General features: G+C 33.8%; 61 protein-coding genes and 5 pseudogenes (2 of these 66 only partly in view). 39 read left to right on the forward strand and 27 right to left on the reverse strand.

Annotation, left to right across the window (positions count from 1 at the left end):
- Both ABN080_RS01715 and ABN080_RS01720 read right to left on the reverse strand, forming a co-directional pair.
- Positions 1–497: the beginning of a hypothetical protein gene (locus tag ABN080_RS01715; RefSeq protein WP_349440206.1), read on the reverse strand. The gene continues 2,638 nt to the left of window position 1, outside the view; 497 of the gene's 3,135 nt are visible here — the first part of the coding sequence; the start codon lies at positions 495–497; the stop codon falls past the left edge of the window.
- A 410-nt stretch (positions 498–907) separates the two neighbouring features.
- Positions 908–1,807: a hypothetical protein gene (locus tag ABN080_RS01720; protein WP_349440207.1), complete on the reverse strand. Its 900-nt coding sequence runs from the start codon at positions 1,805–1,807 to the stop codon at positions 908–910.
- A 367-nt stretch (positions 1,808–2,174) separates the two neighbouring features.
- Between ABN080_RS01720 and ABN080_RS01725 the strand changes: the two are divergent.
- The 8 genes and pseudogenes from ABN080_RS01725 to ABN080_RS01755 form a co-directional block, all read left to right on the forward strand.
- Positions 2,175–2,342, forward strand: a pseudogene (locus ABN080_RS01725) (isocitrate/isopropylmalate family dehydrogenase); the annotation flags it as partial.
- A gap of 74 nt (positions 2,343–2,416) precedes the next feature.
- Positions 2,417–2,584 (forward strand): hypothetical protein, encoded by a 168-nt coding sequence (locus ABN080_RS01730; RefSeq protein ID WP_349440208.1) that lies wholly within the window; start codon positions 2,417–2,419, stop codon positions 2,582–2,584.
- Positions 2,506–2,877 (forward strand): phage tail fiber protein, encoded by a 372-nt coding sequence (locus tag ABN080_RS18190; protein WP_502935108.1) that lies wholly within the window; start codon positions 2,506–2,508, stop codon positions 2,875–2,877. Before ABN080_RS01730 ends, ABN080_RS18190 begins: the two co-directional genes overlap by 79 nt.
- 156 nt (positions 2,878–3,033) lie before the next feature.
- Positions 3,034–4,866 carry a pyocin-S2/colicin E7-DNase domain-containing protein gene (locus ABN080_RS01735; RefSeq protein WP_349440209.1) on the forward strand — a complete coding sequence of 611 codons (1,833 nt, stop codon included), beginning with the start codon at positions 3,034–3,036 and terminating at the stop codon, positions 4,864–4,866.
- 2 nt (positions 4,867–4,868) lie between these two features.
- Positions 4,869–5,126 carry a bacteriocin immunity protein gene (locus ABN080_RS01740; RefSeq protein WP_349440210.1) on the forward strand — a complete coding sequence of 86 codons (258 nt, stop codon included), beginning with the start codon at positions 4,869–4,871 and terminating at the stop codon, positions 5,124–5,126.
- 421 nt (positions 5,127–5,547) lie between these two features.
- Positions 5,548–5,715, forward strand: a pseudogene (locus ABN080_RS01745) (isocitrate/isopropylmalate family dehydrogenase); the annotation flags it as partial.
- Between the two features lie 342 nt (positions 5,716–6,057).
- Positions 6,058–6,822: a phage tail fiber protein gene (locus tag ABN080_RS01750; protein WP_349440211.1), complete on the forward strand. Its 765-nt coding sequence runs from the start codon at positions 6,058–6,060 to the stop codon at positions 6,820–6,822.
- Between the two features lie 149 nt (positions 6,823–6,971).
- On the forward strand, positions 6,972–8,672 hold the full coding sequence (locus ABN080_RS01755) for a colicin-like pore-forming protein (protein ID WP_349440213.1): 1,701 nt from the start codon (positions 6,972–6,974) through the stop codon (positions 8,670–8,672).
- A gap of 26 nt (positions 8,673–8,698) precedes the next feature.
- On the opposite strand, the gene ABN080_RS01760 is transcribed toward ABN080_RS01755, so the two are convergent.
- Entirely contained in the window at positions 8,699–9,034 is a 336-nt protein-coding gene (locus ABN080_RS01760; RefSeq protein ID WP_231619311.1) for a colicin E1 family microcin immunity protein, read from the reverse strand.
- Between the two features lie 428 nt (positions 9,035–9,462).
- On the opposite strand from ABN080_RS01760, the pseudogene ABN080_RS01770 reads away from it, so the two are divergent.
- A pseudogene (locus ABN080_RS01770) lies at positions 9,463–9,630 on the forward strand (isocitrate/isopropylmalate family dehydrogenase); the annotation flags it as partial.
- Positions 9,631–9,825: 195 nt separating this feature from the next.
- Here the strand turns inward: ABN080_RS01770 and ABN080_RS18195 are convergent.
- A complete protein-coding gene (locus tag ABN080_RS18195; RefSeq protein ID WP_371032804.1) occupies positions 9,826–9,957 on the reverse strand; it encodes a PAAR domain-containing protein in 132 nt (43 codons plus the stop codon).
- Between the two features lie 236 nt (positions 9,958–10,193).
- On the reverse strand, positions 10,194–10,574 hold the full coding sequence (locus ABN080_RS01775; RefSeq protein WP_231619310.1) for a winged helix-turn-helix transcriptional regulator: 381 nt from the start codon (positions 10,572–10,574) through the stop codon (positions 10,194–10,196).
- An 89-nt stretch (positions 10,575–10,663) separates the two neighbouring features.
- Between ABN080_RS01775 and ABN080_RS01780 the strand changes: the two genes are divergently transcribed.
- Positions 10,664–11,512, forward strand: a complete 849-nt coding sequence (locus ABN080_RS01780; protein WP_349440214.1) for an SDR family oxidoreductase — start codon at positions 10,664–10,666, stop codon at positions 11,510–11,512.
- Between the two features lie 129 nt (positions 11,513–11,641).
- On the opposite strand, the gene ABN080_RS18200 is transcribed toward ABN080_RS01780, so the two are convergent.
- Positions 11,642–11,761, reverse strand: a complete 120-nt coding sequence (locus ABN080_RS18200; protein ID WP_371032803.1) for an IS3 family transposase — start codon at positions 11,759–11,761, stop codon at positions 11,642–11,644.
- Between the two features lie 652 nt (positions 11,762–12,413).
- Here ABN080_RS18200 and cspE point away from each other — a divergent pair.
- From cspE to ABN080_RS01825, 9 genes and pseudogenes are all read left to right on the forward strand, one after another.
- Positions 12,414–12,626 (forward strand): transcription antiterminator/RNA stability regulator CspE, encoded by a 213-nt coding sequence (gene cspE / locus ABN080_RS01790; protein WP_004244726.1) that lies wholly within the window; start codon positions 12,414–12,416, stop codon positions 12,624–12,626.
- A gap of 7 nt (positions 12,627–12,633) precedes the next feature.
- Positions 12,634–12,774, forward strand: a complete 141-nt coding sequence (gene ymcF, locus ABN080_RS01795) for a cold shock small protein YmcF (protein ID WP_419721724.1) — start codon at positions 12,634–12,636, stop codon at positions 12,772–12,774.
- 183 nt (positions 12,775–12,957) lie between these two features.
- Positions 12,958–13,416 carry an Hsp20 family protein gene (locus tag ABN080_RS01800; RefSeq protein ID WP_109397218.1) on the forward strand — a complete coding sequence of 153 codons (459 nt, stop codon included), beginning with the start codon at positions 12,958–12,960 and terminating at the stop codon, positions 13,414–13,416.
- A gap of 650 nt (positions 13,417–14,066) precedes the next feature.
- The gene (locus tag ABN080_RS01805; RefSeq protein WP_349440215.1) at positions 14,067–14,402 is read left to right on the forward strand and encodes a c-type lysozyme inhibitor; all 336 of its coding nucleotides are present in this window, start codon (positions 14,067–14,069) and stop codon (positions 14,400–14,402) included.
- A 62-nt stretch (positions 14,403–14,464) separates the two neighbouring features.
- A pseudogene (locus ABN080_RS18205) lies at positions 14,465–14,734 on the forward strand (lysis system i-spanin subunit Rz); the annotation flags it as partial.
- A gap of 140 nt (positions 14,735–14,874) precedes the next feature.
- The gene (locus ABN080_RS01810) at positions 14,875–15,333 is read left to right on the forward strand and encodes an anti-virulence regulator CigR family protein (protein WP_072070434.1); all 459 of its coding nucleotides are present in this window, start codon (positions 14,875–14,877) and stop codon (positions 15,331–15,333) included.
- A 149-nt stretch (positions 15,334–15,482) separates the two neighbouring features.
- The gene (locus ABN080_RS01815) at positions 15,483–15,659 is read left to right on the forward strand and encodes a hypothetical protein (protein ID WP_349440216.1); all 177 of its coding nucleotides are present in this window, start codon (positions 15,483–15,485) and stop codon (positions 15,657–15,659) included.
- 578 nt (positions 15,660–16,237) lie between these two features.
- Positions 16,238–16,579, forward strand: a complete 342-nt coding sequence (locus ABN080_RS01820; protein WP_196553201.1) for an immunity protein Imm33 domain-containing protein — start codon at positions 16,238–16,240, stop codon at positions 16,577–16,579.
- Positions 16,580–16,832: 253 nt separating this feature from the next.
- The gene (locus tag ABN080_RS01825; protein WP_072070432.1) at positions 16,833–17,054 is read left to right on the forward strand and encodes an HP1242/YdcH family protein; all 222 of its coding nucleotides are present in this window, start codon (positions 16,833–16,835) and stop codon (positions 17,052–17,054) included.
- Between the two features lie 183 nt (positions 17,055–17,237).
- Here ABN080_RS01825 and ABN080_RS01830 read toward each other — a convergent pair whose 3' ends face one another.
- Complete coding sequence (locus tag ABN080_RS01830) at positions 17,238–17,489, reverse strand: putative Se/S carrier-like protein (protein ID WP_196553200.1); 252 nt, start codon at positions 17,487–17,489, stop codon at positions 17,238–17,240.
- The gene (gene yedE, locus ABN080_RS01835) at positions 17,479–18,564 is read right to left on the reverse strand and encodes a YedE family putative selenium transporter (RefSeq protein ID WP_349440217.1); all 1,086 of its coding nucleotides are present in this window, start codon (positions 18,562–18,564) and stop codon (positions 17,479–17,481) included. Before yedE ends, ABN080_RS01830 begins: the two co-directional genes overlap by 11 nt.
- Before the next feature lie 920 nt (positions 18,565–19,484).
- Between yedE and ABN080_RS01840 the strand changes: the two genes are divergently transcribed.
- The 4 genes from ABN080_RS01840 to ABN080_RS01855 all read left to right on the forward strand — a co-directional run bounded on the left by ABN080_RS01840 (position 19,485) and on the right by ABN080_RS01855 (position 21,493).
- Positions 19,485–19,766 carry a DUF5339 domain-containing protein gene (locus tag ABN080_RS01840; RefSeq protein ID WP_072070429.1) on the forward strand — a complete coding sequence of 94 codons (282 nt, stop codon included), beginning with the start codon at positions 19,485–19,487 and terminating at the stop codon, positions 19,764–19,766.
- Positions 19,767–19,970: 204 nt separating this feature from the next.
- On the forward strand, positions 19,971–20,501 hold the full coding sequence (locus tag ABN080_RS01845) for a dihydrofolate reductase family protein (protein ID WP_196553198.1): 531 nt from the start codon (positions 19,971–19,973) through the stop codon (positions 20,499–20,501).
- Between the two features lie 296 nt (positions 20,502–20,797).
- Entirely contained in the window at positions 20,798–21,205 is a 408-nt protein-coding gene (locus ABN080_RS01850) for a hypothetical protein (RefSeq protein WP_196553197.1), read from the forward strand.
- A 42-nt stretch (positions 21,206–21,247) separates the two neighbouring features.
- Positions 21,248–21,493: a hypothetical protein gene (locus ABN080_RS01855; RefSeq protein ID WP_072070426.1), complete on the forward strand. Its 246-nt coding sequence runs from the start codon at positions 21,248–21,250 to the stop codon at positions 21,491–21,493.
- Positions 21,494–21,536: 43 nt separating this feature from the next.
- Here ABN080_RS01855 and ABN080_RS01860 read toward each other — a convergent pair.
- Positions 21,537–22,075: pseudogene (locus ABN080_RS01860) on the reverse strand (AAA family ATPase).
- Between the two features lie 529 nt (positions 22,076–22,604).
- Here ABN080_RS01860 and ABN080_RS01865 point away from each other — a divergent pair.
- The 4 genes from ABN080_RS01865 (at position 22,605) to ABN080_RS01880 (ending at position 25,264) form a co-directional block, all read left to right on the forward strand.
- Positions 22,605–22,802, forward strand: a complete 198-nt coding sequence (locus ABN080_RS01865) for a ParD-like family protein (RefSeq protein WP_072070424.1) — start codon at positions 22,605–22,607, stop codon at positions 22,800–22,802.
- A 12-nt stretch (positions 22,803–22,814) separates the two neighbouring features.
- Positions 22,815–23,591, forward strand: a complete 777-nt coding sequence (gene map, locus ABN080_RS01870) for a type I methionyl aminopeptidase (protein WP_109408627.1) — start codon at positions 22,815–22,817, stop codon at positions 23,589–23,591.
- Between the two features lie 277 nt (positions 23,592–23,868).
- Entirely contained in the window at positions 23,869–24,213 is a 345-nt protein-coding gene (locus ABN080_RS01875) for an antiterminator Q family protein (protein ID WP_349440219.1), read from the forward strand.
- A 187-nt stretch (positions 24,214–24,400) separates the two neighbouring features.
- Positions 24,401–25,264 (forward strand): lipase family alpha/beta hydrolase, encoded by an 864-nt coding sequence (locus ABN080_RS01880; protein ID WP_349440220.1) that lies wholly within the window; start codon positions 24,401–24,403, stop codon positions 25,262–25,264.
- 86 nt (positions 25,265–25,350) lie between these two features.
- Here ABN080_RS01880 and ABN080_RS01885 read toward each other — a convergent pair whose 3' ends face one another.
- Complete coding sequence (locus ABN080_RS01885; protein WP_349440221.1) at positions 25,351–25,785, reverse strand: type II toxin-antitoxin system HicB family antitoxin; 435 nt, start codon at positions 25,783–25,785, stop codon at positions 25,351–25,353.
- A gap of 301 nt (positions 25,786–26,086) precedes the next feature.
- On the opposite strand from ABN080_RS01885, the gene ABN080_RS01890 reads away from it, so the two are divergent.
- Positions 26,087–26,824, forward strand: coding sequence for a phosphatase (locus ABN080_RS01890; protein WP_349440222.1), 738 nt, complete (start codon positions 26,087–26,089; stop codon positions 26,822–26,824).
- A 66-nt stretch (positions 26,825–26,890) separates the two neighbouring features.
- Here the strand turns inward: ABN080_RS01890 and ABN080_RS01895 are convergent, their stop codons facing one another.
- The 5 genes from ABN080_RS01895 to ABN080_RS01915 form a co-directional block, all read right to left on the reverse strand.
- A complete protein-coding gene (locus ABN080_RS01895; protein ID WP_349440223.1) occupies positions 26,891–28,489 on the reverse strand; it encodes a methyl-accepting chemotaxis protein in 1,599 nt (532 codons plus the stop codon).
- A 694-nt stretch (positions 28,490–29,183) separates the two neighbouring features.
- Positions 29,184–29,783, reverse strand: a complete 600-nt coding sequence (gene nqrE / locus ABN080_RS01900) for an NADH:ubiquinone reductase (Na(+)-transporting) subunit E (protein WP_349440224.1) — start codon at positions 29,781–29,783, stop codon at positions 29,184–29,186.
- Between the two features lie 314 nt (positions 29,784–30,097).
- On the reverse strand, positions 30,098–30,664 hold the full coding sequence (gene cyaB / locus ABN080_RS01905) for a class IV adenylate cyclase (RefSeq protein ID WP_349440225.1): 567 nt from the start codon (positions 30,662–30,664) through the stop codon (positions 30,098–30,100).
- A 177-nt stretch (positions 30,665–30,841) separates the two neighbouring features.
- A complete protein-coding gene (locus tag ABN080_RS01910) occupies positions 30,842–31,222 on the reverse strand; it encodes a DUF2628 domain-containing protein (protein WP_196553190.1) in 381 nt (126 codons plus the stop codon).
- A 317-nt stretch (positions 31,223–31,539) separates the two neighbouring features.
- On the reverse strand, positions 31,540–31,974 hold the full coding sequence (locus ABN080_RS01915) for a universal stress protein (protein WP_198624721.1): 435 nt from the start codon (positions 31,972–31,974) through the stop codon (positions 31,540–31,542).
- A gap of 697 nt (positions 31,975–32,671) precedes the next feature.
- Here ABN080_RS01915 and ftnA point away from each other — a divergent pair.
- From ftnA to ABN080_RS01935, 4 genes are all read left to right on the forward strand, one after another.
- Complete coding sequence (gene ftnA / locus ABN080_RS01920) at positions 32,672–33,175, forward strand: non-heme ferritin (protein WP_072070414.1); 504 nt, start codon at positions 32,672–32,674, stop codon at positions 33,173–33,175.
- A 428-nt stretch (positions 33,176–33,603) separates the two neighbouring features.
- On the forward strand, positions 33,604–33,996 hold the full coding sequence (copC, locus tag ABN080_RS01925; protein WP_109408636.1) for a copper homeostasis periplasmic binding protein CopC: 393 nt from the start codon (positions 33,604–33,606) through the stop codon (positions 33,994–33,996).
- Entirely contained in the window at positions 33,996–34,892 is an 897-nt protein-coding gene (copD, locus tag ABN080_RS01930) for a copper homeostasis membrane protein CopD (protein ID WP_349440226.1), read from the forward strand. The genes copC and copD overlap by 1 nt, the downstream gene beginning before the upstream one ends.
- 47 nt (positions 34,893–34,939) lie before the next feature.
- Positions 34,940–35,281: a YebY family protein gene (locus tag ABN080_RS01935; RefSeq protein WP_349440227.1), complete on the forward strand. Its 342-nt coding sequence runs from the start codon at positions 34,940–34,942 to the stop codon at positions 35,279–35,281.
- A gap of 300 nt (positions 35,282–35,581) precedes the next feature.
- Here the strand turns inward: ABN080_RS01935 and ABN080_RS01940 are convergent, their stop codons facing one another.
- The 3 genes from ABN080_RS01940 to yebS all read right to left on the reverse strand — a co-directional run bounded on the left by ABN080_RS01940 (position 35,582) and on the right by yebS (position 39,563).
- Positions 35,582–35,824, reverse strand: coding sequence for a DUF1480 family protein (locus ABN080_RS01940; protein ID WP_072070409.1), 243 nt, complete (start codon positions 35,822–35,824; stop codon positions 35,582–35,584).
- Between the two features lie 210 nt (positions 35,825–36,034).
- Entirely contained in the window at positions 36,035–38,353 is a 2,319-nt protein-coding gene (locus ABN080_RS01945) for a PqiB family protein (protein WP_349438889.1), read from the reverse strand.
- Positions 38,295–39,563: a membrane integrity lipid transport subunit YebS gene (gene yebS / locus ABN080_RS01950; RefSeq protein ID WP_349440228.1), complete on the reverse strand. Its 1,269-nt coding sequence runs from the start codon at positions 39,561–39,563 to the stop codon at positions 38,295–38,297. The genes ABN080_RS01945 and yebS overlap by 59 nt, the downstream gene beginning before the upstream one ends.
- Before the next feature lie 266 nt (positions 39,564–39,829).
- Here yebS and msrC point away from each other — a divergent pair, with 266 nt between their 5' ends.
- The 5 genes from msrC to htpX all read left to right on the forward strand — a co-directional run bounded on the left by msrC (position 39,830) and on the right by htpX (position 46,733).
- Complete coding sequence (msrC, locus tag ABN080_RS01955; protein ID WP_115349612.1) at positions 39,830–40,327, forward strand: free L-methionine (R)-S-oxide reductase MsrC; 498 nt, start codon at positions 39,830–39,832, stop codon at positions 40,325–40,327.
- A 95-nt stretch (positions 40,328–40,422) separates the two neighbouring features.
- Positions 40,423–41,115, forward strand: a complete 693-nt coding sequence (gene proQ / locus ABN080_RS01960) for an RNA chaperone ProQ (protein WP_196553185.1) — start codon at positions 40,423–40,425, stop codon at positions 41,113–41,115.
- A 19-nt stretch (positions 41,116–41,134) separates the two neighbouring features.
- Complete coding sequence (gene prc, locus ABN080_RS01965) at positions 41,135–43,195, forward strand: carboxy terminal-processing peptidase (protein WP_072070400.1); 2,061 nt, start codon at positions 41,135–41,137, stop codon at positions 43,193–43,195.
- 889 nt (positions 43,196–44,084) lie between these two features.
- A complete protein-coding gene (locus ABN080_RS01970) occupies positions 44,085–45,437 on the forward strand; it encodes an OprD family outer membrane porin (RefSeq protein WP_197269322.1) in 1,353 nt (450 codons plus the stop codon).
- A 417-nt stretch (positions 45,438–45,854) separates the two neighbouring features.
- A complete protein-coding gene (gene htpX / locus ABN080_RS01975) occupies positions 45,855–46,733 on the forward strand; it encodes a protease HtpX (RefSeq protein WP_072070398.1) in 879 nt (292 codons plus the stop codon).
- Between the two features lie 85 nt (positions 46,734–46,818).
- Here the strand turns inward: htpX and ABN080_RS01980 are convergent, their stop codons facing one another.
- The 4 genes from ABN080_RS01980 to hxpB all read right to left on the reverse strand — a co-directional run bounded on the left by ABN080_RS01980 (position 46,819) and on the right by hxpB (position 50,996).
- On the reverse strand, positions 46,819–47,682 hold the full coding sequence (locus ABN080_RS01980; protein ID WP_349440229.1) for a hypothetical protein: 864 nt from the start codon (positions 47,680–47,682) through the stop codon (positions 46,819–46,821).
- 136 nt (positions 47,683–47,818) lie between these two features.
- Complete coding sequence (locus ABN080_RS01985) at positions 47,819–49,210, reverse strand: L-cystine transporter (protein ID WP_072070396.1); 1,392 nt, start codon at positions 49,208–49,210, stop codon at positions 47,819–47,821.
- A 242-nt stretch (positions 49,211–49,452) separates the two neighbouring features.
- Complete coding sequence (locus tag ABN080_RS01990; RefSeq protein WP_072070395.1) at positions 49,453–50,019, reverse strand: metal-dependent hydrolase; 567 nt, start codon at positions 50,017–50,019, stop codon at positions 49,453–49,455.
- Between the two features lie 308 nt (positions 50,020–50,327).
- Entirely contained in the window at positions 50,328–50,996 is a 669-nt protein-coding gene (hxpB, locus tag ABN080_RS01995; RefSeq protein ID WP_072070393.1) for a hexitol phosphatase HxpB, read from the reverse strand.
- A 199-nt stretch (positions 50,997–51,195) separates the two neighbouring features.
- On the opposite strand from hxpB, the gene ABN080_RS02000 reads away from it, so the two are divergent.
- Positions 51,196–51,735 (forward strand): YniB family protein, encoded by a 540-nt coding sequence (locus tag ABN080_RS02000; RefSeq protein ID WP_115349618.1) that lies wholly within the window; start codon positions 51,196–51,198, stop codon positions 51,733–51,735.
- A 128-nt stretch (positions 51,736–51,863) separates the two neighbouring features.
- Here the strand turns inward: ABN080_RS02000 and ABN080_RS02005 are convergent, their stop codons facing one another.
- From ABN080_RS02005 to ABN080_RS02025, 5 genes are all read right to left on the reverse strand, one after another.
- Positions 51,864–52,736: a fructosamine kinase family protein gene (locus ABN080_RS02005; RefSeq protein ID WP_349440230.1), complete on the reverse strand. Its 873-nt coding sequence runs from the start codon at positions 52,734–52,736 to the stop codon at positions 51,864–51,866.
- A gap of 154 nt (positions 52,737–52,890) precedes the next feature.
- The gene (locus ABN080_RS02010; RefSeq protein WP_036937443.1) at positions 52,891–53,748 is read right to left on the reverse strand and encodes a metal ABC transporter permease; all 858 of its coding nucleotides are present in this window, start codon (positions 53,746–53,748) and stop codon (positions 52,891–52,893) included.
- Positions 53,745–54,656: a metal ABC transporter permease gene (locus tag ABN080_RS02015; protein ID WP_197269319.1), complete on the reverse strand. Its 912-nt coding sequence runs from the start codon at positions 54,654–54,656 to the stop codon at positions 53,745–53,747. The genes ABN080_RS02010 and ABN080_RS02015 overlap by 4 nt, the downstream gene beginning before the upstream one ends.
- Positions 54,657–54,658: 2 nt before the next feature.
- Positions 54,659–55,546 carry a manganese/iron ABC transporter ATP-binding protein gene (locus tag ABN080_RS02020; protein ID WP_196553179.1) on the reverse strand — a complete coding sequence of 296 codons (888 nt, stop codon included), beginning with the start codon at positions 55,544–55,546 and terminating at the stop codon, positions 54,659–54,661.
- Complete coding sequence (locus ABN080_RS02025; RefSeq protein ID WP_231619387.1) at positions 55,543–56,400, reverse strand: metal ABC transporter substrate-binding protein; 858 nt, start codon at positions 56,398–56,400, stop codon at positions 55,543–55,545. Before ABN080_RS02025 ends, ABN080_RS02020 begins: the two co-directional genes overlap by 4 nt.
- Positions 56,401–57,025: 625 nt before the next feature.
- Here ABN080_RS02025 and ABN080_RS02030 point away from each other — a divergent pair.
- A protein-coding gene (locus ABN080_RS02030; protein ID WP_349440231.1) for a transglycosylase SLT domain-containing protein crosses the window boundary here: on the forward strand, positions 57,026–57,671 show its 5' portion. 26 nt of this gene lie beyond the right edge of the window; 646 of the gene's 672 nt are visible here — the first part of the coding sequence; its start codon is at positions 57,026–57,028; its stop codon lies beyond the right edge, outside the window.

Genomic DNA, 57,671 nt, shown 5'->3' on the forward strand with positions numbered 1-57,671 from the left:
AAGGCTATATAAAGATATCTATCTCCTGTAGATGATGTTATTCCACCAATTAGTATAAATGCAGCTAATGAAAGCCCACTCAAACCAGCAAACATATAACCCGAATGTAACTGATAGGCTGTTTGTATATGTATCCTAGACGACTTTTTCTGAAAAAGAACACTGATTAGACCCACAATAATTGGAAATACGATACCAATGATTGTCAATTGGCTGCCAAGCAGGATTGGCATCCATTCTGGTAACTTAGTGACTTGCTTGAGGTATGTGGTAGCAAAAGAATAAAATTCAGGACGAAAGAATTCAGCTATCCATAATGCACTACCTGCCGTAGCCCAGAGAATACACATAGCCTTCAGATAATGAGTGGAGCTGTAAATTTGCATTCTCTCAAGCAAATTCCAGCGGTATTTTTTATAAACCTTGTTGTTCCTAAGATTTTGTTTGAGATTGCTCCTAACCTTGTGAGATAGATGCATAGATAGTATACCAAACATAGAGTTCCTAGTTTGCCAGTAGTTAATCTACTAATCATACATTTTGTTTATAGGGTTTTCTTTAAAAATTCTAATATTATTAATTTGGGGAATTATTTCAAACTATTAGGATCTGATGAAGGAACAAGAGAATTAATGAAGACAAGTATCAAAGAAAGGTTCTTATTACTAAAAAATTATTACTCATTATTAAATATAAATAAATTATACAGGAAATAGAAAAAATATTAATCAGTTACAAAACTTGCTTGGAAGTTTCAAATAACAAAATACAGATGAATCATAGAATGATGATGGTATGTGCTTGAACCAGAAGCGAAAGTTGCTAAAATAGTGTCATGTTAATAAATATGTATAGCTAGATACCTTTATTAATTTTTTTGATTTAAACCTTATTAATTATTAGTGATTCAAAGTACTAATACTTGTTCTTCACTAAATACTATGGTCCTGATTTCTTTATCAAAAATGGGGTGCATTATCATTTTTTTAGAATTTGGAATGGAGAATTTACCAAGAACCATTACATTTTTACTTAAAGGAAATAGTTTGGATGTTACGTTTCCTAGTTGAATTGTAGGATATAAACTATACTTGCCTTTTATCGTTTTAGGTGATCCTTCAATAAATTGTTTGTTATCAAGCAGCTTTATTGGCATTCTAACTACATTCACTTTCATAATTATGGCAACTTGAGCCGTATTTACTGTTTTTAAGTATGCAAATAATTGGTCTAATTGGGATGTTTCATAGAAGAAATTAGACCATGTAATTGGTCCTGTTCTTGTGACAATGTTTATAATGTTTTTCAAATGGGGATTAGCTTTTCCGTAATCATAAATTTCTCGTAAACTATGCATGTTTTTCACATAAGGTTTTTTAGTCCCTTTTTTGACATAAATTCGGTCTGTAGTATCAGAAGGAGGATTAGCCTGCATTGCTATAGCTTTTTTTCTTAGATGAATAGAATCATCTATATCAATGATATGTAAGCGGAATGTATGATTTCCCCTAGAAAGCGCACGGAGGATGTTATGGCTGGAATCGTCCGCATGAATATTCTCCATACCAGAAGTTCCATAATGGCAAAATTCGTTATGCAAGTATCCTCTTTCTAATCTAAAGAAGGCTGGTATATGCTGTGTTTTGCCATAACTCCTGCGAATATAGCCTTTAACATATACCAAATTAGCGGAGCAATTTTTATCAGGACATGTGAGAGGCGAGGAATTAATACTTGGATTAAAATCAATAATATCAATTAAAGTCTGATTGCTGTCAATAGCTTGTGTTATACGAATACCACTCATATATTGCCTCTAAAAATTTATATTAATGTTTAGCCTATATTTTTTCAATTTTCTAAATAGACCTTACTTTAGATATATCGATTAGATTGAAGTATCTTACTAATTTAAAATTTAATAATCTAGTTACTCTTTTACAAAATGAGTCAATATTTATTGGTAGGTTTAGTTAAAATAAATTATTAGGAATAGTAGTGATAATACCATTTTTGTAAAAGATAAGCGCTTAATTACCTCAAATTACTTCCCCAAAACCACTCCAACCCAAACTAAAAATCAACCAGTTACATACAAACCAAGATCACATAAAAAAAGATTATTACCCCCAATAATTATAATTTATTTAATAAGTTACCAAATTATTATGGGTATAATGCTACGCCACATGGGTTGGACAGAAGCGGCTGACTTAATCATTAAAGGTATGGAAGGCGCGATTGCCGCTAAGACTGTCACTTATGATTTCGAACGTCAGTTAGAAGGCGCTAAATTGCTGAAATGTAGCGAGTTTGGTGACGCGATTATCAAACATATGTAATTGTTGATTTGATAAATAGTTAACGGGAGCTTATTAGTTCCCGTTTTTTATTATCTAAAATAAGGAATAAATTTATGTATGCACTTAAATTAATTATTGAACATGAAGGCCGTAAAGTGGAAGAAGTCCACTGCTTACTCGAGTTGGACAGGGCGAATATCTCATTGAAGGAGTTCTTGGGTTTAATGCTGACGCAGGATGGGGTGGAGTTGATGGCGGTATTGAGATTCCGCTCGATGTAAATAAACAGCCACTTATTTGGGTTAACTCTAAAGTTAACAAAGATGGTTCTATCCTCGTTAAAACGTATCACCGTACTCACCCTAATGCGCCTAAGTTTGCCAATAATACAATTGACGGTTACAGCGATGGTGACCCAATTGATATCCCTGATGGTCGTTTTATTTCTGTTCGTGTACAGATGCCAGAGCAATCAATCTATAACGTGAGAATGCGTGAGATGGAAGAGGTGCAGAAGGTGGAAGAGGAACGCAGAAAAAAAGAAGAGGAAGAAAATCAGGACACCAGAAATTGATAAATAATCAAATATATTTAGCTCAAGGATGAGTTAAGTACTGATGGTAACTATTCCGAATATAGCCGAAATAAGACGATTGTTTTACAATTACTATTGAATATACTGTGGTTGCATACAGTGGTTGTGTGCTATTAAATATAAAAAGGAATTTATATGAGTGATATTGATTCATCTGACCATTCTGGTTGGAGTAAAGAAAACGATCCTTGGGGTAATGATTCCTACTGGGATCAGTATGATAAATCACATGATGACAGTCATCCTGGTGATAATGATGATGGTGACGACAGGGATGAAAGAGAAAGAGATATTCAAGATGTCTCTGGTGTAGATTTAAGTCGATACCCTGAAAAGTTAGTAATGGCATCGGCAGCTATGCCTGCTTTGGGTTTTCTTACCTATCAAGGCGTTCTTAGTTTTACATCAAGCCCATTTGTTTCCGCTAACGTTAAGAGTGTTTTTTCTAAATCATTGACAACACTAAGAACTAGCGCATTAGAAGCAATGTCAGTTGCTCCAAGTCTGGCCAAACTTACAACTATTGGAATTGCAATTGAAGGATTATGGCCGAGTAACAATATCATGTCTACTCAAGCTGAAATGGCGTTATTGAATAATTATGGCATTTTAGATAGAGATATTTTTGATAGAAATAAAGCACGCAAAGTTACAACAATGCCAGCGGATATTGTTACTAATCAAATTAGTGATATCGGTAAGAAAACATCACTAAGTATACATACTCAGGTTATGTCTGCTTTGGATAAGAATGCTGGAAAGCAACGAACTATTGTATCAACGGGTCAGGCTATCAGTATTCCAATCGTAAAGGCAACAGCAACAAGCACCCCTAATGTTTATACCGCTCCTGTTATTGCTGGATCAAAGCCAGTACGCATTAGCGTTTCTGAAAATAAAGCGGATAAAAGTAAACAGGTGGTCATCAACTCTAAGCCTAATGCTGGGTATTACATTCCTTCATCTAAATTAAATACCCATCATGCCATTGTTGATTTTGGTGGTAAACATGAAGCTCTTTATGTCTCTATTATTGATGTCATTGATGTTAATAATGAAAAGCAAGTAGTAGAAACAGAATGGGCTGAATGGTCGACATTGCATCCGCTAGAAGCTGCATTATTAGAACTTGAAGAAGCAAAGAAAAGGCTAGCTAATATTGATAAACAGTTTCAGGTTCAAGTTGCTGTTATTAATAAACTCAAAGCCACGCCAGAAGGTTTGATGTTAGCTGATCCAGTTAAAACCCCTCTAGTTTATAAGCAAGATAGGAAGCAAATTAGCGTCACTAAAGTTGAAGTTAAAATTGCGGATAAAATCTTACTTAATATTCTTCTAAACAAAGGAATGGGGGCATATTTAAGTGAAGTGGAAAAAAGAATTGCTGTAAATAAACCTGATAGAATACAAACTTATCTAATCAAGCTATTTTATGAGCGACTTGGTGATCAGGTACTATCATATAATAATCAATTAGCCAAATTGAAGGAGAGCTTAGCTCCTATCCTCGAGTCGCGAAAAAAAGCAGAGAGTGAGAAAAAAGCTACTGAAGATAAGGTTAAAAAAGAAAATAAACGCAATCAACCAGGTAAGGCTACAGGTAAAGGCAAAAAAGTAAGTAGTAAATGGCTTAATGATGCTGGAAAAGAAAATGGTGTACCCATTCCCGATCGAATAGCAGATAAATTGCGTGATCAAAAATTTAATAATTTCGATGAGTTTAGACGAAAATTATGGGAGGAGTTATCAAAAGATCCAGAGTTAAGTAAGAATTTTATACAAAGTAACAGAACTCGAATGCGAAATGGTTTAGCACCTAGGGCTAGATATAAAGATAGTGTTGGAGGGAGACGTTCCTTTGAGCTTCACCATGATAAACCGATTAGTCAAGGTGGAGAGGTTTATGATATAGATAATATTCGGGTCGCTACTCCGAAACGTCACATTGAGATTCACAAAGGAAAATAATGATGAAACTGAAAAATAGCATTAATGATTATACAGAAGCTGAATTTAAACAATTTATTGAAGCTATAATTAATTGTGAAGGTGACGAAAAAATACAAGATGATAATTTGGAACATTTTATTAAAATCACTGAGCATCCTGAAGGTTCAGATCTGATTTATTATCCAGAAGGCAATAATGATGGGAGTGCTACTGCTATTATTAAAGAAGTTAAAGAATGGCGGGCTAAAAATGGTAAGCCTGGATTTAAAAAAGGTTAGTCATTACTCTTGTTAAATTAATAGAGGCCTCTTTACGGAGGCTTTCTTGTATGTTCAAAGCACATCATGTTAGATATAGATAAAATGTTAGCCATTTTTAAGTGAAGACAGCTTTTTACTCCATATATCAAGCGTTTCTCGTTTTTCTCTTAAATAATCATATCTATCATAGTACTTCTGAGAAATATTAGGTCTTTTATGGCTTTACACCATATTCCTTAATTCAGAACTTATTCCCATTTTCCTAGTTAATGTTTCGAATACTCACTAAGTCATGTTTACAGCCCTAATTAGTGGTTATCAAAACCAATAAAAGTATTATGGTAATCAATTGGTTATAAAAATGCATAATCATTGTCTTTTAGGTCTATTAAAATTGAATATAGCTTAATAAACAAATAGTTAATGATAGCGGGTTTATATAATGCTACGCCACATGGGTTGGACAGAAGCCGCTGACTTAATCATTAAAGGTATGGAAGGCGCGATTGCCGCCAAGACTGTAACTTATGATTTCGAACGTCAGTTAGAAGGCGCTAAATTACTGAAATGTAGCGAGTTTGGTGACGCAATTATCAAACATATGTAATTGTTGATTTGATTAATAGTTAACGGGAGCTTATTAGTTCCCGTTTTTTATTATCTAAAATAAGGAATAAATTTATGTATACACTTAAATTAATTATTGAACATGAAGGCCGTAAAGTGGCAGAAGTCCACTGCTTAGGGGATAAATAGCTTAGATACTAATAGATTTTGGGCGTCAGGGGGGGGTAGTGCTAATTTTTACAATTCTTTTGGGCCATTAATATCATCTGTTAGAGGAGGTGGTAGTGATGGGGCTGGGCAAGTATTTCAAATTCAAGTATCCAGTAAAAATCTAGCGTATAGAATGCGAAATGTTAATAATTGAGCTTTTTGGTCTGAGTTAATGAATGTGTGCAGTGATGGTGTTAAATCATCAAAAAATGATTTTCAAAATAATGGGTTCTATACATCCACAAATATTGACGGCGACACACCGGGCACTGTTTACATGGGCATTATCTCAGCTCATGCAACACAACCAAAATCATATCAAATGGGGTTATTTGGTCGGAATAAAAAATTATTATACACATACAAAGAGAATAATAATTGGGTGGGTACTTATGAGGTTCTTCATCTGGGTAATGCCAAACCAGATTCTAATGGATTCTACAAAAAAGCCTCCCCAATCATTGACATTAACCCTGATGGCACATTTACCACTAACGATGAATCAGAAGGCGCTACTGTTACTCGAGTATCTCAGGGTGAATATCTTATCGAAGGTGTGCTGGGTTTTAACTCAGACGCAGGTTGGGGCGGTGCTGATGGAGGTATTGAAATTCCACTCGATGTTAATAAACAACCACTTATTTGGGTTAACTCTGAAGTTAATGAAGATGGTTCGATCCTCGTCAAAACCTATCACCGTACTCATCCTAATGCGCCTAAATTCGCCCGTAATGATATTGATGGTTACAGCGATAGTGACCCAATTGATATCCCAGCCGGTCGTTTTATCTCTGTTCGTGTACAGATGCCAGAGCAATCAATCTATAACGTGAGAATGCGTGAGATGGAAGAAGCGCAGAAAGCGGAAGAGGAACGCAAGCAGGAAGAAGCGGAAGAAAATCAGGACACCAATAGCGCATCAGAAATTGATAACTGATCAAAGATATTTAGCTCAAGGATGAGTTAAGTGTTAATGGTAACTATTCCGAACATAGCCGAAATAAGACGATTGTTTTGCAATTATTATTGAATATACTGTGGTTTTATACAGTGGCTGTGTGCTATTAAATATAAAAAGGAATTTATATGCTTATTACAAGAGCTAACGTTGATCAATATCCTTGGCTTCCAGCTGATGTTATTCGTGATATCAAACAATATGGCTGGACTTATAATACCGACGGTGATGGTGGTTGGATAACAGATGGAGGAAAAGTAAGTGATAATGGCGCGGAGGAGAAATTATTGGCAGTGCTAAGTGGGATACCAATTAGTAAGTCTAATCATAATTTTAATTGGGCAAAAATACCCACTCTTGCTGATAGTGATAAAGATGAATATCCGTCTCCTAATGTGGGTAATGGTGGGTCATCACCCTTTAATCCAAATACTAAATTTAAAGTGAATAAACCGCAAAAGCCCGTTATTATTTCTAGTAATAATAATAAACTAACTAATAGCACAAACAATAAAGAATTAGCTACAAATAAAGGTGTAATGCATTTTAATGGTATTGTTATTGAGCAACTCGAAACATTTAAAAAGAGATATTTTCTTACAAAAGAAGCTGTTAATTTAGTTCAAGATAAATTGATAGAGTCTGTTATTAGTTTATACAGTAAAGAAAATCGTATTGATGATAATAAGGTGAATTCAGTAAATTTTATGGAGTTTAGTGAGTTTGATAATGATTCATTTAATGAATTTGATCTTATGTCTACTATCCCTGCAGAAAACTTAATTAACAATTCTGATTTGATGTCTGGCGAACTTAATAAAATTGCAAAAAGCAATGGTACAGTTGATGTTAATGCAAGAATGGCTGTAATTAAAGACAACAATAAAGTGATTGCGACGTTAACTAGAACTGATGGTGTCTTAGTGACTAAAAAAGTCCCTGTATATGAAGTTAATTATGCTGCTAATAGCTATCATGTAGACATTAAGAATATGGGGATTGAATATTCGCTTAGACCCACTAGCTCCCCTAGTGGCCTTGGTTTACAAGGAAATGTTATTCAAAATTACTCAAATGAAAATAAAAAATTATCATATCCAGAAAAAGTAGAATTACCTAATAAGGTAGAAAACAAAAGGATAGAAGTGCCATATCCACATCAATTTAATGATGCAATCATTGTATTTCCTAGAAATTCAAACTTACCGCCTTTATATGCTTATTCGGGCTTCCCTGCAATTGAACTTAAGGATAAAGATCTGCGTCCTCAGCAGGAAAAAGAGTTTAATGACATCAAGGATGGAGTGAAATTTACAATTTCATTTTACGAAAAAGTAACACAGGAATTTGGTAAAAAGGCAGCACAATTATCTAGAGAGTTAGCAGAACAATCTAAAGGAAAAACAATCAGAAATGTAGAAGATGCTTTACGTACATATGAGAAATATGGGCAGAATATTAATAATAAAATTAATGCCAAAGATCGAGCTGCTATTATAAAAGCATTAGAATCTATTGATGCAAAACAGTTAGCTTCAAACTTAGGTAAATTTAGTAAAGGGCTTGGATATACCAATCACGCGATTAATGCCGTGGAATTACTTGTTGAATTTAAAAAAGCGGTTAAAACGGGAAATTGGCGTCCATTTTTTGTTAAAGCCACTGCAATTACTGCTGGTATGGCTACGGTGGCATTGACAGCTTTTGCCTTTAGTTTAATTATTGGTGGACCTGTTGGAATTTTAGGGTATGCCCTTATCATTGCAACAGTTGGTGCCTTGATTGACGACGCTTTGGTTGAAAAAGTCAGCGGTGCAATTGGTATTTAATATGTAGGGTAATAGGATAATCAATTTTAATTGGTTATCCTATTTTTTGTGAAATATAAAGCTAGATATATGATGCTAAATGGAATTGAAAATATAAAACAAAATAAGTGGTATAGAGCTACTCCACCATGTTTAGCTGGTGTATTTATAAATAATCCAGTATTCCAGAATTTTTTTGTTGTATATTTTAATGCGAATTTTTCGATAAGCATTTTGGAAAAAGGAAAAAAAATTGCACTAGGTATGCTTAAAGTTAGCATTAATAAGCCTTCAATAGTGTGATCGTTATAATTAAGATAAACCATCACCAACATCATAAAATAGCCCCAGAACATATTATTAATATAATATTTTTTAGTCATATCCAAATCTTACTAAATAATCAGCTTTTTACATGAATGCCATTTTAATGGTAATAGTTCTTATTTCAATAAATTAAACGGTAATTATAGTCAACTTCACTTGTTACACTAAGTCGTTCTCATTTGTGCTCAAGTGTTTCTCATTTTTCTCTTAAATAATCATATCTATCATAATGCTTTTGAGAAACACCGGGTCTTTTATGGTTTTGCACCAAATCTCTTAATTTAGAACTTATTCCCATTTTTCTAGCTAATGGTTCGAATACTCACTAAATCATGTTTACAGCCCTAATTAGTGATTATCAAAACCAATAAAAATATTTTGGTAATCAACTAGTTATAAAAAGGCATAATCACTGTTTTTTTAGGGCTATTAATTGAGAGTAAATTTACCTTAATAAACAAATGCTTAATAATAGTGGGAATGCATAATGCTACGCCACATGGGTTGGACAGAAGCTGCTGACTTAATCATTAAAGGTATGGAAGGCACGATTGCCGCTAAGACTGTAACTTATGATTTCGAACGTCAGTTAGAAGGCGCTAAACTGCTGAAATGTAGCGAGTTTGGTGACGCGATTATCAAACATATGTAATTGTTGATTTGATAAATAGTTAATGGGAGCTTATTAGTTCCCGTTTTTATTATCTAAAATAAGGAATAAATTTATGTATGCACTTAAATTAATTATTGAACATGAAGGCCGTAAAGTGGAAGAAGTCCACTGCTTAGGGGATAAATAGCTTAGATATTAATGGATTTTGGGCGTCAGGGGGAGTAGTGCTAATTTTTACAATTTATTAACTCTACTTTCACCAGTAATCACTGTTCCTACTTGTTTACATTTAGGGCAAATAGTCGTTGTATCTCCTACTCTGAGAGCTACTTTTTGGTGACAATTTACATTATGGAAAGCTGCAATACAGGTTGCGCCTGTTGTTGTTCGGTCGCCATTGAATTACCAAAAAGGTTTGGTCTTAATGTTGACATTGCACATCCTTTTTTTATTTTTTATGAAGATGTTACTTAATGAAATAGGTCTTTATAGTGATAAAATAGGTTAATCCATCTATTTCTAATTCAGGCCAATCACCAAGAACAGTGACTTCTAATCTATATTGGCCATATTCTTGAGGGACTGATGCTATAGAAAAAGCATCACTCTACTTTATCTTCGTCATTTATCAGTATATTAGGTAGATTTATTTCTATCCAATCCGCCAGAATGGTGACTTTTTCGCTTACTTGTTCACCTAGCTCAGTTAACGTGTACTCTACATGAGGTGGCAATACAGGGTATGATACTCGATTAATAAAGCCATCCTGTTCCAGTAATTGTAAGGATTGAGATAACATTTTCTCGCTCACCCCACCAATTTTACGTCTTAACTCACTGAAACGATGAGTCCCATCACGTAGAGCAATTAAAATTAAAATCCCCCAAAGGCTTGTTACATGCTTAAGGATCTTACGAGATGGGCACTGCTTGGCAAAGACATTACCATCGCGTAATTGCTGAGAAATTGTTAAATTCGCCATTTCACACTTACCTTTTTGTTCGTACTTACTTAAAGTAAGTTTAGGTGTTATCTTAACGAAACACAAGTGATACATTAAGGAGTTACCTCATGATTGCGATTACCGGTGCTACAGGTCTTTTGGGCCAACATGTTATTGAAAATCTTTTACAGATAGTTCCTGCCAACCAGATAGTGGCGATTGTCCGAAACTTGGTAAAAGGCGCACCTTTGAGTCAGAAAGGGATTTCTGTGCGTCAGGCAGATTACAATGATGAAGCATCATTAATAAGTGCTTTACAAGGTGTCGATAAATTGCTCCTGATTTCTTCAAGTGAAATAGGTATGCGAGTTACACAACACCGAAATGTAATTAGCGCTGCAAAATTAGCTAACGTGACGTTTATTGCTTATACGAGTTTGTTACATGCAGACTGTTCTCCACTAAATTTGCATGTTGAGCATGTAGAAACTGAAAAAATGCTAGCTGATTCAGGTATCCATTACACTCTACTGCGCAATGGTTGGTATACAGAAAATTATCTAGCTAGCGTACCAGCTGCACTTGAGCATGGTATTTTTATTGGAGCTGCAGGTGATGGAAAAATCGCATCAGCGACTAGAGCAGACTATGCCGCAGCGGCTGCTCGTGTGATGATTGAAGATGGACATATAGGGAAAGTTTACGAACTCGCAGGTGATGAGGCTTGGACATTAGATCAGCTAGCAAAAGAACTGACTAAACAGAGTGGGAAAAATGTTGTATATCAAAATCTAAATCAGAAAGACTTTGTAGCTGCACTAAAAAGCGCAGGTTTGCCTGATGAGTTATCAATAATGATTGCTGATTCTGATGTTGGGGCTTCCCAGGGAGGGTTGTTTGATGATAGCCATACTATGAGAAAGCTAATAGGACGACCAACTACTACACTTGCTGAAAGTATTAAAGATGTTCTGTAAATCGCTATTTTTGTTCGATTTGGGTAGTAATTAAATATCAGATATTGGTAAACAGTTGCAATTTATTATCAGTATAAAAACTTGGATGTTAAACAACTGAACTAACCCCATTTTATTGGACAGTTTAAATTAGTTAAGTAAAGACTGAGTTCGATATTGAACTGGACTCAGTTCTTTTAATTTTATTTTGATCCACACAGTATTGTAATATTTGATATATTCATGAAGTTCTTCTAACTTGCTTTGTATAAAAACATTCTGTTTTTAATATGCCAAAAAAATTCTCTATTACTGCATTATCTAAACAATTTCCTTTTCGTGATATACTTTGAATAAACTCTTGGTTCTTAAGGCTATTGTAATAATAGCTCATTTGGTATTGCCATCCTTAATCTGAATACAGTATAAGTTCACTTTCCTTAGTTAATTTTGAAAAGGCTTGAGTAAGTATTTGCTCAATCGTGTTGTAATGAGGACCTAGCTATTTGATAGGAAAAATTGGCTTCAAAACGCGGTATTTCTCATAAAGAAGTGGCTAAGTGATTGCAGACAGCAGATGGATTTATTGAAGGGTGTTTATCGGTTAATAATAGTTTTGATATTACACCTCTTATCAATTAAAAACCTCGTGAGTATAGCGGAGTTGTGTTTTTTAGGGGCATACTTAAGCTGATTTACCGCTAAAAAATAAAGTTTGCTATCTGAATTTTTCTATGGCTTAATAGCGTCACTGGTTTGGAAGTACAGACCTATTTATGTTAGTAAGTTTAAAGTTGTTCCCGTTTAGCGTTATCCTCGATACCTCTTCATTGTGAATTCCTTCTAATTAATTCCCATAAGTAAAAATACAAAACAAACCGCATATGCCTTATGGCAAATTAAATAAATTAAAGGAAATTCTATGTCTAATACAATGACTGGTACAGTAAAATGGTTCGATGAAGGTAAAGGTTTTGGTTTTATTACTCCAGCTGATGGTAGCAAAGATGTCTTTGTACATTTCTCTGCAATCCAAAGTGATAGCTTCAAAACATTAGCGGAAGGCCAACAAGTTTCATTCACCATGGAAAATGGTATGAAAGGTCCAGCAGCAGGCAACGTGGTGGCTCTCTAAAGGCGCTATTACTATTCGCCTCTATTTTAAATGCCCAAGGTGCAGCGGTTCACAATATAGAACATCACAATTTGATGTCACAGTGAACAATCCACACGGCGCAAAATGTATCTTTTGCAAAAGTGTGATGACAGCTCAAATGAGTTAAGCATTAAATAGTTGAATATACAAAACCTCGCTTCGGCGGGGTTTTTTGCTATCTACAATCCCATGTTGGTTAAAGATAAAAAATTTAGATTTTAGGGCTTGAAAAATACTTGCTCGTTCATATTTATATTTTGGGTAAATAAGATACCACCCATAATTCACTAAATACTGAAGGAGGAGTTATATGCCTAACATTAAACCTTTTTCATTATTCCCAACATTATCTGACAACTTAGTTTCAAATCGTTTTGATCAGATAGATCGCCTGTTTAGTCAGTTAACAGGTAGTAAGCCCATTGCATCACCTGTACAGACTTATAACCTGAAACAGATTGATGATAACCATTATGAATTGACAGTAAGTGTGCCTGGATATCAAGAAAATGACCTATCGGTTTCATTAAAAGGAAGTCGTTTATTGATTGAAGGGAAAAAAGAAGAAAAATCAGAAGAAGACAATGATAAATGGATCCACCGAGGCATATCTCAAGGGCAATTTACGTTGCAATTTGACCTCGGTAAAAATGTTAAAATAGAAAAAGCCGATTTATCAAGTGGACTTCTGACCATTGCTATTGAGTATGAATTACCTGAAGAAGAAAAACGACAAACAATAGCGATAGAGAATAAAGATAAAAGCTAATTGAGTTAGATAACGTGAATAAGATTAAGGCTACGCATGGTGTGTAGCCTTAATTGTTTTTGTGAGAGTATTTAAATTATAAGGCTAAAGTTGACTAGTTCGTAGGTAGAACAGATTAGAGACTACCATCTGATTTGAACTCACACACAGAAACAGACAGTGAAAAAATACCTTAGTCATTTTAACGGCGAATATCCATACGGTTGATGGCTAAATTTAACAATTAACACAATTAATTTATACGATATCTCCCGCAGGTAAAAAGCAATATCGAATCGCTACACAAAAGATTAATGATGTCGGTGGTCTATTGCTGGGCACAAGAGAGTTATGTTTATTTGTGAGAGAAAGCAAAACAGTTTATTCAAGGGCACTTACAACAAACGAAGACATGGATATCTATGTATGGTCTTGTGATTGTTTCTAATACGTCATTTGAAGAGTATTTGCCAAGAGTTTTATTTACACAAATGAATGAACTAAAAATAAATTAAGGAAAGCTTAAAACAATCTCCTTATTGCTCAATAAACTAATGATGGTTTTTTACAATTGGATAAATCTCATGGAAGCCAATATAGGATCCGATTAATCATAAGAAATTGGTTAGTGATGTATTAGAAATGTGTATCAAATAGTATTAGGAGATTATATGAAGCTATTATTAAAAAGTATTGCTTTTACTGTTAGCCTTTTATCTGCGGGTTTTGTTATGGCGGATGATGGCGATGAGATAACGAAAGTATCTTATGCATGTGAAAACAATCAAATAATGGAAGTTATTTATATAAATACAGCAAAGGATAGCTATGCAATCATTAATCAAATGGATGAAATGATACCAATGAAGATTATGAAAATGGCTTCTGGAGCAAACTATGAGGCAATGAATAAAAATTACACCTATAAGCTTTATACTAAAGGTGATAATGCCGATTTAGTTGAAGGAAAAGATAAACCAGTATTGAGTGGTTGCAAAGCTGGCTAATTGACACCTGTTATTGAAAATTATTTAGCGTTCTTATAGAGGTCACTTCGGTGACCTTTTTTCGTATAAGCCAATCGGATATTCAATATACGTAGGAGTTAGTTAACGCTAAGAATTAAATTATCTCTTTGCATGATATTAATGAGTGTTATCCCAAGCGGGTGTATATAAAAGCCGAGTATCACAAAATCATAACTACTTCCACTACCAGCATGGCTTCTGCAACCACAGTCCGACCTACTGATACCGCTATCCAAAACTATTGGTTACTCCGAGAACGAATTGCAGAGTTAGAGCATGATTACAGGATTATGCGAAGTAAGAGTATTTGAAACAAAAAAGACTTAGTTATGTATTTGTAACTAAGTTAGCACAATGGTACCTGCCAGTTATTTTTTCTAGGAGTATTACTTATGGTAGTTGTGTAGCTCGAAGGATACTCTGTGAAAAATTAATTGCTGAGACTATAGACATGGGGATTTTTTCTAGAATAAGTAATTTATTGTTGGTGATTATAGGTTTGTCTATGATATCTGTTTCTTCTTATGCTGATCCAGATAATGGGCATGGAAGAGGTCAAAATAAAGGGCATCAAGGAGAGAAGCCAAACAAATGGCATAATAAATTACAAAATAATCACTTTGATAATGAAACCTCTTTCTCAATTTCTTTATCTTATAATGAGGCTAGAGCAATTGCATTGAATGGTGGATTTACTGGATATTCATCGCTACCTCCTGGTATTGCTAAAAATTTAGTAAGAGGAAAGCCATTGCCTCCAGGTATCGCGAAGAAAATGGTTCCTGAAAAAATGCTTAGCCAATTACCTTACTATCCTGGTTACGAATGGCGCATTGTTGGAAATGATTTGGTATTGATCGCATTAAGTACAGCGATAGTCACTTCAATTATTAATAATGTTTTTGATTAAAATACAGTAGGCTAAATATATTTCGTATCTTGCGGGATTTTAATTTATCAAAACATCTTTAAATGATGATTTTGTAAAACCGTGTAAGTCAGACCTTTCTGTTACTGTTTTGTGCCAATATTTTCTCTTTTATAAATGGGGGAATTATTATGTCTACAATGAAAACAGAGGTTATTGTTATTCGTTTAACAAAAAAAGAGCGTGCATTATTGGATTCAATAAAAACAGCACCATTACTTGCAGATTGGATGAAAGAGTTAGCGCTTTCTAAATTACAAGAGCAGGAGCTTTTACCTAATAAGCAGGAGCTTCTATCTAATAAATAGTTATTGATGCCGGCAAAAAAGGAATTGGGTCGGCAATAATTATTTTATCTTAAGAATTATAATAATATAAATATAAAAAAAATCAGAGTATTAGGTAATACTTTACTGGAAACTGATTAAATCATATAAAATTAAAACATTTTGTGATTAAACCGATTGATTTTGCAGTTTAACATTTGAACAAACCTGAAGAGGTTTGAATTTATTGTAATGAGAAATAATATCAACTGATCCTTCATAAAAAAGCCCAATGTGGCGGCATTGGGCTTAGTGACTCAAATAGATGGGTATAAATAACTATTAGAGATCACTACAAATATAGAGAATTTATATTTTATGAGTTAACAATAAGTGCTTTTTTCACAACAAAAAATGCGTTAACACTGCTTTTTGTCTAGTTTTAAGGTGAATTGGTGTTTTTTTATTCTTTTTTTATTTGAATTCATTTATTTTTTGTATCTAGTTGTTTGAATAGACTAATGTTCATTTTTATGGCGTTTGGTGCATTGTGGCAAATTCGTTATAATCTTGTACGGGAAAAGTGCTTTAACTGAGCTCATTTTTAGCTTTGGAATATGATGATAAATAAAAATAAGATATTACATGTTATTGAACAACAAAAAAGGGTATGCATAAAATATGGTGTCTTACCTGAAAATCCGGAAGAGATGGTAGCTATTGCTTTAGATACCTTAAATTTAACGCCTATCTATGGCACACGCATAAAAAGATCTAAAGATAGTACGATAAGTTGGTTTTTTTATTGTGGTGAATATTGTGAAAGAGATAATTTTTACCAAGCATTGCACACAGAACATTTAAATACAGTGTTACCGGAGGTAATGAAATATCTTTATCTTCCTGAAGGATATAACTTTATTATTGATAGAGATGGCTATGAAGATGTTTGGTCAGAATAGGAAAAGTTAACAAAATATTGATCCTTTTTTATTTGTTCAAGAACAAGTGGATTTATAAGGCTAGATAACTCAATGTATTACGTATAATAATCATAATTAAAATGTTTAATAAAAAATTATTTAGTAATTTTTAAATTATAAATATTAATTGATGTTAGTCTTATTTTTAACATAAAGACAATGACAGGTTAATCAGTTTGAGTAAGACTTAAAAGAGTACTTAATTCACAATTAATAAGGAAGGTAGCTATTTATGTTTCCAGAATATCGTGATTTAATTTCAAAGCTTCGCCAAACAGACCCTCATTTTCGCGCTCTTTTTGATCAACATAACGAACTTGACCATAAAATAGTAAGATTGGAACATAAGGATAGAAGAGGGTATGGTGAAGAAGTTGTAGAGTTAAAAAAACAAAAATTAAGACTAAAAGAGGAAATTCATCAGATCCTCAAAAATCCACCAGAAGAAGAATAGAAAATAATTATTTTATAAATAGTTAAAATATTGAAACCATCCTTTGTAAATCTGGGTGGTTTTTTTATATTTGAATAACACTAATAAGTATAATCACTAGATTTTATTTGATCAATGAAAGGCTACTCATGTAGCCTTTCATTATTGAGGCTCTAAAAAGTATTATTGAAATAATATTTTACTTCAAATTTTATCTTGCCAAAGCACATCAAAGCGATCTGAATTTATTTTATAAATAACTCTAATGTTATCATTAATATAATGCTTATAAGTTTCATTATTAGAAAAATAAACCGATACGGCTAATTCACACTCAGAAGATAATTTTCTTGGTGCATCAATTATTCTTGAGGAAAAATTATCCTTTTGGAGCTGATGGTGAAGTTTCTTGACTGCATATTGTTCATGAAAGAGGAATAAATAATTATGCGTCATTTTTATTAGTCTCATGGTGGTTTATTTTATTTGCGGCATAAGTATAAATGACACCAACAATAAATGTAACTAATAGGCCAATAATGACAATGAATTTGCCATTATCTGTAACCCCAGTGGGGCTTGAGGCGTAAGAGAAATTATGAGCAAAAGCAGCACCAAGTAACATACCTAATACACTAATTGCAGCATCGGAATTGCCTTGCCCAGCATTGGCAAGTTGGCGCAATGGACAACCGGTGATAAATACACCACAAAGGCCTACAAGCACCATAGAAAGAAAATTCCATAGTCCATCACTATGAGCAATTGGTTGATTTTCAAATCCAAGATTAAACTTTCCTAAATAAAGATTACCTAAGAGAACAACAAGTGTTAATGCGGCCACCCCAAACGCCATATTATAATTACGTGATAAAAAGGCATGTTTTGCCATTCCAATGAAACAAAATCGAGTTCGTTGAATAATAAAACCAATAATAAGTCCCGCAATAATAGACATCCATATTGGAGCATGACTTGCGCCAGGACCTTTCACGCTGGAATTAAAAATATCACTATTCCATAAGAATAAAGCAAATAAAAATACGCATATAACGGGTAAAATAAAACCTTCTGCAGGAGATTGTCGATAATTTCTTGGTAGGGAAAATCCTTTTTTTACGAATAAGCTTCCGATACCAATTCCGATTATTAATCCAACTAATCCTATTACTGCGTTCAAATCTCCCGCACCAATACGAAGTACCATTCTTAATGGGCAACCTAAGAAAACTAAGCAACCGACCATCATTAAAAAGCCCAATGTAAAACGAATAATTGGCGCTGATCCAGCTTTTGATTGAAATTCTTTGAATAGTAAAGCCGCTACAAATGAACCGAGAATGAAACCGAATATTTCAGGGCGAAGATATTGTACTGTTTCAGTATTATGTAATCCCATACTGCCTGCACTGTCACGAATAAAACAAGCAACACAAACACCCATATTAGGGGGATTTCCGCTAATACCAAGAAGTAAAGCGATAGCACCAATAACAATTCCAGATATGATTAAAACCCATTTTATAGACATAAAATGCCTCCGTTGGCGGGGTAATCCCCTGACTAATAGAACCTATTAAGTACGGGCAACTATATATAAAAATGAAGCATGATCCTTTTATATAGATCACGGAAAAATAAATAAACTCTATGAAAAAAATCAAATTGTTAATTTAATTGATAATAAGTTAATAATAAATTAAATAACTTGTTGTATATAATTATTCTGACAGTTGATTTTTTAGTTGAGACTAAAATAATTAATTCTAGTTTAATTTGTTTTTTGTTTTATATTATATTTGTTTATCATAAATAATGATGTTTTTCATAATTGCCCATGAATTTTAGACATAATAAGAAGATGAGAGTTTTTGAGTCAAAACACGTTCGATTTTTTAAAAATGTTCACTATTTACTATTTACTAATCCGTAATAATACGGTATGAAAGTGTATTATTCATTATTCATTATTCATTATTCAGATATCATTAATTAGTTTTTAGCTACAAGCTAGGGTAAGAAATGCAAGCTTGTTTATTTATATTTTACGTACTATTCCTAGTTTTTTAATTTTATTTTCAGGGAGAAGGTCATCATTAAAATTATTGCAAGTGTACGAGTCTATCTTATCAATGATTTTTAGGTATTATTTTATCGAGCATTATCGTTATACGAACATTATAATTAAAAAATTAAATTATTAATTTATAAAAATAACCCTTTAATTTAAAAAGAATAATTTAATATATATAGTTAATACTGAAAATGATAAGCTAATTTTCAATTATCATATTTTGATTTTATTTTTTATTCCAATCATTATTAGATGAAATTTTATTTTTTTAATTAAGATAATACTTATCCCTATTTTATTATCTTTTGAGATAATACCGACTTAAGAAGAATAATAGAAATTACTTTCTAACTGTTAACAATACTTAAAGGATATTTATGAAAAAGCTTATTTTAGCATTGGGTTTATTATCAATCTCTTCTGTTGCTGTTTCTGCTGATTTATCTAAAGCATGTGAAGATTATTTTAAAGAAACAGACTCTTATGTTGAGTTAATGGCGAAAAATGATGCAACTAAAGCTCAAGCTGAAGCAATGAAAGCACAGTATGCTCAGGCGAAAGAACAATTTGCAGCATTACCTAAAGATGTTCAAGAAAGTACTTGTAAACAAGCATTAGATTCTTTAGAACAAATGAAGAAAATGTCAGCAGGTCAATAAACGATATTGATTTTCAGCAGCCTTATAAATCTAAGCATTTGTAAGGCTTTTTTATAATTTTTAATAGCTAATTTTTAACAAGCTTTCAAATTCAAATAATTAAACATACCTTAAATTTAATCACTTCACTTTTTATATTCCATTTTAAATCTTATTCAATAAATGTTAACTTGGTGTTCCTATTCGGAATAATGAGTATAGTAAATGAATATTGTCGTTTATATCGCCACAAGTTTAGATGGTTATATTGCCGATAAACAAGGTAATATTGATTGGCTTACCGATATTGAAAATCCTGAAAATTCAGATTTTGGTTTTGCAGATTTTCTGAATGAAATTGATGCTATTGTTATGGGAAGAACGACATTCGAAACTATAATGAGCTTTGATATCGATTGGCCTTATACGCAGCCTGTTTTTGTGTTAAGTCACACCCTTAAAAGATTATCTACGTCATTACCAGATAATGTTGAGATCATGTCAGGAAATGTATCTGAAATAATACAACGACTTAACCAAAATAATTATAAACGAGTGTATATTGATGGTGGTAAAACTGTCCAAGGATTTATTGATGAAGGTTTTGTTGATGAATTAATAATAACAAAAATACCTATTTTATTAGGTCATGGGGTTCCATTATTTATCCCAAATAATAATAAGATAGAGTTTGTTCATTATAAAACTGAAATATATAGGGATTCTCTAGTTAAATCTCATTATAAAAGAAAATAAAAACACCCTATAATTAGAATGTAAGGCATTATTATTAATGCCTTTTTTATGTTGATAATTGCACCTTATATACTTATAGTAATCATTTTTAGAATGAATGAATTGGTTTATTTTCTGTTTATTTTACTTATGTTGGTTTTTTTATCATTATCTTAGGTGGTTTCTAGTTTTAGCTATTTAATATTATCTTTTATAAAGATATATTCTCTTTTTTTATAATGTAAGAGAAAATTATTTTGTTAGTAAATGTATTTTATGAAATAATTGTTATTCCTATTTATTATTGAATTTAATTTATGCATTTTTTTTTATTGCTTTTATCATCTTTAATTTTTTGTGTGGGATGCACGAGTCAGAAATTAATTGGCAATAACAAACCAGTTAATAGATCTAGTAAAGATAGTCACCGACCTGATAATAACTCAATAAATAATAATTTGGTTTTTATGTTGGGTAAACAATCGCGGTTTGAATTAGAGGTACAAGAAGATAATCGTAAATTTGGACAACTTTTTAAAGTGGGTTTAAATGAGTCAAAATCATCAGTAAATAATCAATATAGAAATAATGAATATTCAACAATGAAGCCTATTCAAAAAATAAGCTTTACGATGCCCGTTCCTGAACCTATTTGGAATGAAAAAAAACAAACAGTTGAATTTAAGTGGATACAAAAGCCACATTATACTTTTGATGCCTATTAATACTGTAATATCAATTTAAAATTTAATTTTATATGGAAAATTATGCGCATAGTAATCACTTTATTGTTATCTTTTCTATTATTAGGTTGTACAACTGATAATGTGACTTTTAGTACGGGTACTTCAGGGAGCCATAGGATAGGTAGCCCGGTGTGTTCAACATTAGTTTGCGGTAAAAATACACGAACGCCAGGGGAACAAAAAGCCATTAATGAGGCAGTTCATGAACAACAACGAGCTATAATGCGAGGGGAGAAACCAGATCTAAAAATTATGGCTTCTTACTAAGAATTTATTATTATCTAAGCCAGTAATATCTTACTGGCTAATATTAAATCTTATTAATAATAAAATTAGTTCTGCTCTCCATTGTTAATTTTGGTAACTCAATTAAACTATAATTATAGTTTTTATAAACTTCTAGCATTGCTAAATAAGTCTCCTTTGCTTCTTTTATTGTTTGTTTTCTTTCTTCATCCTGCGTATAGATTTCAGGCCAAGGTGGAGCAATAAATACATTTTTTGAATAGCGAAATAGCATTATTGCATTGTTAAGATGTTTGGGAATGGGTAATCCACACAATAATAGATAGCCTGCAATATCGGAAGGCCTCTATCATAGAAATAAGGTGCTTCAGTGTTGGTTGCTTCATGCCATGAACGTAATTCCCAACTTAGCATTAATTGTGCGAAAGCCTCAGGCTCGATCCATGGTAATCCATTACCTTCAATAAGTATTTGATCTTGTATAATGGCTCTACCTGCTTCTAAAGAACAAGAATAACCTTTATTTTTAAGTGCATTAATTAATGTGGTTTTTCCTGAACCTGGGCCACCTGTTAATATAATGCGATATGGTTTTTTAGACATAATAACTCCTAAAAATTTTTTATTGTTAATAGAATAGAAAATAATATTTTTTTTGGAAGGATAGAAGGAGTGTGAATAGTGATAAGAGTGGTAATAAAAAATAAAGTCAGAGAATAATAACATAAAAAAGAAAAATTATAATTAATATGTTCTAAACTCTTAAATAAATAAAATTTTCCATATCTTAACAAGCCCCCATATTTTCATATAAGCCTACTGTGCCGCTAATAACATCTAACCAATCAACAGCGATGATAGCTTCATATAAATTTCCTTAACTCGCGTTACGCAAAAAATAATATAACGTTTATTTTCTTTGTCATATAAAAATTACTAAGTACTTCTGAATAAACTCATTGAAATATAAAAAAGTAAAAATATGACCTTTTATTTTGAGTGTTATTTACTCTTTTTCCTTTATTTGAGCACTTTATGCCTATGTTAGAACTAAATAGCAATTGAAAGCACCAGTAATTGATTCTATTATAGAACGTATATGTTTCATTATGATTTGTATATAAGGATTAGCGTGGGTATTGTAAAAATCTCTGATGAATTACATGAGTATTTGAGAAAGGCAAGTAATGTAATGTCTCGTTCTGTTAATGCTCAGGCAGAATTTTGGATAAAAATTGGTATCCAAGCAGAGTTAAATCCAGAGAAAACATTTCCAATGATTATTAACGAAATGCTGGAAAAAGAAGCTATTAAGCAACAAGCAGAATAAGAGGAAAGGAATATGGATAAAATAACAATCAAAACATCTGATGAAATTGAATTAATGCGTGAATCTGGACGTTTATTAGCGCAAGTTTTTACAATGCTTGATGACTTTATTGTACCAGGTGTTTCTACGTTAGAAATCAATGATAAAGTGGAAGACTTTATTATTAATGAACTCCACTCAAGACCAGCAAGTAAAGGCCAGTATGGTTACGAGTATGTATTAAATACATCAATTAATGAAGTTGTTTGTCATGGCGTACCAAAATCAGACGAACGACTAAAAAGCAAAGATATTATTAATGTTGATATCACATTAGAAAAGAATGGATTTATTGCCGACTCTAGTAAAATGTATATTATGCCAGAGGCATCTCCTATTGCACGCAAATTAGCTAAAACAACATATCAAGCAATGTGGGAAGGTATTAAGGAAGTTAAACCGGGAGCAACATTAGGTGATATTGGTCATGCAATTCAAAGCTTTGCACAAAGCCATGGATATAGTGTTGTAAGAGAATATTGCGGACATGGCATTGGTAGAGAAATGCATGAAGCACCACAAGTCTTACATTATGGCATTAAGGGGCAAGGTATTGAATTGAAAGAAGGCATGACTTTTACGATTGAACCAATGATTAATCAGGGGGGTGCTAAAATAAAAACTAAAAAAGATGGTTGGACTGTGGTAACGAGAGATAAAAAATTATCGGCACAGTCAGAACATACAATTTTGGTTACTTCGAATGGGTACGAAGTACTGACTTTACGACCTGAAGAAACATTACCGTAATCACTAATATTTAATATAGCTGGCTATTTTAAGAAAAAAGCAGAATAAAATTCTTTATAATTTAAAGATAATCCGATTTTTAATTAAAATAGCCAAGTTATATTTAGATTTTACATACCCTCTAATAGTTCTAACATTTAATCTCATATCTTTATTAAATACAGTTGTAAATTAAATTTTTGCCATTATATTTATAATACCTATTAAAAATTAGATAGGTGTTTTTAAATGATTGCGGGATGCGATTATCACCATATGTAAAAATAAGGATGTTAATATGAAGAATATTTCAAAAATGCTTGAAGAGTGGGGAGCATGGGTTGCTAATGATCATATTGCTGTTTACTTTTTAAATAAAAACAAAAAAGAAGTTATACCGGAAAAAATAAAGCAACGAAAACAATGCTCTCATTATAAAGCAAATATAATTAATGATTTAATGAAAAGACTAATGAGGAATAATATAGAAGATTATCAGTTGCTTATTAATTATTATGTTTTAGGGAAAACTTTTATTGAGCTTGCAAAAAATGAAAAATGTTCGGATACATATATTGGTAAAAAGTTAAAAAAAGCAGAAGGTTTGATAGAAGGTATGTTGATTTTTTCGGGTGATAATTAAAAAATATAAAATTTATAAAAGTAAAGCTTTACGATCGTAAATTTTAGATTATTCTAATCATCACTTATAACAAATAAAGTGTCAAAATATGATGTTATATTATAATCTTTGTATTTTACCGATTGTTGTAAGTATTGCTAATAGGATGTTTAGCAAATAATTAACTTAACCCCAAGGAGTGGAAAATATGTCAACTACATATCCAATTATTTTAGTTCATGGTTTATCTGGCTTTGATGATATCGTCGGTTACCCTTACTTTTACGGTATCGCTGATGCATTAGAAAAAGAAGGGCATCAAGTATTTACAGCATCTCTTTCTGCATTTAATTCTAACGAAGTTCGTGGTGAGCAACTTTGGGAATTTGTGCAAAAAATTCTTAAAGAAACGAAGGCAAAAAAAGTCAATTTAATTGGTCATAGCCAAGGTCCATTAGCTTGTCGTTATGTTGCGGCGAAACATGCTAAAAATATCGCCTCCGTGACCTCTGTTAATGGTGTAAACCACGGTTCAGAAATTGCTGACTTAGTACGACGTATTATGCGTAAAGATAGTGTACCTGAATATATCGCAGATGCTGTTATGAAAGCCATTGGTACAATTATTTCTACATTCTCTGGTAATCGCGGCAACCCGCAAGATGCTATCGCTGCATTAGAAGCATTAACGACTGAAAACGTAACTGAATTTAATAAAAAATATCCACAAGGGCTACCTGAAGTTCGTGGTGGTGAAGGTAAAGAAGTCGTTAATGGCGTACATTACTACTCATTTGGCAGTTATATTCAAGGACTAATTGCGGGCGAAAAAGGTAATTTACTGGATCCGACTCATGCCGCAATGCGTGTATTAAGTGCTTTTTTCATTGAGCGTCAAAATGATGGCTTAGTTGGTCGAACGAGTATGCGATTAGGTAAATTAATTAAGGATGATTATGCTGAAGATCACATTGATATGATTAACCAAGTTGCAGGATTAGTGGGGCGAGGTGAAGATATTATTGCGATTTATACTAATCATGCCAAATTTTTAGCAAGCAAAAAGTTATAATATCTAATAACAAGATTTGTAGATTATAAAATAATATAAACTAATGGCTCTAATTTTTATTAGAGCCATTTTTATCTTTAGCATTATCAATTTTTGTCTTTATAAACGCTAACAGAAATCCCATAGCCTAATAAATAAAGAGCTTGTTCTAAGCTATCAATTTTTGATGTTTGATTAATTTCAAATAGGCGTTCTATTTGTGCGCTAGTTAAATTCATCTTTCTTGCAAGATCTGATTTTTTTGTTTTAGTTTCCAGCATTGCATTATGAAGCGCGATTTTCAAACAGCTGATAAGTGGTAAGTAAACAATAAAATCACCCGGTTGTGTTTTTGATGGCGCAGGAATAGGCATTTTACTTGAAATAAATTCTTCAAGACCAACATGCAAAATATCAGAGGCTTCTAACTCAATATCATCTTCTGTGTAAGCAACAGCATGTATATTATCAAAATCACGATAAGTAATTTCGTAAGTTTCACTTTCTTCATCAAAATGAGCGACTGCAGGATAGTTGAACATAATTAGCCTTTGTAAAGTTAAAATGAAAAAGCATTATACAATGTGTTTTCATAATTATTGTGTATAGTACTAAAGTGAGACATTAATTATCTAATTAATATTAAATAACATATTGAAGATTAAAGCATATTTATCGAAGTTTATCTTCATTTCTTACTAATGTAAGAAAAAAATAAAAATAGCATCTTATAAGTTATTTCATATTTTTGTTATTGTAGCTCATCGATTTTAGGTAGGTCCTATATTTGAAGAAGAACTATCTTATAGATGATCATAGCGCTTTTTTATGAAGGAATTATTTATGTATCCCGTTGATTTACATGCTCATACAATTGCCAGTACACATGCTTACAGTACGGTGAGTGAATATTTTCAGCAAGCTAAAAAGCAGGGAATTAAATTATTTGCAATTACTGATCATGGTCCTGATATGGATGATGCTCCTCATGAATGGCATTTTTCTAATTTACCCGTGATCCCCCGCATGATTGATGGTGTTGGGATACTTTATGGTATTGAAGCAAATATTAAAAATATTAAAGGCGAAACGGACTGCAGTGAAAAAATGAGTAAGAAATTAGATATCGTGCTTGCTGGTTTTCACGATCCGGTTATGAGTTCATTGGGTATTGTGGATAATACAACGGCTTTAATCGCGACAATAACAAGTGGTGTTGTTCAAATGATAACCCATCCAGGAAATCCTAAATACCCCATCGATATTACCGAAGTTGCCAAAGCGGCAGCTGCTAGTAACGTTGCTTTAGAAATGAATAATTCATCATTTATTCATTCTAGAGTAGGAAGTGAGAAAAACTGCATAGATATAGCTAAAGCAGTGCGTGACGCAGGTGGATTAATTGCACTAGGGTCTGATTCTCATATTGCTTCATCATTAGGAAAATTTGATCGAGTATTAGAAGTATTAACTCAAATAGATTTTCCTGAAGAACGTATATTAAATACGTCCCCAAGGAAAGTTTTAGATTTTTTAAAATCACATGGCAAGAAAGCGATCCCTGAATTTAGCCATTTTTAATACTTTAATATATGAACAATAGAAAGTTATCCTAAGATAGCTTTCTATTGAGTTAGTTAGCGTTTTTTATTGGTGAAAAACAGTTAACTCTTGTTTTAATCGGTTTGATTGTGTCTGTAGAGAATCTAGTGAATTAACTAGCTCCCTTGTCATTGTGGCATTAGCTTGTGTTGTTTGATCTAATTGGTTTATAGCATCTTCAATTTGAGCAATACCGTTACTTTGTTCATTGGTTGAGATAGATATATCGTGGATCATTTCATTGATGTTTTCAGTATGTTTAGAAATATCCACCATATTATCGTTTGCGTCAGCCGCTAATTGAAAACATTGGTTTATTTTTTTACTTGAATTTGCAACAAGTACTTTTATCTCTTTTGATGCTAAATTACAGCTAATGGATAATTCACGGACTTCTTTTGCAACCACAGCAAATCCTCTTCCATGTTCACCCACTCTAGCGGCTTCCACAGCAGCATTTAACGCTAATAAATTAGTTTGAAAGGCAATATTATCAATTGTTGATGTAATATCATTAATTTGCTCAGAGAAAGAGACAACTTCATGCATATTTTCAACTACGTTAGCTAACATTTCATTGCTTTGATGGATCATAGAATCTGTTTTAGTCACAAGTTCACATGATGCTTGGGTATTTTCTGCATGCTGTTTTGAGGTCACACTTAACTGTCTTATCCCTGCGGATGTTTCAAGTACAGCTGCTGATTGTTGCTCAACACGAATAGCAAGATTATTGTTCATAATAGAAATATCATTTAATTCTGAAGTGATAAGTCCTGAACTGCTATTAATGTTATTAACTATCTGCTTTATTTGATCTCGCATTTTTTCAATATTTTTAGTGAGGATGTTTATTTCAAACAGGCCTTTTGTCGAGACATTAGTCGCTAACTCACCATTACTAATATCTTCAATATTCTTCATTATGGCATTTAAAGGTGAAATAAAGTTTTTTCGTAATACGACCTGGACTAAAAAAGAAAAAATAACAATAAGGATTGTAATTACAATTAAACTATAAATAATTCTATCATACAGTAACTCTCCTTCATTTAATGATGCAGTGTAATGGCTTTGTAGTTGTTGATGATAGCTGATGTATGCTTGCTCAAAATTATCTTGGTAGGTTTGTGTTGGTTGATTTAAATATTCGTATGTTTTTCCTTGTTCTAAGAAGGCTAAAAATTCAATTAATGCAGCATTAAGTTCAGTATATTTTTGTTCTAATTGTTGAATATAGCTATCATCCTTAATGTTATGAGGAATATTTTTAAAACGACTCCAAGCGGTTTCAACACTTTGAAGCTTTTCTTTAGTTTGTTGCAATAAAGATGAAATATCAGTATTTGCAGTGGCCATTTTATTAATAATTAATAAATGACGGGAACTTGCTCTGTTTAAGGTATTACGAGTTTGTAGCAAATTTTCCCAGGTGTTAGCTAGTAGTAATTGTTCATTGTAGATATTATTTAGTGTGTTTAAGTTTCTTTTGTAATCATTTACGGATGAAAGAAATAAAACAGAGGCTAAACCAAGAAGTAAAATTAAGGAGCCCGTTATAAGCCAAACTAAGGTGGTTGTTTTTAAATTCGACATACTAAAAGAGACGTTTGGTAAATAACGTTGTTTGAAGTTCTTAAACATGAATAGTTATTTCCTTTTTATAAAAATATAAATGTACAATTTATTGATTTTTAAGTTTTATTTTTACTTCCTGTAATTGGTATAGACAAAAAATGGCTAAAAACGAGTAAAGTTATGTTTTTAGAGCACTCTTTGATTTAATGCCATATATCCTTTTGATTTTTTCAAATACTAAAAAAGAGTATCGGCATTTTATAAATATTCTTTATGGTTATTTATTGTTCTTATTAATAAATTTTTCAAATGAATGGTTGAGTGATGTAACGTATTGATTTTCATTAAATTTAATTTAAGAGTTAAAATTTGAAAAAATAAAGAGATAGTATAAAAATTTTTATCTTTAATAATTTATTGATAACCTGTTGATTTATTATTGATTTAATGTGAGTTAATGGTTTGTGATTTAAACAATAAGATTTTAATAATGTAAATACTTCTATTTGTAAAATAAAAAAACACTTATGATGTAAAGAGCAATAAATAAGATTAATTTTTCTATTATTATAAGCATAAATAAGAAGTGTTTATGTGATTGTGCGAATTAAAATAGGTAAGAAGAAATTGGGGATTAGAAAGAAAATAGATAAAAATACTATAAACGGAAAATGTAAGCTTTCCGTTTATAGTTTATGTTATTTTTTCAATAAAATTTATGATGTATGAAAATTTGAATTAAATGATATTAAATGTTTTTTTAAAGTGAAATGCCGGAAAATGACATAAAACCTAATGACATTAACCCTACAGTGATAAAGGTGATACCTAATCCTCTTAGCCCTTTAGGAATATCTGAATACTTCATTTTTTCTCGTAGGCCAGATAGGGAGACGATTGCTAGTAACCAGCCTACGCCACAACCTGCACCGTATATAACTGATTCTGAAAATGTATATTCACGCTCAACCATAAAAATGGTGGCACCAAAAATGGCGCAATGAATAGTTAATAAAGGCAAAAAGATCCCTAATGAATGGTAAAGTGAAGGGATAAACTTATCTAAAAACATTTCTAATATTTGAACTAATGCAGCTAAAACACCAATGAAAGTAATATATCTTAGAAAACTAAGATCGATACCTTCCACTAAAATATCTTTTTTTAAGATGAAATTATAAATTAAGTTATTGATTGGAGTGGCAATAACAAGTAAAGCTGTAACTGTGAGTCCCAGTTTTAATGATGTTTTTACTTCTTTTGAAACAGCAAGGAAAGTACACATTCCTAAAAAAAAACTTAATGCCATATTTTCAATAAAAGTTGCCTTAATGAAGATATTAAGGTAATTTTCAAGCATAATCCCTCCTATTAGTGTATTTTTTTATTAATTGTAATAAAAACATGACATTAATATAAGTAGTATTACAAAAATATCTTTTAAATTGGATCTGAATGGCATTTTTAGCCTAAAGCTGAACGTTATTAAAGAGAAAATAAAGAAAAAGTTTAAGAAAGTCTCCATAAAAAAGGCATTCAATTTAAATTTGTATCAAGAAAGGTTTTTTCTATTTTTTTACTACGTGAGGTAAATAATCTTAGACAAGATAAAACACCGATATTTAGGATGAGGTTATAATGTCGGTGTTTGAATAAGTGATAGAAAGAATATCTTTAAATTGAATTAAGTTGTCTCTTTAAGCTATCCAACATCAGTTTTTTATAGTTATTTTTTTCAAGATGTTTTTCTGTAAATCCAAACTTTGCCGCTAAATTTTGTAATTGTTTTGTATAGAGAGGGAGTTTACTTTGATCGTCAGTCATAATAGCGAATTCCGCAAATGATCCTAGATTGTCTAATTTATCAATAGTGATATGAAAATCGTCTAAAAAATAGATTTCTCTTGATTTGGTATAATTGAGAATACAGTGGTAGCCTAACGTGGTAAACATGGAGACTGTTTTTTCTGCATCTTCTATCCGTACTGCTTCACATTGTGATAAATCAGGACCTTTAACGATAAGAAGGTTTATACCCGAAGGTAACATTTTTCTTATACATAAACTTATGTTTGATGTCGGGAATTTGAGATCGGAATGTTTCATATACCAATCTGTTTCTTGGTTATTAGGCGTAAATAAGGTTGCACCTGCTTTTTCTAACACTGCAATAAATTTTTCTGGATTTTGAAGGTGATATTTTAGTTCTGCTTCAAATTTACCTTGAAAATGATTCGACATAATTTTTTCCCTGATTTCTAGTTAACGTATTATAGCATTGACTAGAATTTCTCTGATTAGGAAAATGAATTTTTATGAAGGAAATAGAAGGAATTGTAGTGTTGTAGTAAAAAGGATTAGAGGAATATAAAAACTAAAGGGGTAAATTACCCCTTTGATATTGCTATAGAAAAATTATTATAGAACACCTTCAAAAGGGTTCCAGCTTTGATCATTCTTAGTTTCTTTTAAATAATAAGCATAGTTAGCTGTCATTGCCCACAAAATATTAATGGCAATACCAATGGCATTGATTACACCATTATTTACAGGTAAGAAACCGATAATAGTAAAAATAGCAATGTTAATGGCAAATAATGTTAATGCTTTACGCCACAAACCTAAAATAAGAAAATAAATAAAACCAAAGAAAAAGGCCCAGATATTCATTCCAATGAGAATGCGTTTACCAAAGGATAGTTCTTTATAAGCAGCTTTAAATTCAGGGGTTTTAGGTGAGCCATATTTATCAAAAAATGAAAAACGCTCTTGCCATTTTTCAGAATACTCTTTATTCATGTTAATTCCTTTTACCGATATTGATTACACTTGGTTTTTTATAGTAGGAAAAGTATCTTTACATAAATTCACATGATGAACAATATAAAAGTATTAATAAATTATTAATATATATGTTTGTATAGTAACTGTTAATACACTCTTTTTTCTTCTTGTTTTTTAATAATAATCTTATTGTTTAAAGATATATTGTTAATAATTACTCTTAAAAATAAGAATAATAAAATAAAATATTATTTTGAGTTAATTTTGCGGAATAAAAAATAAGAAATCTGGTTTATGGCTTATACCAGATTTCTTATAAGAGAATAAAGTAATTAACGGACAACTAATACTGATGATTCAGCATAGCTAACAACAGATGATGCGGTAGAACCGAGGAGATAAGTTTTCATGCCAGGGTTACGAGAACCGATGACAATTAATTCTGCTTGAATTTTTTTCGCTGTTTCTAAAATTTTATCGCGAGGATTACCAATGGAAACATAAAATTGAGAGGTACTGTTAGAAATGTCAATATGCGATAAGTTTTCTTTTAGCGTAGATAACGCAATTTCAATACGTTGTTTGTCACTTGCTAGCCTGTCTTGGCCTGCAAATGCAAATCCAACAAAAGACTCGTAACTTGGGATCACAGATAAAAAATGAATATTCAGTTTGTCGGCGACAGATAATGCTTTTAGATGAGAAACAACCTTGTCCAATAAACCAAGCTCTGTAAAATCAACGGGTACTAACACTGTTTTTGTCATAGTGGCTCCTAATTAACCTTTATTATGATTAGGGCTTTAATACTAAATTTTTACACATACAACTTTGAGTTACCTACTAATCTTATCAGCCAAAACCAAAAACTGTATAAAAATTACAAATATTTTTATTTTTTGAGAGTTGTGTGTTTTTTTACATGCAAAAAATGAAAAAACCGCAGTAATTTAAGAGGATGGGGCGCAATGGAGCAAACTAGAAATAAGTGTTAATAAAATAGATTAATTTACAGGTGATAATTAGTTTTTTTTATATCCAAATTAAAATGAATATATATAAAAGAAGAGGGGATTTAAATAGAGGTATAAATAGAGGTATAAATAGAGTGAGGAATTGAAAATAGAAAATAACAATTGAATTTTGCCACTTTATTCTTATTTTATAAAAGCTAAACACTTCTATAAGCTAAAATAATTAAATTAATATTATCATTCAATTTAAAATAATGACTATTTATTACAATGGGTTACGATTTTTTATTTTTTTTACCATTAATGATAATAATTAGCATTTAACTTTTGTTGAAATAATAAAATCATATTGTAAATGAGATTGGTTTTTATTTTTGTTACGTATTGAATAATTAAAAAAATAAATAAACTCTATTTAAATAGCTATATTTTTATTTTTAAGTGTGCATAATATCCGTAATGTTAATTTTCCTCGTAAAGGACGTAAAATATGTTACATCAAGATATGATTAATAAATTGAATGAACAGCTAAATTTAGAGTTTTATTCAGCAAATCTTTATTTACAAATGAGTGCTTGGTGCGACGATAAAGGATTTGATGGTGCAGCTAAGTTTTTAAAAGCACATTCTCGTGAAGAAATGGAGCATATGCATCGCTTATTTGATTATTTAAGTGATACAGGTGCGATGCCTTTACTTGGTGCAATTGAAGCGCCTCCATCAGAATTTTCATCACTCTCTGAATTGTTCGATAAAACTTACGAGCATGAAAAACATATTACAGCTGAAATTAATAAATTAGCTCATGTAGCGATGACTACTCAAGATTATTCAACCTTTAACTTCTTACAATGGTATGTTGCAGAGCAGCATGAAGAAGAAAAATTATTTAAGTCGATCTTAGATAAATTAGCAATGGTTGGTGACAGTGGTAAAGCTTTATTCTTGTTAGATAAAGATCTGAATACATTATCAACATCTGCACATGTCTAATTATTAATAAAGCTTCAGATAGCCTAAGTTAATAAATGAATTATTACGCCCTGCTATGAGTAAATAGCAGGGCGTTATTTATTCTTCTGTATTAGTTCCCTTTCTATTCTTATCTTTTATCTCTTTCTTTACTTACACTGGTTTTTTATCCTGAATGTGTTTTGGATGTTATTTATACAGGATGTTTATTTTACGTTTAACTTAATTTGGTTATGTATTGAACTGTTTAGACTGTCAATATGGGTATTATATTTCTTTGAAATGTAAAAATGGGTGATATTTGAAACAGAAACTGCTCTAAATAATATATATTTTGAGTGCTAGTTCACAACCTTTTATTTCTAATATGAAGAAGCGGAGATCTTGACGTAAATTTGCTATAAAATATTTCCATAAATAAAAAATCACCTGTAATTTAAGAGGTTATTATGTCATTAAATACACTTAAGACATCTTGGGGTAAATTATCAGCTATTGCGGTTTTATTCTTAGGTATGTCATATCAACAAGCATTAGCTCACGCACATTTAAAATCACAGTTACCTGCTGAAGGCGCGGCTATTGAACAGTCACAAGCACCTAAAGTTATCACGCTAGATTTTTCTGAAGGCATAGAACTTGCTTTTAGTAAAATTAAAGTAACAAATGCTGAAGGCAAAGAAATCACAGTAGGAAAACTGAGTTTAGATCCTGTTAACAACACTAAATTATTATTACCTTTAGAAAGTGATCTGGCTGAAGGTAATTATTTAGTTGATTGGAATGTGGTTTCTGTTGATGGACACAAGACAAAAGGTTCTTATCAATTTAGTGTAAAATAATGACACCTGAAGACGTTTATATTTTATGCCGTTTCTTTCATTTTGTGGCCGTCATGTTTATGTTCGGACTGAGCTTTTCGGCCGCCATTCTTGCAAAAGATAAGTTTATACCTCTTATTCAGGTTCGTTTACGCCCTGCATTAGCCATCAGCACTATTACAGTCTTTATTACGACTTATCTATGGATGGCTATGCAATCTGGCATTATGGGTGATGGATGGGAGGATGCTTGGTCATTTGAAATATGGAAAGCGGTATTAGGTACTTCATTTGGACAGATTTGGCAATGGCAGTTGATATTAGCAACTCTTGCTTTAGCTGTATTATTTATACACCAACGTTATATTCGTAATTTCTCTTTATTAATAATTGCGTCAATTATGTTGATCCTACATGCGTCTATCGGACATGGCGCCATGTTTACAGGATCAGAAGCAACCCTTTATAAAGTTAATCAAAGTATTCATCTTATTAGTGCTGCGTATTGGTTTGGCGGTTTATGGCCATTTGTTGCTTGTTTACAATTTTTGCGTAATAAAGATGAACTTGCAGAAGGGATGATCAAGCCAATTATTGGCACAATGAAGAGATTTTCACTATTTGGTCATGTTGCTGTTTTATTGGTTACCATCACAGGTATTATTAGTGCTGTTATGCTCATTCCAGGGTGGCCTGTAATACACTTATCATCAGAATATCAAAGCATGTTATGGCTTAAAATCAGTTTAGTTGTGCTAATGCTAGGTTTAGCTGTAATTAATCGTTATGTTTTGGTGCCTCATATTCGTAAGAAAAATAATTTTCAGTGGTTGCTAATTAATAGCTGGTTTGAACTATTACTTGGAACTATGGTTATTTTTACTGTTGCCATCTTTGCGATTAACTCACCTGTATAGATTGTTATATAATCGTAAAAATCTAATTTATTAAGTGAGATATAAACATGAAACGTTTTGTATTGACGGTAATGTTAATGCTTTTCTCTTTTCAAGCATTTTCTGCTTCAATTTCCACAGTGAGTAAGCTTCAATTTGGTGACGATTGGCCATTTACTCGAGAAGAGGTGATGCTTAATTGCCGTACTGATGGCGCTTGGTTTGTGATTAATCCCGCAACATTAGTTCAGTATCCACTTAATGAAATTGCTATGAAACAGATGGAAAGTGGAAAAGTTAAGGCACAGCTAATTGATATTATTTTACTTCCAGATCCTAATTCTCCTGAAAAGAAAAAATCAGTAGAAGCTATTCAAGGTGCATTTAAAGCACTTTGCGAAAGTAATTAATCAAATGATTAATAACTGAAGGTGAGGATTTTATTTCTATTTTATTGATTTAATAAATAAATTTTACTTGAGATTATTTTTTGAATAGAAAAGAGTGTGTTATTGAGTCGTTTACTGGATATTTACATATTGTTAGCTAATATTTAACAGTAGGTTGTGAAATAGAAAGGTCTGAGTTAGTCCTAGATTTTTTTTACGCAGTAATCAGTAATTACTTTTTAGCGCACGGCTCGCAATGAGCCTTTTCCCTAAGCCAGATAAATGATTTATCTGGCTTTTTTTATATCGTTTTAGCATCTCTTATGCCACTTTTAAGATCCAGTGGTGGTTTTCTTTGTCATAAGCATGACGATAAAGCAGAATATTTTTATCTTTCAATTGAGCCGGAATGCTCGTGTTTTCATCCCATCCATCTAGTTGCATGCAAAACTCTGTATCATAATCACATGGAATATGAATGTAAGTTAATTGATTATCGGAAGAGTGTTTTAAAGTAATATCTTCAATTTCATAGCAAGCAATTTTTAACGTTGTTTTTTTCATATTATAACTCCAGTTTAGGCGATGTTTTGTTGTGTTCCGCTATGTTTCATTGGTGGCATTTATTCTGAATAATGCTTTTCGACCAAACAAAATCAAGCATAGTATAAATGGAATCTATTTCCAAAATATATTTCACAAATAAAAAAAGCGGATCATTTTTTGTGATCCGCTTTAAATAACTAGCAGTAAGTAAGGGAGAATTATCTTATTTTATGGCTTTGGTATCGCAGTTCCCCATTCATCCCAATCTTTAGGCTCTTTTGCATTTAAAATGAAATTCTGCTCCTGTTTCGCTTTTGACTGTAGTGGCGTAGAAGGTGGCGTTGCAAATGTAATACCTCCACGTATAAATTGTTTAAATGTCCCGCTTCGTATAACGCCTCCCGTTAAACCAAAGGAGAAGTTATATCCAGAAGAGAGCCAGAATTCGGTATTATTTCTAACAAGATATTGATATTTTTTACTAATTCGAATGTGAATTAAAACTCTATCAGACATGTTCCCTAACTCAAGCCCTGTCACAGCACCAACTTCAAGACCTCGATAATAAATCGGCGTACCAATTTGTACTGAGCCGGCTTCTGTAGCATTTAAGACAAGATTTAATCCATCAAGATAGCGAGAGTCTGTAATGTTAGATGTTTGAAGTTCAAATTGACGATAAACGCCACCATTACCAGGTTCTGCTTTAATATATGGCTGAATTAGAGAGTCTAGATTATCTAATCCTGACGCTGTTAGCTCTGGTGTGACAACCGCAAAGCGACTACCTGATCTTGCGAATGTTTTTACGTAATCAGGGTAGAGTACTGCTGAAACCGTCACGGCTTTTCTATCTGGTGAGAGGAGCAGTGATTCAACCTGACCAATATCAATGCCTAAATAACGAATAGGCATGCCTTCAGAAAGCTTACTAGCATCGTAAGTTTTTAAAGTGATTTGAGCACCAATAGCCCTAGCACTAGTTTCTGACGAATAGAGTTTGTAACGTGAGGCGTTATTGTTGATATTTTCAAAGTTATCGAAGCTAATAGCACCTTTTAAGGCGCGATTTAATGGTGTCGCTTCAACAGTCAATCCTGAACCATTGACGGAAACTTTTGCAGCACCTTCAGTCCAGAAAACACTTTTTTCAGTAAGAAGGTGGCGATATTGTTTGGAAATATAAACGTCAATATCAAACTCATTAATTAATGGCCTGACATCAGTGATTTCACCAACTTGAAATTGATGGTAAAGCACGACAGAGCCTTTTTGAATACCTGGAAGGCTGGAGGCTTTTAGCGTTAATGTCACTGGTAATTCATTACCATTGATGCTTGCTTTAGCAAAAAAATCATTGCGATACAGACGGTACTGTTCTTTAGGAGTACCTTTGTTACCTTGAATAAGATGAATACCGCCCTCAAGCCATTCTTGAGGAGAAGCACCTTGAATATCAATGCCATTCAAGCCCATATTGACGTTTATTCGGCTATTGGCAACAAACTTACTGTTCTCATAAATATAATGTTTATATTCAGGGGCGATAATAGCATCGAAGATAACGCCATCATCACTTATATTACGTTGTATAACTTGGCCAATTGTAATGCCTCTAAAGAGAATAGGCTGTCCTGCATCGACCCCCCAACTTTCTTCACTAGTTAGAGAAAGAATTAGCCCATCTTCACCATATATTGCTTTACCCGCCTCAACAGAGGTAGCTGATTGTAAAACAAACTGTTGGTTCTCTTGTGCAGGTTGACTATTTTCTGGAGAGTCAAAGGCTATCGCACCATTAATCAAAGCAGAAACGCTTTCCATTTTAATGGATACGCCACTTTTTAAATTAAAATTGCCTTGGAATCCAGAGACATTCCAAAAATGGCTGTCTTGACGAATTAAGTGTGCGTATTGTTTATCAATACTTAATTCAATAAAAACACCTTGGTTGTCAGGACGAATTGCGTAGCTATAAACTTTCCCTACAGGAACTTGGCGGTAATAAACTTGAGAATCAACATTAAGTGATCCCAGCTTATCCGCTGTTAAGGTAATTAATTGCTGATTTTTATCAATATTTGCTTGAGGACGCACTTCTTGAGCAATAAATTTAAACTGCTTTTCACCATCACCGGGTAGCATACTGATGTAGTTACCACCCACTAAGGCATCTAGCCCAGATACACCTGATAGGCTTGCTTTAGGTGTAACAAGCCAAAATTGCGTATTTTTCCGTAATGCGGTGGCAAGGCTTTTTCGTACATCAGCTGTAACAATAACTCTGCGTAAGTCATCACTTAGGGTGACATCTTTAACGATCCCTACGTCAACGCCTTGATAACGGATTGGTGTTCTACCAGAGACAATCCCTGAAGCAGATTGAAAATCAATCGTAATTTGTACGCCTTTATCTTGCCAATGTTGGAATAGCAACCAACTTGCAATAAAAATGGCGATAACAGGGAGTAGCCAAAATGTCGAAATTCTACGCTTGCGGCGTATTTGGGCTTGTGTTTCCTGAGCGTCGTTTTCTTCGTGTTGCATAAGTATCCCATAGTAAACGACTATCCAACCATTCAACGGCAAGGATAGTAAGAATAACCGCAGTACCAAAATAAAAAGCTGCTGGACCCATTGTAAACGTCATCAGTTGATCTCGATTAATTAATGACATCATCAGTGCGATCACAAAGAGATCAAGCATTGACCATCGTCCTATCCAAGAGACAAAACGGTATAATTTCATACGAAATAGAGGGTGAATGTTAGAATTAAAATGAATACTCAACAATAGACCCAACATAATAATAACTTTGAAAAAAGGCACGAAAATACTGGCAATAAAAACGATAATAGCAATAGGGGTATTACCTGAATTTACCAAGGCAATGACGCCAGAAAAAATGGTATCTTCGGTGCGTTGACCATTTAAATAAAAAATAGAAATAGGCAATAAATTTGCAGGTAATAATAAAATAATCGCTGCAATTAATGCTGCCCATGTTTTCTGCAAACTCATTGGTTGTCTTGGGGTGTAGCAAGATTTACAACGTGGGCAATGTGTCGAAGGCATTTTTTTAAAATGATAATGGCAAGCATGACATGTTGCAGGACTGCGCTGGATCTCTTTTTGTGGATAAAATTGTTGCCAAAGTTGGTCCATATTAATGTTAATTAACATCAATAAGCTTAGTAGCATTAAAGAAACAAAAGCAATTAATCCATTGCCAATATAAACTGTGGCGTAATCACCTAATTTTATTGTTGCAACACCCAGCCCAATCAAATAAACATCTAACATTACCCACTCTTTTAATTTGCCAAGCATTAAAAGTACTGGACGCAAATTTAAACGTAAACGCGAACCTAAATGAAGATATAAAATAGCAATAGGAAGGCTGAGAGGGGCGGCGACAGCACAAAAGAGAACCATAGTTGCAGTAAGAGGAGCGCCTTGCTCTGACATCATGCGAATACCATCAAGCACATTGGTTGTTATCATTGTGCCCAATAAATGAATTTTGATTAATGGTTGGGTAAATGCAATAGATGCCAAGATTAGCATTGTAATCGACAAAATGAGTAAGCGAGTAAGTGACCAATCTCGATAAGAGGCAAGCTTAGCTTGGCAACGAGGACAGTACGCATCTTCTCCACGCTTAAGCGCAAGAGGGAGTGCCACAAGATGGTCACATTCTTGACAGCGTATTGATTTTATTTCGTTAATTGCGATATTGTTCTCAGTGTTGCTCATTAATTCGCCTAAGTTAGCTTTCTTAAGAGTTATCGTTTGATTAAGCTAAAAAAAAGTACCTATACTCAATGGTTCACAAGTTATCATTTTTATTATATTTATGCCTTTCATTTTACAATAATAAGAGTCTGAATTTTTTTGTAGATGTTAAGAGAGTTTTATCGTTTTTTTACCCAATTCTTGAAAATGGAGTATTCAACCTCAAGATAAAATAGGCTAAATTACGAGTATGTTATCTATTTTAGTTATGTAAATAGGGTTTAATGATGCCAAATTCGCTTTTTTATCAGGAACTCACTGATAATTTGTCAGCCTTGTTGTCTGGTGAAAATGATCTTATCGCATCACTTGCTAATACCAGCGCACTTCTTTTCGAAAAGTTAGATACGATAAATTGGGTTGGGTTTTATCTTAATGATGGTGACTCATTAGTTCTTGGTCCATTCCAAGGTAAAATTGCTTGTGTCAGGATAGGTTTTGGAAAAGGAGTTTGCGGAACTGCATACTCCGAAAACAGAATTTTAAGAGTGGATGACGTTCATCAATTTAGTGGACATATTGCTTGTGACAGTGCAAGTCAGTCTGAAATTGTTCTACCTCTAGAGGTAAATGGACAAATTATCGGCGTTCTCGATATTGATAGCCCTATTTTTAATCGTTTTGATAAAAAAGATGAAAATGGGCTTAAAGCGTTGTGTGACGTGCTCTGCGAGCATTTAAAAACTTGTCATACAGCAAAATATTGTGAATTTTGTGTAAGTTAACAGGCGTTTGCCATAGAAATTGTTGGCAACACTATTATAATGTCGCTTGTTCATGCCTGCGCTGGTTGGCAAAACCGTTGTAATCAGGAAATTTCATGGAAAATCAACCTAAGTTGAATAGTAGTAAAGAAATCATCGCTTTTTTAGCTGAACGTTTCCCTAAGTGTTTTATTGCTGAGGGCGAAGCTCGCCCTTTGAAAGTTGGCATTTTTCAAGATCTTGTTGAAGCTCTAAAAGATGAAGCTGAATTAAGCAAAACACAGTTACGTTCTGCATTACGCTTATATACCTCAAGTTGGCGCTACCTTTATGGAGTTAAAGAAGGGGCAAAACGTGTCGATTTGGATGGTAATGACTGCGGCGAACTGGAAGCTGAGCATATTGAACATGCTCGTACACAATTAGCAGAAGCCAAGGCGCGCGTTCAAGCTCAAAGAGCTGAACAACGTGCTAAAAAGCGCGAAGCTGAAGGTGATAAGGAGACCAGTAAGCGTCCGGCAGCGAAAAAGCCAAATAATACGCGTCGTCAGCCACCTAAAGACGGTGAAAAACGGCAGCCTCGTCCTCAAAAAGCGGCTCAAGCTCCTCGTAAAGCACCACGCCAAAATACTGAAAAGTTAATTCCAGTAACAGACACATCAGTTCTTACTGTTGGTCAATCGCTGAAAGTTAACGTCGGTAGTAGCGTGATGAATGCGACAGTGCTAGAGATAGCAAAAGAGGGTGTACGTGTACAATTGCCTAACGGTTTGGCAATGAATGTACGCACGGAACATTTAAAGTTCTGATACGGAGGCCAACCAGAGCATGAACAAACTTTTAAATGTGGCTTTTGCAATCGGATTAACATTAACAGGTACTTCTGTTGTGATGGCTGAGAAACCAGCCACTCCAGCAATGGCAACTATTGATCAGTTACCCGAATTAAAGCAAGAGCCACAACACTCTACTGTAAGCGAGCGAGTAACCTCTCGTTTTGAACGCTCTCATTATCGCCAGTTTTCTCTAGATGCGAGCTTTTCTGAAAAAATATTTAATCGCTATCTTAATTTATTAGACTATAGCCACAATGTATTGCTTGCGTCTGATATAGCCCAATTTGATAAAGAAAAAACCAAAGTGGGTGAATACCTGAAAAAAGGCGATCTTCAACCCCTTTATGATCTCTTCAATTTAGCGCAAAAAAGACGTTTTGAACGTTTTCAATATGCGTTAGATCGTATCAATAAGCCAATAGATTTAACCGGTCAGGATAAGTTTGAGTTAGATAGAACGAAAGCGCCATGGCCTCAAACTCAAGCTGAATTAGATAAGCTTTGGGATGAAAAAGTTAAATATGATTGGTTAACACTGAAATTATCTGAAAAAACAGACAGTGAAATTAAAGAAACGTTGACTAAGCGCTATAAAGCCGCTTTGCGTCGTCAAACACAAAGCCAAAGTGAAGACGTTTTTCAAATTATTATGTCGGCATTTGCCCGCGAAATCGATCCTCATACCAGTTATTTATCACCAAGAAATACAGAAGCATTCGATTCTGAAATGAGCCTTTCATTAGAAGGCATTGGTGCTGTATTACAAATGGATGATGATTATCCGATGATCAACTCGATGGTGACCGGAGGACCGGCTGCAAAAAGTAAAGAGTTGAAAGTCGGTGATAAAATTATCGCCGTAGGCCAACAAAATAAACCGATGGTAGACGTTGTCGGTTGGCGACTTGATGATATTGTTGCCTTGATTAAAGGCCCGAAAGGTAGTCAAGTTAAGTTGGAAGTTATCTCTGATGAGAAAGGCGCTAAACCAAGAACAATCACGATAGTGAGAGAACAGATCCGTTTAGAAGACCGAGCGGTTAAATTGACAGAAAAAGTTATTAATGGTGATAAAGTCGCTATTTTAGATATTCCAAGCTTCTATGTTGGTTTAACTAATGATGTTAAAACTCAATTGCAAAAAGTAGCAAAAGATAATGTATCGTCATTAGTTATTGATTTACGTGGTAACGGTGGTGGTGCTTTAACTGAAGCCATTTCACTGTCAGGATTATTTATTCCAAGTGGCCCTGTGGTACAAGTTAGAGATAATAATGGTCGTGTAAGACAAGATTTTGATAGGGACGATGTTGTTTATTACAAAGGTCCATTAGTTGTTATTGTAAACCGTTTTAGTGCTTCAGCTTCTGAAATTTTTGCGGCTGCTATGCAAGATTATGGGCGTGCTTTGATTGTTGGTGAACAGACATTTGGTAAAGGAACGGTTCAGCAATATCGCCCTCTAACGCGAGTTTACGATCAAATGCTTAGCCCTGATTGGCCAGGCTTAGGTTCAGTACAATACACTATCCAAAAATTCTATCGAATTAATGGTGGTAGTACTCAGCTTAAAGGGGTAACACCTGATTTATTATTACCAAGTTTTGATAGTGCTGAAATGGGCGAGAGCTTTGAAGATAACGCATTACCTTGGGATAGTATTTCTCCAGCTAGTTATCAGTTATCTGAATACTCAGATAAATTGAAAACAGCGTTAGCGCCATTAACGGAGCAGCACACTAAACGTATAGCAAGCGACAGAGAATTCTCATATATTTTTGATGATATTCAACGTTACAATGATGCTAAAGCAAAAGGTGAAGATAAATTTGTTATCCTGAATTTTGCTGAAAGAGAGAAAGAAAACAAAGAGCTAGAAACTATTAAATTAAATCGTATTAATGAGCGTTTTAAATTAGAAGGTAAGCCTTTGTTAAAGTCACTTGATGATTTACCTAAGGATTATGAAGGGCCAGATCCTTATTTAGATGAGACTGCAAAAATCGCAGTTGATCTTTCAAAAGTACTTAAGCCGAAAAAACTATTAAATTAAAGTATTCGTTTTAAAGTCGGTATTTATTGCAGCCCCCAATAATTGGATAATCAATTACTGGGGGCTTTTTTATATCTTAATACAGCCAAGATTTAAGGACTACTATTATCAATCAATGTGCATCTGGTGAGTTATTAAAAGCATTTTTAATAAAATAGATTATGTATTTTCTAGCGATAATCTTAATGTTGTTTCTCAATACACTTTAATGACCCCCTCTATTAAGTTACCAGTAACATTAATCATTATTAACGTTACTGGCATTTTATAATACATAAAAATTTAAATTTTTTGTTACGTCACTTAATTTTTAATTCAAAATAAAGTTTAAATAAGTATTACGAGATATAAAAAGAATAGCTTGATTATTTATTGTGACTTAATTCACATTTAATGATTTGTTTATTGCAATAAATGTAACATGTTGTGACAATGGTCGCGTAAACTGACATAAAATTACTATAGCATACAGTTTATGAACTTTTTGTGTCACTTTGGCTCGCCATCACAGTAGCTAAAAATTATTGTCTAAATAGTGAATTATCATTGTTGATACATTGAGAATACGTTATTAGAGTAGCAATTAGTGATTTAAATATTATATTTTCAAACTCAGGCTTTCTACGTAAGGGATAATATCTAAACGTCCAATAAACTATAGTTTGTTTAAAAAACTTCTATTAAGAGAAAATAAGTAAATACCAATGTGGCGAAATAGTCATATTGAATTTTTTATGCCAAAAAATGACTTAGTGTTTAAAATTACTGCAACAATAATTTAAACAAGGGTAACTTTTTAGCTAAATATAAAAATGGTACTTTGTTGAGCTTATGGAATATAAGTCAATATAAATTAATTAAAAATATTTATTAACCAGGTTTTATTAAAATGAAAGTAAAAAGAATTGCGTTGCTTATGTTATCCCCTTGTTTTTTGGCTGTGAGTGCTGCGAATGCTGGAAATTGGGAAGACTCAATTAAAGAAAACTCATTGATCTCAGATTCTGAGTTAGAACTTTCTACTATTAATATGTGGAAATACTTAAAAACTGAAAACCGTTTTGATAAAGAAGAGCAACGTTATAGAAAACAAGTTGCCAATGCTTGGGGACAAAACTTTCAAGCAGATTTCAGATCTGGTTATTTAGGTGGCATTCTCGGATTTGATGTCTCTTATTATGGTGGTATCAAATTAGGTGCAAGTAAAGACTTCGCCTCTCGTGCAATTTTATATAATGATGATGGTGATGCAAAAGGCTATAACAAAATTGGTCAACGTTTCGCAAAAGTTAAATTTGATTTAGATCCTGTTTTAATTAACGGTAAAGCAGGTTGGTTTACGCTGAAAAATACGGGTATTTTTACTAACTCACAGCGCTTATCATTAAACAGTTATAATGGTTATGCTACCAACACTGCAATGGGTGATTGGAGCTTAGATTTACTGTTTCTTGATGGTAAAGTAATGCGTCGTGATAGCCCAAATATCGACAGAATGTATTTCAGTGATGGTAATGGTGTCAGACACAATATCGATCATGTGTTAACTGGTGGAATTAACTATAACTCTAAACCGTTAAAAGTATTTTATTTCTATGGTCAGGCGGATGATGTGTTCCGTCAACAAGGCTTAGAAGCAAAATATAAACTAACCTCAGATGTGACGATTGGTGGTGTTGTTTATTATCACGATTATGGTAGTGAAGGTAAGCGTACATTAAGTGATGCTAATAAAGGTAAGCGTAATTTTGATAATGATGCATGGCACTTTGCAGGTACGATGGAATGGCGAATTCCTGAGTCACCATGGACATTGCGTACAGGTGTGACTTATACCGATGCTGAGAAAGCAAATGGTGTTGGTCAATTTGCACGTAACCCAATAGGTAATACTCGTGGACGCTTTAACTCACCAGCTTACGCTGATATTGACTATGTACGTGATGGTGAAGTTATGGGGGCATTGGAAGCTGAATACAGAATTAGTAAAGAGCTGTCAATTGGTGCACGCACTAACTATAGTGAATTCAGTTATTCAGGTGAAAGATTAAAACAAGGACAGTTTGGTTTATTTAGCTATTGGAAACCAACAAAAAATCTTTCTGTTTCTTTAAGTGGTGGTATCGGTTGGCACCACCAGCAAGAAAACGATTACACCACACCAAAATTGTATGATGGTCATTCACAACGAGCACATTCATTATCAGGCTCAATGACAACCACATATCGTTTTAAAATGTAATTAGTTTATAGCGTTAATTACGCTATTGCTTGTTTCATGTGCACGATTTGTATTATTTACAAGTCGTGCACAAAGAGCATAGCGACAGTTAGCTCGACGATAATAGTGTCCCATTTATATGCTAATCTATTTCACTTTTTATGATGAGTTTATTATTGATAGGTATAAGGTTATAAATCCTTCTCTTTAGCTAAATAATACGAAAAGTTATCCCGCCTATTTTAGATCACCCATCTTTTTTCAGTTTTAAATAATGCCCAATAAGTAGGTAATTAAATCCTATTTTTTTATCAAAATGTAAAGTTATACTGTTTTTAGTATTAAATACGTTAAAAGACTTGATAAAATTCAAAAAAGCCTTATTTATAAGATAGTTTTTGCAATGTGATAATTAGATAAAATAGGAACAGTATCAATATGATGAGAATTGCGTTATTCCTTTTAACAAACTTAGCTGTAATGTTTGTTTTTGGGATCATCTTATCTTTAACCGGTATACAAGGTCGCAGTGTTCAAGGTTTGATGATCATGGCGGGTTTGTTTGGTTTTGGTGGTGCATTTATTTCACTGTTAATGTCAAAATGGATGGCATTACGTTCAGTGGGTGGTCAAGTTATCGAAAACCCAACTTCAGAAGTAGAGCGTTGGTTATTAGATACGGTAAGACGCCAATCTGAACAAGTCGGTATTAAAATGCCACAAGTGGCTATTTATGATGCACCTGATATTAATGCTTTTGCGACAGGCGCTCGTCGTGACGCTTCGCTGGTGGCTGTAAGTACAGGATTGTTAGCCAATATGAGTCGTGATGAGGCAGAAGCGGTTATTGCTCACGAAATTAGCCACGTTGCTAATGGTGATATGATAACCATGACCTTGCTTCAGGGGGTTGTGAATACCTTCGTTATCTTTATTTCGCGTATCATTGCACAATTCGTTGCTAACTTTATTTCGAGTGATGAAGAGAGTGAAAATAGCAATGGTAACCCATGGGTTTATATGGGGGTTTCAATGGTACTGGAAATTGTATTTGGTATTCTGGCAAGCATTATTACCATGTGGTTCTCTCGTTACCGTGAATTCCATGCAGATGCGGGATCGGCAAAACTTGTTGGTCGCGAGAAGATGATTGCAGCACTACAACGTTTAAAAACGAGTTATGAGCCACAAGAAGAGAGCAGTATGATGGCTTTCTGCATTAATGGCCGTAATAAGTCATTTAGTGAATTATTTTTATCTCACCCACCATTAGACAAGCGTATTGAAGCACTACGCAATGGTGAGTATCTAAAATAAAAATATTAAAGGCGATAAATTAACGCCAATGTTTAAACGCTCAATATGATCAGTATTGGGCGTTTTTTATGGAAAATATTGATATTTAAACTAAGTATTCCCCAAAATAAGCCATGGTTTTTTCTTCATCAATCTTGAGATTACCTTTCCATCCTGCCCACGGCATTTCCATATCGGAACGCCCTTTGGTGTTATTAAGCTGATTTTCTACAATGGTAATATCACCGAAATTGGTCCAGCTATTTAAAGATAATGGAATAAAGGCGTTGGGAATAACACCCACTAAAGCAAGTGAGTGCAAGATACCTCGCTTGGTGTATTTATCACCAGAAATTAATTTAGCTTCATTTAACCGTTTTTCAAACTTACCAGGAGTTTCATCTTCATGAGCGTTACGTAATAAATGAAGTAATTGCTTAAAGATCTCTTTGTCTGCCTGCGTTGGACTAACGGAAGGAGTTGTTAGCAAGTGCTTTAAATTCAGATAAGCATAAGAGGGGTTGCCAGTATAAGAATTACCGTAATAGAGGCAATATTGAAAATAACTATCATTAATATGCTTTTGGTCGTTGCTATCACTACAAATCCAACAACAGGCATATTGAGGCTTTTCGTCATAATTATGTAGTGGCAAATTTTGTAATTTATGGAAAGCGCCTAAAACAGAGCGTCCTCTAAGATAGCTACCACCAACACCAGCCACAAATGCATCTAAACAACGTTTTTGAGTGAGTAACGGATTGTTTTTTAAACTATGTAATTGATTAATAATATCTGAATGATCCGCAAATTTTTCAATAATATTAGGTTGCCAATTGGCTGCTAATAATATGTTTTTTTCCTTTTCGGAAAGAACATCAAGATGATAAAGAGAAACTTGGCGTTCAGGATCATATTGGCTGTTTTCATACTTATAGAGTTTTCGCAAAACTCGCATAATTTTTTTCACGATTTTACCTTGTTATATTTATAGGTTTTTTTATTGATATTGGTGAATGGCATAGATAGAAGATATGTAACTTAATATAGATATAAAAAAAAGCCAGTTCAAATGAACTGGCTCTCTCAATAGAGGTAGATAAAGTTTATTTTACTGTAAGTTCTGTTTCTTCATCTTGATTGAAGACCGCTTTATCCGTTTGCCCCATGATTTGGCTGGTGATTGTACCAGCGGTCATTGAGCCACTGACGTTTAATGCGGTACGTCCCATATCAATTAATGGTTCTACAGAGATTAATAGGGCAACTAATGTCACAGGTAAACCCATTGCAGGCAGAACGATAAGAGCTGCAAATGTGGCACCACCACCAACACCCGCAACACCCGCAGAGCTGACGGTTACGATAGCAACTAAAGTGGCTATCCACATTGGATCTAAGGGGTTAATACCCACGGTTGGTGCAACCATAACAGCGAGCATTGCAGGATAGATACCGGCACAACCATTTTGGCCAATCGTTGTACCAAAAGATGATGAGAAACTCGCGATAGATTCTGGCACACCTACACGTTTGATTTGTGTTTCAATATTTAACGGGATACTTGCTGCACTTGAACGGCTAGTAAATGCAAATGCTAATAATGGACCCGCTTTTTTGAAGAATTTAACTGGGTTTAAGCCTGTAAAACTAACGAGTAATCCATGAACTACAAACATTAAGCCAATAGCAACATAAGAGGCAACAACAAAGCTTCCTAATTGAATGATGTCGTGCATATTTGAGCTGGCTACAACTTTAGTCATCAGCGCCATAACACCATAAGGGGTTAACATCATGACAATACGAACTAGCTTCATGATCCATGATTGTAAGCAATCAATCGCAACTAAGACTTTTTCGCCACGAGGCTGGTCTTCTTTGAGTAATTTCAGCGCAGCCATACCTAAAAATGTAGCAAAGATAACAACGCTAATAATCGATGTTGAGCTTGCACCTGTTAAGTCAGCAAATGGATTTTTAGGAATAAATGACAAAATAAGCTGAGGCATGGTTAAGTCAGAAACTTTACCCATGTAATTTTGCTCAAGTGCAATTAAGCGTTGTGCTTCTTGTTCGCCTTGCACTAAGCCTTCTGCGGTTAAACCAAATAAATTGGCGATCACAATACCAATTAATGCAGAAATGGCAGTAGTAAATAATAAAGTACCAATAGTTAACCCACTGATTTTCCCTAACGATGATGCTTGATGCAAACGAGCAACAGCACTAAGAATAGAGGCAAATACTAATGGCATAATGATCATCTGTAATAGCTGAACATAGCCATTACCCACGATATTAAACCAAAGAATAGATTCTTTAATAATAGGATCGTGTGAGTCATAGAATGCGTGTAGCGCTAACCCAAAAGCAACACCAAAAACTAAACCAACAAGAACTTTCTTTGAAAGGCTCCACTGACGTTGACTTAATTTAGCCAAGACGAGTAATAACACAACAAAGACGAGTACGTTAATGATTAACGGAAAATTCATCTTAACTCTCCAACGAGATTTTTATTTATATAATTTCGACGATTGTATGCGATATGAGTTCTTAGATAGTAAGAAAGGATATAACAGCATCAACTCGTTATAGGGTAACAGGATTGTTAATAACTTTTTATAATTAATTATTCTTTTATATAATCGTTTGGTTATAAAGACAAGGAAATAGGCATAAAAAGATGTAAGAATTTATAAATAAATAGAGAAACGTAGGGTTTTGTCAGAGGGTGTTAAAAATTAGTGCGCTTGTCGTGGTACATCTGTAACCAATTATTGACTTGCGAAGGCAATGTAACAGTAAGGTGTGGAGGTAAGAAAAGTGCGCCTACAAGAATAAGAACGGAGATAAAACGCTCCCCTTTTTTATTATTTTTTTTACCTAAAATAGGTAGCGCAAAGCGCATTTTTAAAGGCCATAGGAAAGGAACTCCTGCTGGGGTTAACATATCGGCAATGAGATGGCTAAGATAACCAAGTAAAAGTGCATGAAAAATATCTGCTGAAATTTCCCAGCGTGGTGAAACTTGGGTTTCCCATAAAATGGCTAAACCACAAAATGCGAGTAGGCTATGAGTGAAACCTCGGTGACCACAAAGTTTTGATAAGGGCAGAGAAATAATACGGAACAATCGTCCAAGTATAGAGCCTGGATGATCTAAGTCTGGTAAAAGTGAGCCTAATAAGACAGCAGGGATCATGTGAAACCAATCACCATGAGCAAGAGCTGGCGTTATTTCAAGTTTCTGTGCTAACACAAGTGTTGCAACAGAAAAAAGTAAATGTCCTTCTGCGGTCATTCCAAGTCTGTTCGTTTGCTGTTCATTTATACAGTGATAAAGTATAAAAGGTTTTGATGATAACTAACAGACAAAAAAGATAAAAATTGTCTTAAATATTAAGCAATAACAGAAATATTTTATTTGATTGATTTAAAAACGATCGAATTTAGGATAAAAACCTAAAAGATAGAATGGGGGCTGGTGGTAGTAAGACAAATGAGTGAGAAAATGCTAAGAGTAAAAAAAGTAGCATTAATGAATTAAGTGTTAGAAGCAGAACAAAAGGGATATCTAATAAAGCAAAATATCCCTTTTATTGATGGAAACTAACCTAATAAATGTAGTTGTGTTAACTCATTAAGAGAGGCAATTTTCACATCAGCTAAACCCCATTGCTTATCATTAAATTGTGTTGCTGCTGGTACAACGATAGAGCGCATTCTTGCACCTTTACAGGCAATCATGCCATTACGAGAATCCTCTAATGAAACACAGTGGATAGGATCAAGATTAAGTGCTTTAGCGGCATTTAGATAAACTTCTGGATGTGGCTTACTGTGCGGTAATTCATCAGCAGACACTACAGCTGAGAAATAATGACGAATATTAAACAACTCAAGCACACGCTCAAGCATAAAATCAGGAGAAGCTGATGCTAACGCAATTTTTAATCCTGATGATTTACAAAGATCTAGAGCATGTTCGACACCAGGTAATAGTGGCTTGGTTTCTTCAACCAATTTGACAACACGAGAAACCATTTTTTGTTTTGCTTCTTGTTTTGAAACGCCTTGCCATGGTGAGGCTTTATACCATAAATCAATGACTTCGTTTATTCTTAATCCAACCATATCGGGCATTGCCGATGAAAGGGATAAATCGACGCCTAATTCAGCAAAGACCTCATGTTCTGCTTGCTGCCAAAATGGTTCAGAGTCGATTAATAAACCATCCATATCAAAAATAGCAGCTTCAATAGGGAATTTAAAAGACATGTTACTCTCCATAAATAAGGTCTATGTTGTCGAATGGCGATTGTAGCAAGAGTTACAAAGAAAATCTTTTTAATCAGTTTCTTATTTATTTAGTAAAATAAATAGAGAGAATGGCTACTATTAATATATTGTCGTATTAGCCGTTAATTAGACTACGATAAACAGATAAATATTGACGAATTCTACTAGTGAGGATGTGATGAGTTATCAATATGCAGGATTATATGCCATTTCAAAGCGCGTTCTTGGCTGGCTTATTTTTATTCCTGCCTTTATTTCTACAACAGTGTCGTTGATAGGATTGGCTGCAATCCAACGTCCAAGTGGTGATGGTGTAAATGCCGTGATCAATGATTTTTTTCGTGTGTTAGCGGAAATGGTACAATTTAATACACCTTTTTTAGGCTTCTTTTGGCGAAATTCACCTATCCCCAATACACAAATGGGATTGAGTCAGGAAAATATCACTTTTTTTGTTATTTTTCTTTTTATGTTTGTTGGATTGGCGTTTAGCGCATCGGGATTACGAATTTATCGCCAAGTTAAGTATTTAAAAGAAAATATACAAGATCAGCTTATTATTGAACGAGCGATGAAGAGTGGTATCACTGCCGAAGAGTTACAACAGAATATCAAATTACCACGGCATACTATTTTCACTCAAATTATGGTGCTTTATCTATCCCCCATTATTGTTATGGCAATTGGGTATTTCTTGCTGAAATTTTTAGGGTGGTAATAACCCTTTACAATGAACGAGGATAGTTCATTTATCTAACTGAATGGAAAATAAACCTCGCACAATGTGAGCTGGCGAGGTTATATTTTTAGCTTATTACTTGTTTTAAACTGTTTTTTTATCTTTTTTCAGGAGGTGGCTAATAAATCATCAATAATTTTTCGGGCTTCTAGGTAATCTTTTTCACCACCAAATAGATTACAGCGATTGAGGAAAAAATAGAGTTGATAAATGGGCTGACGTAATAAAAATTTTTCAGATAACGGCCAGACACTCTGATAACCATCAAAAATATTAGCGGGTACTGCAGTACAAAGTGGCAGCATCGCTATATCACATTCTCTATCTCCCCAATAACAAGCAGGATCAAAAACTGTACCTTCAGATTGACCAATTGCAGCGCAGTTTTTAGGCCATAAGTTGCCATGAAGCAAAGACGGTTGTGGGTTATGATCAGCTAGATGATGATGAATAATTTGGGTGATCTCATCGATATCACCAAAGACCATCCCTTTTTCTGACGCCAGTTGCAGTTGGAAGCCAACACGTTTTTCAGAATAAAAGTGGTTCCAGCGTTTTTCCCAGCCATTTAGCTGGGGAGTTGTATCGATTTGAGTATCAAAATCAAAACCATAACTAGGTTGATCTTCCCATTGATGTAGCCTTGCTAATTGTTGACCAAAGCAATAAGCACTGTGAGGTGTAAAAGGTTGCACAGGTAAGAACTCGAGGAGTAAGAAGCTGGCATCTTTACTATTACCAATGCCAAGAACACGAGGAGTACGAATTGTTTGGCTTTTTGCCAACATTTCAAGTTGTTCTGCTTCATTTTTAAAATTAGGCAGAAACTCACGTAAGTTGGATTTTACAAAGACGGGGGTATCACCATAATAAATTTTCCATGTATGGTGAATATCGCCACTAGAAAGGTGAGTTTTTTCGTTTATCTTTGCTGAAAATCCTAAGTTTGATTCCAGTAAACGACCTATATTCTGCCACATACTTACACCTCGCAAAGTTGTTTACTTAGTAGACCCAAATAAAATAATAACGAGCGATGTTTATCTTATGACAATAACACTTTAATTAAATCAATAAAGTATAAAGCTAAAAAACGGGATGATTATCCCGTTTTTGCGAAGATAAAGGAGATTATCAGGCGTTCGCGGGTTTTGTTTGTCGCTTTATTTTTGCTAATTTAATCTGATTACAGAATAACGCAATAATAAAGAATATAGCTTGAGTTAGCACAATACATGGACCTGTTGCACCATCAATATGGAAACTAATAAATGTACCAATCACACTGGATGCGACAGAAAATATAATAGCTAGCATTATCATACGAGAGAAACTACGTGTTAATAAATACGCAGTGATCCCCGGAGAAATAAGCATGGCGACAACTAAAATAATCCCGACGGCCTGCATTGAAGCAACGATAGTTAATGCCAAAATAGACAGTAAGCCATAGTGCAATAAGGTAACAGGTAAACCGACGATCCTTGCTTGATTAGGATCGAAACAATAAAGCATAAAGTCTTTTTGCTTAACTAGCATGATAGTGATGGTAATTAAACAAATAATACTAATTTGAGTTAATACATCTGGCGTTATACCCAAAATATTACCAAATAGAATATGCATTAAATGTTGGTCTGTATCGACACTGGCAAAAATAACCAAGCCTACGGCAAACATACCTGAGAATACAATTCCCATCACAGTATCTTCTTTAATACGACTGTGCTCTTTTAAATAGCCAGTGGCAAACGAACAAAATAAGCCAGAAAGAAAGGCGCCTACCGTTAATGGAATTGCAGTGACATAAGCAAGTACTACACCGGGTAACACTGCGTGAGAGATAGCATCTCCCATTAAAGACCAGCCTTTTAAAACCATATAACAAGATAAAATAGCGCAAGCGATCCCGATAATGATAGCAGCAATAATAGCTCGTTGCATAAAGGGATATTGAAATGGTTCAATGAAAAATTCGATTAGCTCATTCATAGTTTCACCTCTTCTTGTTTTGCAACTTCTTGGTGCTGATGAGATTGTGAGATTAACTGTTGTGAGCTTTGGCGAGCACGGCGACGTGCAGCTAACATGCCATGTTTAGGCGCAAATAAGAATGCCAATAAAAAAAGTGCAGTTTGCATTGTGACAATGACGCCACCTGTTGCACCATTAAAGAAATAGCTAAGATAGGCACCTACAGCACTGGTTATTGTGCCAATGCAGATAGCAATAATAGCAAGTCGTTTAAATTGATCGGTGAGTAGATAAGCTGTTGCGCCAGGTGTTACAACCATTGCAATGACCAGAATGGCACCAACAGTTTGAAGTGCAGCAACGGTGCAAGCACTTAATAAAGTAAAAAAGATAATTTTTAATTTTAAAGGTGATAGACCAATAGATCTGGCATGGATTTCATCAAAGAAAACGACCAGCAAGTCTTTCCAGATACAAAATAAGACGAGAAAAGAGACACCTGTAATAATAACAACTTGCCATACATCTTCATCTGCAATACCTAGAATATTCCCGAGGATGATGGTCTGAACGTTGACGGCTGTCGGTTTAAGCGAAACCAGCAACAGACCAAAGGCAAAAAAAGTAGAGAAAATAAAGCCAATAACGGCATCTTCACGAAGGCGTGTGATATGGCGAATAAATGTCATTGATAATGCTGCGAGCAAACCCGTAAAAAAAGCACCGACCGCATAAGGTAAACCTAATATATAAGCCCCCGCAACACCAGGAACAACGGAGTGGGAAAGGGCATCTCCCATTAATGACCAACCTTTCAAAATAAGATAGGATGAAAGAAACGCACAGACAGCGCCTACTAAAGCACTAACCCAAATAGCTTTCACCATATAGTTATATTCAAAAGGCTGTAGGAGTAAATCTAGCATGGCTAATCTCCTTGTTTGCGCTGACTTTGGTGCGCTGGAGTATGTTCTTTTTGATGACCATAAAAAACGGCCGCGCGTTCATCATCAGTAATGACAGTAAGTGAGCGCGGATCATCATCATCGTGAAGATCAGAACCCGACAAGCTGATATGACGCAATACACCACCAAATGCGTGTTCTAAGTTCTTTTGGGTAAAGGTTGTTTCAGTTGGTCCACTATCTAATACCGTTCTGTTTATTAAAATAACGTGGTCACAAAATTCAGGCACACTTCCTAAGTTATGTGTTGAAACTAAAACGAGATGACCTTCTTCACGTAAATTACGTAAAAGTTCGATAATGGCATTTTCGGTTTTAACATCGACACCAGTAAAGGGTTCATCAAGTAATAAAACAGTGCCTTCTTGAGCCATTGCTCGCGCCAAGAAAACACGTTTCTTCTGACCACCAGAAAGTTCACCAATTTGACGATGACCTAATCCAGATAACCCGACACGCTCTAGCGATGCTTCAACAATCTCATGATCATGTTTTGATGGAATACGAAAAAATCCCATTTTTCCATAACGTCCCATCATTACAACATCAGAAACGAGCACAGGAAAATTCCAGTCAACTTCTTCTGTTTGTGGTACATAAGCAATCATGTTTTGCTTTAATGCTTGTTGAATAGGGTTGTCGTTTAATGTCACTTTACCTTTAGAGGGCTTTACTAGCCCCATAATGGTTTTAAATAGAGTGGATTTACCACTACCATTGATGCCGACGAGGGCACAAATTGTGCCACCCGTGATAGAGAAGCTCGCATCAAAGATGGCGGTATGACCATTGTTATAGGTGACAGTAGCGTTATCAACTGTCAACGTTGGATTCGTTTCTATTTTACTCATTGACCAAATCCTTTCGCAATTGTATCCACAGTGATAGTAATTAAATCAATATAAGTAGGAACTTCACCGCCTTCAGCGGAAAGTGAATCAACGTAAAGAACACCGCCATATTTTGCACCAGTTTCTTTGCTGACTTGTTTAGCCGGTTTATCTGAAATTGTACTCTCACTAAAGACAACAGGGATATTGTGTTTTCTTACTGTATCAATGACGTATTTAACTTGTTGTGGTGTGCCTTGTTCTTCTGCATTAATTGGCCATAAATAAACTTCTTTAAAGCCATAATCATTAGTTAAATAACTAAAGGCACCTTCACTGGTCACTAACCAACGATCTTCTTGTGGTATACGAGACAATCTTTCTCTTAATGGTGCATCAAGTTGTTTAATTTTTTCTGCGTAATTTGCTGCATTTTGATTATAAATTGCCGCATTATCAGGATCGTGTTCAACAAGTGCTTTACGAATATTTTCAATATAAATTAATGCGTTATTTGGTGACATCCATGCGTGTGGATTCGGATTATTTTTGTAAGCCCCCTCACTAATTGCCATTGGCGTGATGCCTTCTGTTACGACGACCGCAGGAACATTACGTAACTCATTAAAAAAACGCTCGAACCAGCGTTCAAGGTTTAAACCATTCCATAAGATCAAATCAGCTTTTTGAGCTTTTACAATATCTTTTGGGGTAGGCTGATAATCATGAATTTCAGCGCCAGGTTTTGTAATTGATTCAACGATCGCTGCATCTCCAGCGACATTTTGTGCGATATCTTGAATAATAGTAAAGGTAGTGACGACTTTAAGTTTATCTTTTGCTTGTGTAGGAGTGGTTAAAAATACAGTTGCCATAAGGCATAAAGCCGTAAGTGAAATGTTGTTTACAGAACGAAATATATCCATATTATTATTGCCTTATAGTTGCAGAGTTATCTTCTCAATTGATAATGATTATCAATATCATTTCAAAAAAGTCAAGTTATCTCTGTGCAAAAAGCTTCATTTGATAACGACTAGAAATAAGATAACAACATGTATTCCAATAAATGTTAAGTAGATTGTCGGGTTTTGTCACAAAAATTAACAATCGTTCGTAACTATTTGTGCAAGAGATTATTTTTATTACTAATAAAAGCTCACTTTTCCTCAAAAACCAACGTTTGTTATACTTCTACCATTTTTATAGTTCCCATAAACCCCCTTCTTATTGTAATTAATTCATATGATTTATTTTAGAATATGTAATAAAAACCTATTATGCTTGGCTCGATTTTGATTGAGTGATTTCTGGGGGAAAACAGGATATAGGATAAATTTGAGATAAAACGCACACGCTAGAAATAGTAATAGATTGATTTATTTCTCACGTTTTGCCATATTTTAACACGCACTTTTGTGTGGAAGTAGAATAATATATCTTCAACCTATTGATATATAAATATGTCTTTGTACAACCCTTTATGCAAAAGGATAAAACGTGAAAGTAAAAATCATCTTTTCTTTGGCAATTTTGCTTCTTGCTGGTTGTGCTGATAATGCTCGTCAACCAATTCAAAAAGACACATCTCGATTTTTAAGCCAAAAGCCGATAAATAGCCGTGTTAATAATGCTTCAATATCCACTGCACAATGGAAAGCGACCCCTTTTGATAACCACATACAACAAGCCTCTAGCCGTTATAATGTTGATGAAACATTAATTAAAGCCATTATCCAAGTCGAATCTAATTTTAGGCCAGAGGTAATTAGTAAATCAAATGCAGTTGGATTAATGCAAATTAAAGCATCAACAGCAGGAAGAGATGTTTATCAAAATAGAGGAAAAACGGGACAACCAACAACAGCTCAATTGAAAGATCCTGCTATTAATATTGATTTAGGCACTGCTTATCTTCAACTATTAAGAGAGCGCCACCTTGTTGGTATTTCTGATCCTGAAACACTTTATTACGCCACCATTCTTGCTTATGTCAATGGCGCCGGTGCTTTATTGAGAACATTTGATAAAGATAGAGACAATGCGATAGCTAAAATTAATTCAATGAGTGCGGACGATTTTTATCGTTATGTTGAAAAAAATCATCCGGCAACTCAAGCACCACGTTATTTAGCTAAAGTAAGAG

Origin of the sequence: Proteus sp. fly-1089 (assembly GCF_040138965.1) — a bacterium.
In the GTDB taxonomy this organism is placed as follows: domain Bacteria; phylum Pseudomonadota; class Gammaproteobacteria; order Enterobacterales; family Enterobacteriaceae; genus Proteus; species Proteus vulgaris_B.

What these genes read in the sequence shown, in the direction of transcription:
- ABN080_RS01720 (WP_349440207.1), bottom strand. Translation starts at nt 1,807, where the DNA reads ATGAGTGGTATTCGTATAACACAAGCTATTGACAGCAATCAGACTTTA.
- ABN080_RS01730 (WP_349440208.1), top strand. Translation starts at nt 2,417, where the DNA reads ATGTATGCACTTAAATTAATTATTGAACATGAAGGCCGTAAAGTGGAA.
- ABN080_RS01735 (WP_349440209.1), top strand. Translation starts at nt 3,034, where the DNA reads ATGAGTGATATTGATTCATCTGACCATTCTGGTTGGAGTAAAGAAAAC.
- ABN080_RS01740 (WP_349440210.1), top strand. Translation starts at nt 4,869, where the DNA reads ATGAAACTGAAAAATAGCATTAATGATTATACAGAAGCTGAATTTAAA.
- ABN080_RS01750 (WP_349440211.1), top strand. Translation starts at nt 6,058, where the DNA reads ATGAATGTGTGCAGTGATGGTGTTAAATCATCAAAAAATGATTTTCAA.
- ABN080_RS01755 (WP_349440213.1), top strand. Translation starts at nt 6,972, where the DNA reads ATGCTTATTACAAGAGCTAACGTTGATCAATATCCTTGGCTTCCAGCT.
- ABN080_RS01760 (WP_231619311.1), bottom strand. Translation starts at nt 9,034, where the DNA reads ATGACTAAAAAATATTATATTAATAATATGTTCTGGGGCTATTTTATG.
- ABN080_RS01775 (WP_231619310.1), bottom strand. Translation starts at nt 10,574, where the DNA reads ATGGCGAATTTAACAATTTCTCAGCAATTACGCGATGGTAATGTCTTT.
- ABN080_RS01780 (WP_349440214.1), top strand. Translation starts at nt 10,664, where the DNA reads ATGATTGCGATTACCGGTGCTACAGGTCTTTTGGGCCAACATGTTATT.
- cspE (WP_004244726.1), top strand. Translation starts at nt 12,414, where the DNA reads ATGTCTAATACAATGACTGGTACAGTAAAATGGTTCGATGAAGGTAAA.
- ABN080_RS01800 (WP_109397218.1), top strand. Translation starts at nt 12,958, where the DNA reads ATGCCTAACATTAAACCTTTTTCATTATTCCCAACATTATCTGACAAC.
- ABN080_RS01805 (WP_349440215.1), top strand. Translation starts at nt 14,067, where the DNA reads ATGAAGCTATTATTAAAAAGTATTGCTTTTACTGTTAGCCTTTTATCT.
- ABN080_RS01810 (WP_072070434.1), top strand. Translation starts at nt 14,875, where the DNA reads ATGGGGATTTTTTCTAGAATAAGTAATTTATTGTTGGTGATTATAGGT.
- ABN080_RS01815 (WP_349440216.1), top strand. Translation starts at nt 15,483, where the DNA reads ATGTCTACAATGAAAACAGAGGTTATTGTTATTCGTTTAACAAAAAAA.
- ABN080_RS01820 (WP_196553201.1), top strand. Translation starts at nt 16,238, where the DNA reads ATGATAAATAAAAATAAGATATTACATGTTATTGAACAACAAAAAAGG.
- ABN080_RS01825 (WP_072070432.1), top strand. Translation starts at nt 16,833, where the DNA reads ATGTTTCCAGAATATCGTGATTTAATTTCAAAGCTTCGCCAAACAGAC.
- ABN080_RS01830 (WP_196553200.1), bottom strand. Translation starts at nt 17,489, where the DNA reads ATGACGCATAATTATTTATTCCTCTTTCATGAACAATATGCAGTCAAG.
- yedE (WP_349440217.1), bottom strand. Translation starts at nt 18,564, where the DNA reads ATGTCTATAAAATGGGTTTTAATCATATCTGGAATTGTTATTGGTGCT.
- ABN080_RS01840 (WP_072070429.1), top strand. Translation starts at nt 19,485, where the DNA reads ATGAAAAAGCTTATTTTAGCATTGGGTTTATTATCAATCTCTTCTGTT.
- ABN080_RS01845 (WP_196553198.1), top strand. Translation starts at nt 19,971, where the DNA reads ATGAATATTGTCGTTTATATCGCCACAAGTTTAGATGGTTATATTGCC.
- ABN080_RS01850 (WP_196553197.1), top strand. Translation starts at nt 20,798, where the DNA reads ATGCATTTTTTTTTATTGCTTTTATCATCTTTAATTTTTTGTGTGGGA.
- ABN080_RS01855 (WP_072070426.1), top strand. Translation starts at nt 21,248, where the DNA reads ATGCGCATAGTAATCACTTTATTGTTATCTTTTCTATTATTAGGTTGT.
- map (WP_109408627.1), top strand. Translation starts at nt 22,815, where the DNA reads ATGGATAAAATAACAATCAAAACATCTGATGAAATTGAATTAATGCGT.
- ABN080_RS01875 (WP_349440219.1), top strand. Translation starts at nt 23,869, where the DNA reads ATGAAGAATATTTCAAAAATGCTTGAAGAGTGGGGAGCATGGGTTGCT.
- ABN080_RS01880 (WP_349440220.1), top strand. Translation starts at nt 24,401, where the DNA reads ATGTCAACTACATATCCAATTATTTTAGTTCATGGTTTATCTGGCTTT.
- ABN080_RS01885 (WP_349440221.1), bottom strand. Translation starts at nt 25,785, where the DNA reads ATGTTCAACTATCCTGCAGTCGCTCATTTTGATGAAGAAAGTGAAACT.
- ABN080_RS01890 (WP_349440222.1), top strand. Translation starts at nt 26,087, where the DNA reads ATGTATCCCGTTGATTTACATGCTCATACAATTGCCAGTACACATGCT.
- ABN080_RS01895 (WP_349440223.1), bottom strand. Translation starts at nt 28,489, where the DNA reads ATGTTTAAGAACTTCAAACAACGTTATTTACCAAACGTCTCTTTTAGT.
- nqrE (WP_349440224.1), bottom strand. Translation starts at nt 29,783, where the DNA reads ATGCTTGAAAATTACCTTAATATCTTCATTAAGGCAACTTTTATTGAA.
- cyaB (WP_349440225.1), bottom strand. Translation starts at nt 30,664, where the DNA reads ATGTCGAATCATTTTCAAGGTAAATTTGAAGCAGAACTAAAATATCAC.
- ABN080_RS01910 (WP_196553190.1), bottom strand. Translation starts at nt 31,222, where the DNA reads ATGAATAAAGAGTATTCTGAAAAATGGCAAGAGCGTTTTTCATTTTTT.
- ABN080_RS01915 (WP_198624721.1), bottom strand. Translation starts at nt 31,974, where the DNA reads ATGACAAAAACAGTGTTAGTACCCGTTGATTTTACAGAGCTTGGTTTA.
- ftnA (WP_072070414.1), top strand. Translation starts at nt 32,672, where the DNA reads ATGTTACATCAAGATATGATTAATAAATTGAATGAACAGCTAAATTTA.
- copC (WP_109408636.1), top strand. Translation starts at nt 33,604, where the DNA reads ATGTCATTAAATACACTTAAGACATCTTGGGGTAAATTATCAGCTATT.
- copD (WP_349440226.1), top strand. Translation starts at nt 33,996, where the DNA reads ATGACACCTGAAGACGTTTATATTTTATGCCGTTTCTTTCATTTTGTG.
- ABN080_RS01935 (WP_349440227.1), top strand. Translation starts at nt 34,940, where the DNA reads ATGAAACGTTTTGTATTGACGGTAATGTTAATGCTTTTCTCTTTTCAA.
- ABN080_RS01940 (WP_072070409.1), bottom strand. Translation starts at nt 35,824, where the DNA reads ATGAAAAAAACAACGTTAAAAATTGCTTGCTATGAAATTGAAGATATT.
- ABN080_RS01945 (WP_349438889.1), bottom strand. Translation starts at nt 38,353, where the DNA reads ATGCAACACGAAGAAAACGACGCTCAGGAAACACAAGCCCAAATACGC.
- yebS (WP_349440228.1), bottom strand. Translation starts at nt 39,563, where the DNA reads ATGAGCAACACTGAGAACAATATCGCAATTAACGAAATAAAATCAATA.
- msrC (WP_115349612.1), top strand. Translation starts at nt 39,830, where the DNA reads ATGCCAAATTCGCTTTTTTATCAGGAACTCACTGATAATTTGTCAGCC.
- proQ (WP_196553185.1), top strand. Translation starts at nt 40,423, where the DNA reads ATGGAAAATCAACCTAAGTTGAATAGTAGTAAAGAAATCATCGCTTTT.
- prc (WP_072070400.1), top strand. Translation starts at nt 41,135, where the DNA reads ATGAACAAACTTTTAAATGTGGCTTTTGCAATCGGATTAACATTAACA.
- ABN080_RS01970 (WP_197269322.1), top strand. Translation starts at nt 44,085, where the DNA reads ATGAAAGTAAAAAGAATTGCGTTGCTTATGTTATCCCCTTGTTTTTTG.
- htpX (WP_072070398.1), top strand. Translation starts at nt 45,855, where the DNA reads ATGATGAGAATTGCGTTATTCCTTTTAACAAACTTAGCTGTAATGTTT.
- ABN080_RS01985 (WP_072070396.1), bottom strand. Translation starts at nt 49,210, where the DNA reads ATGAATTTTCCGTTAATCATTAACGTACTCGTCTTTGTTGTGTTATTA.
- ABN080_RS01990 (WP_072070395.1), bottom strand. Translation starts at nt 50,019, where the DNA reads ATGACCGCAGAAGGACATTTACTTTTTTCTGTTGCAACACTTGTGTTA.
- hxpB (WP_072070393.1), bottom strand. Translation starts at nt 50,996, where the DNA reads ATGTCTTTTAAATTCCCTATTGAAGCTGCTATTTTTGATATGGATGGT.
- ABN080_RS02000 (WP_115349618.1), top strand. Translation starts at nt 51,196, where the DNA reads ATGAGTTATCAATATGCAGGATTATATGCCATTTCAAAGCGCGTTCTT.
- ABN080_RS02005 (WP_349440230.1), bottom strand. Translation starts at nt 52,736, where the DNA reads ATGTGGCAGAATATAGGTCGTTTACTGGAATCAAACTTAGGATTTTCA.
- ABN080_RS02010 (WP_036937443.1), bottom strand. Translation starts at nt 53,748, where the DNA reads ATGAATGAGCTAATCGAATTTTTCATTGAACCATTTCAATATCCCTTT.
- ABN080_RS02015 (WP_197269319.1), bottom strand. Translation starts at nt 54,656, where the DNA reads ATGCTAGATTTACTCCTACAGCCTTTTGAATATAACTATATGGTGAAA.
- ABN080_RS02020 (WP_196553179.1), bottom strand. Translation starts at nt 55,546, where the DNA reads ATGAGTAAAATAGAAACGAATCCAACGTTGACAGTTGATAACGCTACT.
- ABN080_RS02025 (WP_231619387.1), bottom strand. Translation starts at nt 56,400, where the DNA reads ATGGCAACTGTATTTTTAACCACTCCTACACAAGCAAAAGATAAACTT.